This window comes from Pseudomonas sp. CHM02, from assembly GCF_000612585.1.
Lineage (GTDB): Bacteria > Pseudomonadota > Gammaproteobacteria > Pseudomonadales > Pseudomonadaceae > Aquipseudomonas.
Window position 1 is genome coordinate 1 of sequence record NZ_JFCA01000028.1, and the last position, 56350, is coordinate 56350.

The 56350-nt window shown below is 61.9% G+C and carries 55 protein-coding genes (1 of these 55 cut by a window edge); 29 read left to right on the forward strand and 26 right to left on the reverse strand.

Going from position 1 to position 56350, the window contains the following annotated elements; translation table 11 throughout:
* Positions 1-37: 37 nt before the first annotated feature.
* Genes BM70_RS0117165 through BM70_RS0117180 form a run of 4 tightly spaced genes read right to left on the reverse strand, consistent with a single transcriptional unit; the run spans position 38 to position 4267 of the window.
* Complete coding sequence (locus tag BM70_RS0117165) at positions 38-322, reverse strand: YceK/YidQ family lipoprotein (protein WP_025857144.1); 285 nt, start codon at positions 320-322, stop codon at positions 38-40.
* Entirely contained in the window at positions 315-944 is a 630-nt protein-coding gene (gene ubiX / locus BM70_RS0117170) for a flavin prenyltransferase UbiX (RefSeq protein ID WP_025857145.1), read from the reverse strand. Before ubiX ends, BM70_RS0117165 begins: the two co-directional genes overlap by 8 nt.
* Positions 941-2290, reverse strand: coding sequence for a UDP-N-acetylmuramate:L-alanyl-gamma-D-glutamyl-meso-diaminopimelate ligase (gene mpl / locus BM70_RS0117175; protein WP_025857146.1), 1350 nt, complete (start codon positions 2288-2290; stop codon positions 941-943). The genes ubiX and mpl overlap by 4 nt, the downstream gene beginning before the upstream one ends.
* 57 nt (positions 2291-2347) lie before the next feature.
* Positions 2348-4267: a sigma-54-dependent Fis family transcriptional regulator gene (locus BM70_RS0117180; RefSeq protein ID WP_025857147.1), complete on the reverse strand. Its 1920-nt coding sequence runs from the start codon at positions 4265-4267 to the stop codon at positions 2348-2350.
* Positions 4268-4540: 273 nt separating this feature from the next.
* Between BM70_RS0117180 and BM70_RS0117185 the strand changes: the two genes are divergently transcribed.
* The 12 genes from BM70_RS0117185 to BM70_RS0117240 all read left to right on the forward strand — a co-directional run bounded on the left by BM70_RS0117185 (position 4541) and on the right by BM70_RS0117240 (position 17054).
* Positions 4541-6061 (forward strand): aldehyde dehydrogenase family protein, encoded by a 1521-nt coding sequence (locus BM70_RS0117185; protein WP_025857148.1) that lies wholly within the window; start codon positions 4541-4543, stop codon positions 6059-6061.
* Between the two features lie 225 nt (positions 6062-6286).
* Positions 6287-7720, forward strand: coding sequence for an ethanolamine permease (eat, locus tag BM70_RS0117190; RefSeq protein WP_025857149.1), 1434 nt, complete (start codon positions 6287-6289; stop codon positions 7718-7720).
* A gap of 64 nt (positions 7721-7784) precedes the next feature.
* On the forward strand, positions 7785-9179 hold the full coding sequence (locus BM70_RS0117195) for an ethanolamine ammonia-lyase subunit EutB (RefSeq protein WP_025857150.1): 1395 nt from the start codon (positions 7785-7787) through the stop codon (positions 9177-9179).
* Positions 9176-10009, forward strand: coding sequence for an ethanolamine ammonia-lyase subunit EutC (eutC, locus tag BM70_RS0117200; protein WP_025857151.1), 834 nt, complete (start codon positions 9176-9178; stop codon positions 10007-10009). Before BM70_RS0117195 ends, eutC begins: the two co-directional genes overlap by 4 nt.
* A gap of 92 nt (positions 10010-10101) precedes the next feature.
* Positions 10102-10560, forward strand: coding sequence for an N-acetyltransferase (locus BM70_RS0117205; RefSeq protein ID WP_025857152.1), 459 nt, complete (start codon positions 10102-10104; stop codon positions 10558-10560).
* A gap of 310 nt (positions 10561-10870) precedes the next feature.
* Complete coding sequence (locus BM70_RS0117210) at positions 10871-11527, forward strand: DedA family protein (protein WP_025857153.1); 657 nt, start codon at positions 10871-10873, stop codon at positions 11525-11527.
* Positions 11528-11533: 6 nt separating this feature from the next.
* Entirely contained in the window at positions 11534-12349 is an 816-nt protein-coding gene (locus BM70_RS0117215; RefSeq protein WP_025857154.1) for a zinc-dependent peptidase, read from the forward strand.
* A gap of 109 nt (positions 12350-12458) precedes the next feature.
* Positions 12459-12986 (forward strand): inorganic diphosphatase, encoded by a 528-nt coding sequence (ppa, locus tag BM70_RS0117220; protein ID WP_025857155.1) that lies wholly within the window; start codon positions 12459-12461, stop codon positions 12984-12986.
* A 213-nt stretch (positions 12987-13199) separates the two neighbouring features.
* Positions 13200-13976 (forward strand): S24 family peptidase, encoded by a 777-nt coding sequence (locus BM70_RS0117225; RefSeq protein WP_025857156.1) that lies wholly within the window; start codon positions 13200-13202, stop codon positions 13974-13976.
* Positions 13977-14755: 779 nt separating this feature from the next.
* Positions 14756-15328: a DarT ssDNA thymidine ADP-ribosyltransferase family protein gene (locus tag BM70_RS0117230; protein WP_025857157.1), complete on the forward strand. Its 573-nt coding sequence runs from the start codon at positions 14756-14758 to the stop codon at positions 15326-15328.
* On the forward strand, positions 15325-15969 hold the full coding sequence (locus tag BM70_RS0117235; protein ID WP_025857158.1) for a DUF4433 domain-containing protein: 645 nt from the start codon (positions 15325-15327) through the stop codon (positions 15967-15969). The genes BM70_RS0117230 and BM70_RS0117235 overlap by 4 nt, the downstream gene beginning before the upstream one ends.
* Complete coding sequence (locus BM70_RS0117240; protein WP_025857159.1) at positions 15966-17054, forward strand: macro domain-containing protein; 1089 nt, start codon at positions 15966-15968, stop codon at positions 17052-17054. Before BM70_RS0117235 ends, BM70_RS0117240 begins: the two co-directional genes overlap by 4 nt.
* Before the next feature lie 89 nt (positions 17055-17143).
* Here BM70_RS0117240 and BM70_RS0117245 read toward each other — a convergent pair whose 3' ends face one another.
* From BM70_RS0117245 to BM70_RS0117280, 8 genes are all read right to left on the reverse strand, one after another.
* On the reverse strand, positions 17144-18301 hold the full coding sequence (locus tag BM70_RS0117245; RefSeq protein WP_025857160.1) for a glutathionylspermidine synthase family protein: 1158 nt from the start codon (positions 18299-18301) through the stop codon (positions 17144-17146).
* A 12-nt stretch (positions 18302-18313) separates the two neighbouring features.
* The gene (locus BM70_RS0117250; protein WP_025857161.1) at positions 18314-19024 is read right to left on the reverse strand and encodes a DUF1190 domain-containing protein; all 711 of its coding nucleotides are present in this window, start codon (positions 19022-19024) and stop codon (positions 18314-18316) included.
* Between the two features lie 18 nt (positions 19025-19042).
* Positions 19043-19471, reverse strand: a complete 429-nt coding sequence (locus BM70_RS0117255) for a DUF350 domain-containing protein (RefSeq protein ID WP_025857162.1) — start codon at positions 19469-19471, stop codon at positions 19043-19045.
* A 15-nt stretch (positions 19472-19486) separates the two neighbouring features.
* The gene (locus BM70_RS0117260) at positions 19487-20161 is read right to left on the reverse strand and encodes a DUF2491 family protein (protein WP_025857163.1); all 675 of its coding nucleotides are present in this window, start codon (positions 20159-20161) and stop codon (positions 19487-19489) included.
* Positions 20148-21182: an ion channel gene (locus BM70_RS0117265; protein ID WP_025857164.1), complete on the reverse strand. Its 1035-nt coding sequence runs from the start codon at positions 21180-21182 to the stop codon at positions 20148-20150. The genes BM70_RS0117260 and BM70_RS0117265 overlap by 14 nt, the downstream gene beginning before the upstream one ends.
* 72 nt (positions 21183-21254) lie before the next feature.
* On the reverse strand, positions 21255-21815 hold the full coding sequence (locus BM70_RS0117270; RefSeq protein ID WP_025857165.1) for a rhomboid family intramembrane serine protease: 561 nt from the start codon (positions 21813-21815) through the stop codon (positions 21255-21257).
* Between the two features lie 56 nt (positions 21816-21871).
* A complete protein-coding gene (locus tag BM70_RS0117275) occupies positions 21872-22570 on the reverse strand; it encodes a PspA/IM30 family protein (protein WP_025857166.1) in 699 nt (232 codons plus the stop codon).
* Between the two features lie 17 nt (positions 22571-22587).
* Positions 22588-23169 carry a YjfI family protein gene (locus BM70_RS0117280; protein WP_025857167.1) on the reverse strand — a complete coding sequence of 194 codons (582 nt, stop codon included), beginning with the start codon at positions 23167-23169 and terminating at the stop codon, positions 22588-22590.
* 441 nt (positions 23170-23610) lie between these two features.
* Here BM70_RS0117280 and BM70_RS0117285 point away from each other — a divergent pair, with 441 nt between their 5' ends.
* The 5 genes from BM70_RS0117285 to BM70_RS0117305 all read left to right on the forward strand — a co-directional run bounded on the left by BM70_RS0117285 (position 23611) and on the right by BM70_RS0117305 (position 29972).
* A complete protein-coding gene (locus BM70_RS0117285) occupies positions 23611-24750 on the forward strand; it encodes a Fic family protein (protein ID WP_025857168.1) in 1140 nt (379 codons plus the stop codon).
* Between the two features lie 75 nt (positions 24751-24825).
* On the forward strand, positions 24826-25068 hold the full coding sequence (locus BM70_RS0117290; RefSeq protein ID WP_003176346.1) for an exodeoxyribonuclease VII small subunit: 243 nt from the start codon (positions 24826-24828) through the stop codon (positions 25066-25068).
* Positions 25065-25952, forward strand: a complete 888-nt coding sequence (ispA, locus tag BM70_RS0117295; protein ID WP_025857169.1) for a (2E,6E)-farnesyl diphosphate synthase — start codon at positions 25065-25067, stop codon at positions 25950-25952. The genes BM70_RS0117290 and ispA overlap by 4 nt, the downstream gene beginning before the upstream one ends.
* 110 nt (positions 25953-26062) lie before the next feature.
* Positions 26063-27961, forward strand: coding sequence for a 1-deoxy-D-xylulose-5-phosphate synthase (gene dxs, locus BM70_RS0117300; protein ID WP_025857170.1), 1899 nt, complete (start codon positions 26063-26065; stop codon positions 27959-27961).
* Positions 27962-28079: 118 nt separating this feature from the next.
* Positions 28080-29972, forward strand: coding sequence for a TonB-dependent receptor domain-containing protein (locus tag BM70_RS0117305; RefSeq protein ID WP_025857171.1), 1893 nt, complete (start codon positions 28080-28082; stop codon positions 29970-29972).
* Between the two features lie 88 nt (positions 29973-30060).
* Here BM70_RS0117305 and BM70_RS0117310 read toward each other — a convergent pair whose 3' ends face one another.
* The 11 genes from BM70_RS0117310 to nrdR all read right to left on the reverse strand — a co-directional run bounded on the left by BM70_RS0117310 (position 30061) and on the right by nrdR (position 38356).
* Positions 30061-30846 carry a cobalamin-binding protein gene (locus BM70_RS0117310; protein ID WP_025857172.1) on the reverse strand — a complete coding sequence of 262 codons (786 nt, stop codon included), beginning with the start codon at positions 30844-30846 and terminating at the stop codon, positions 30061-30063.
* Positions 30843-31262, reverse strand: coding sequence for a nuclear FMR1 interacting 1 family protein (locus BM70_RS31385; protein ID WP_034109495.1), 420 nt, complete (start codon positions 31260-31262; stop codon positions 30843-30845). The genes BM70_RS0117310 and BM70_RS31385 overlap by 4 nt, the downstream gene beginning before the upstream one ends.
* Entirely contained in the window at positions 31259-31876 is a 618-nt protein-coding gene (gene ribA, locus BM70_RS0117320; protein ID WP_025857174.1) for a GTP cyclohydrolase II, read from the reverse strand. The genes BM70_RS31385 and ribA overlap by 4 nt, the downstream gene beginning before the upstream one ends.
* 230 nt (positions 31877-32106) lie before the next feature.
* Entirely contained in the window at positions 32107-32826 is a 720-nt protein-coding gene (locus BM70_RS0117325; RefSeq protein ID WP_025857175.1) for an ABC transporter substrate-binding protein, read from the reverse strand.
* A gap of 66 nt (positions 32827-32892) precedes the next feature.
* On the reverse strand, positions 32893-33858 hold the full coding sequence (thiL, locus tag BM70_RS0117330) for a thiamine-phosphate kinase (RefSeq protein ID WP_025857176.1): 966 nt from the start codon (positions 33856-33858) through the stop codon (positions 32893-32895).
* 18 nt (positions 33859-33876) lie between these two features.
* A complete protein-coding gene (gene nusB / locus BM70_RS0117335) occupies positions 33877-34377 on the reverse strand; it encodes a transcription antitermination factor NusB (protein ID WP_010206836.1) in 501 nt (166 codons plus the stop codon).
* Positions 34374-34850 carry a 6,7-dimethyl-8-ribityllumazine synthase gene (gene ribE / locus BM70_RS0117340; protein WP_003194576.1) on the reverse strand — a complete coding sequence of 159 codons (477 nt, stop codon included), beginning with the start codon at positions 34848-34850 and terminating at the stop codon, positions 34374-34376. Before ribE ends, nusB begins: the two co-directional genes overlap by 4 nt.
* Before the next feature lie 90 nt (positions 34851-34940).
* On the reverse strand, positions 34941-36032 hold the full coding sequence (gene ribBA, locus BM70_RS0117345; RefSeq protein ID WP_025857177.1) for a bifunctional 3,4-dihydroxy-2-butanone-4-phosphate synthase/GTP cyclohydrolase II: 1092 nt from the start codon (positions 36030-36032) through the stop codon (positions 34941-34943).
* A gap of 15 nt (positions 36033-36047) precedes the next feature.
* Complete coding sequence (locus BM70_RS0117350; RefSeq protein WP_005791849.1) at positions 36048-36710, reverse strand: riboflavin synthase; 663 nt, start codon at positions 36708-36710, stop codon at positions 36048-36050.
* 48 nt (positions 36711-36758) lie between these two features.
* Complete coding sequence (gene ribD / locus BM70_RS0117355) at positions 36759-37895, reverse strand: bifunctional diaminohydroxyphosphoribosylaminopyrimidine deaminase/5-amino-6-(5-phosphoribosylamino)uracil reductase RibD (protein WP_025857178.1); 1137 nt, start codon at positions 37893-37895, stop codon at positions 36759-36761.
* Positions 37892-38356 carry a transcriptional regulator NrdR gene (nrdR, locus tag BM70_RS0117360; RefSeq protein WP_016978538.1) on the reverse strand — a complete coding sequence of 155 codons (465 nt, stop codon included), beginning with the start codon at positions 38354-38356 and terminating at the stop codon, positions 37892-37894. The genes ribD and nrdR overlap by 4 nt, the downstream gene beginning before the upstream one ends.
* 140 nt (positions 38357-38496) lie before the next feature.
* On the opposite strand from nrdR, the gene BM70_RS0117365 reads away from it, so the two are divergent.
* From BM70_RS0117365 to trxA, 3 genes are all read left to right on the forward strand, one after another.
* The gene (locus tag BM70_RS0117365) at positions 38497-38952 is read left to right on the forward strand and encodes a YbaY family lipoprotein (RefSeq protein ID WP_025857179.1); all 456 of its coding nucleotides are present in this window, start codon (positions 38497-38499) and stop codon (positions 38950-38952) included.
* A complete protein-coding gene (locus BM70_RS0117370) occupies positions 38949-39605 on the forward strand; it encodes a methyltransferase (RefSeq protein WP_025857180.1) in 657 nt (218 codons plus the stop codon). Before BM70_RS0117365 ends, BM70_RS0117370 begins: the two co-directional genes overlap by 4 nt.
* Positions 39606-39756: 151 nt before the next feature.
* Complete coding sequence (gene trxA, locus BM70_RS0117375) at positions 39757-40629, forward strand: thioredoxin (protein WP_025857181.1); 873 nt, start codon at positions 39757-39759, stop codon at positions 40627-40629.
* 6 nt (positions 40630-40635) lie between these two features.
* Here the strand turns inward: trxA and BM70_RS0117380 are convergent, their stop codons facing one another.
* Positions 40636-40986, reverse strand: a complete 351-nt coding sequence (locus BM70_RS0117380; RefSeq protein WP_025857182.1) for a hypothetical protein — start codon at positions 40984-40986, stop codon at positions 40636-40638.
* Positions 40987-41117: 131 nt separating this feature from the next.
* On the opposite strand from BM70_RS0117380, the gene BM70_RS0117385 reads away from it, so the two are divergent.
* From BM70_RS0117385 to BM70_RS0117405, 5 genes are all read left to right on the forward strand, one after another.
* A complete protein-coding gene (locus BM70_RS0117385; RefSeq protein ID WP_025857183.1) occupies positions 41118-41708 on the forward strand; it encodes a DUF2796 domain-containing protein in 591 nt (196 codons plus the stop codon).
* Between the two features lie 148 nt (positions 41709-41856).
* The gene (locus BM70_RS0117390) at positions 41857-42567 is read left to right on the forward strand and encodes an ABC transporter ATP-binding protein (RefSeq protein WP_025857184.1); all 711 of its coding nucleotides are present in this window, start codon (positions 41857-41859) and stop codon (positions 42565-42567) included.
* 1 nt (position 42568) lies between these two features.
* The gene (locus tag BM70_RS0117395; protein ID WP_025857185.1) at positions 42569-43834 is read left to right on the forward strand and encodes an ABC transporter permease; all 1266 of its coding nucleotides are present in this window, start codon (positions 42569-42571) and stop codon (positions 43832-43834) included.
* 11 nt (positions 43835-43845) lie between these two features.
* Positions 43846-44358 (forward strand): DUF3299 domain-containing protein, encoded by a 513-nt coding sequence (locus BM70_RS0117400; protein WP_025857186.1) that lies wholly within the window; start codon positions 43846-43848, stop codon positions 44356-44358.
* Between the two features lie 95 nt (positions 44359-44453).
* Complete coding sequence (locus BM70_RS0117405; RefSeq protein WP_025857187.1) at positions 44454-45152, forward strand: OmpW family protein; 699 nt, start codon at positions 44454-44456, stop codon at positions 45150-45152.
* A gap of 154 nt (positions 45153-45306) precedes the next feature.
* Here the strand turns inward: BM70_RS0117405 and BM70_RS0117410 are convergent, their stop codons facing one another.
* Positions 45307-46191 (reverse strand): sugar nucleotide-binding protein, encoded by an 885-nt coding sequence (locus tag BM70_RS0117410; protein WP_081782089.1) that lies wholly within the window; start codon positions 46189-46191, stop codon positions 45307-45309.
* 141 nt (positions 46192-46332) lie between these two features.
* On the opposite strand from BM70_RS0117410, the gene BM70_RS0117415 reads away from it, so the two are divergent.
* Complete coding sequence (locus BM70_RS0117415) at positions 46333-50592, forward strand: DEAD/DEAH box helicase (protein ID WP_025857189.1); 4260 nt, start codon at positions 46333-46335, stop codon at positions 50590-50592.
* Between the two features lie 113 nt (positions 50593-50705).
* Here BM70_RS0117415 and BM70_RS0117420 read toward each other — a convergent pair whose 3' ends face one another.
* Positions 50706-52811, reverse strand: coding sequence for a mechanosensitive ion channel family protein (locus tag BM70_RS0117420; RefSeq protein ID WP_025857190.1), 2106 nt, complete (start codon positions 52809-52811; stop codon positions 50706-50708).
* 176 nt (positions 52812-52987) lie between these two features.
* Between BM70_RS0117420 and BM70_RS0117425 the strand changes: the two genes are divergently transcribed.
* The 3 genes from BM70_RS0117425 to clsB all read left to right on the forward strand — a co-directional run.
* Complete coding sequence (locus tag BM70_RS0117425; RefSeq protein ID WP_025857191.1) at positions 52988-54190, forward strand: MFS transporter; 1203 nt, start codon at positions 52988-52990, stop codon at positions 54188-54190.
* Between the two features lie 211 nt (positions 54191-54401).
* Positions 54402-55181, forward strand: a complete 780-nt coding sequence (locus BM70_RS0117430) for an endonuclease/exonuclease/phosphatase family protein (protein ID WP_025857192.1) — start codon at positions 54402-54404, stop codon at positions 55179-55181.
* A protein-coding gene (gene clsB, locus BM70_RS0117435; RefSeq protein ID WP_025857193.1) for a cardiolipin synthase ClsB crosses the window boundary here: on the forward strand, positions 55178-56350 show its 5' portion. The gene runs 90 nt beyond the window's last position; 1173 of the gene's 1263 nt are visible here — the first part of the coding sequence; its start codon is at positions 55178-55180; its stop codon lies off the right edge, out of view. The genes BM70_RS0117430 and clsB overlap by 4 nt, the downstream gene beginning before the upstream one ends.

Below are 56350 nucleotides of genomic sequence, written 5' to 3' on the forward strand. Positions count from 1 at the left end.
GCTTGCCCGCGATGAGGCCAGCCCAGGCACTACACCTCTAAAGGCCACCTGTGGCGTTGAAGCCAACGCCCAACACCGTCAACACCGACAGCGGCAACAACAAGGTATCGAGCAACGCACTCGCCGGCAGGTCCACACCCGGATAAGCCGGCGCCTCGGCACCAAACCGGTCCTTGGCGCAACAGCCACCGTTCATTGCATACAGATCCAAGCGCGTGCCGGCATACACCACCGGCGCGCCAGGTTGCGCTGCGTCCAGCGTGCGCGCGGTAGCGCAGCCCGTGAGGTGCAACGCCAGCACCAGCAGCAGCGCCTTATTCATCGCTGCTCAAATGGTGTTCGCCCCAGCGGGGCAGCATGTCTTGGGGAATGTTCAGCAGGTTGAGGATGCGCGCCACCACAAAGTCCACCAGGTCATCGATGGTCTGCGGCTGGTGATAGAAACCGGGCGAGGCCGGCAAAATCGTCACGCCCATGTTCGACAACTTGAGCATGTGTTCCAGGTGAATGCTCGAATACGGCGCTTCACGGGGCACCAGGATCAACTGCCGGCGTTCCTTCAACGTCACGTCGGCCGCGCGTTCGATCAAGTTGTTGCAGGCACCGGTGGCAATCGCCGACAAGGTGCCCGTGGAACACGGCACCACCACCATCGCCGCCGGCGCCCCCGAGCCGGAGGCCACGGGCGACATCCAGTCTTCTTTACCGTAGACCTTGATCTGCCCCGCCGCCGCACCGGTGTACTCGGTGAGGAAGGCCTGCATCATCTGCACCTTGGGCGGCAGCGCCACGTCGGTTTCGGTGGCCATCACCAGCTGCGCGGCCTTGGAGATCAGGAAGTGCACCTCACGGTCTTCACGTACCAGGCAATCCAACAGGCGTAACCCGTAGGGCGCGCCGGATGCGCCGGTCATGGCCAGGGTGATGCGTTCCGGGCCGCTCATTTCAGCGCCTCGGCCAGTTTGCCGTGCAGGCCACCAAAGCCGCCGTTGCTCATCACGACCACATGGGTGCCCGGCTTGGCTTGCTGCTTGACGTGTTCGATGATGCCTTCGATGGAGTCGCATACGGTGGACGGCACCGTGCACAGCGCGGCAATTCCCGGCAGGTCCCAGCCAAGGTTGGCCGGTGCGTACCAGACCACCTGGTCGGCGTCGTTGACGCTTTCCGGCAGGCCATCGCGGTGGGCGCCGAGCTTCATGGAGTTGGAACGCGGCTCGACAATCGCAATAATCGGCGCGTCGCCAACCCGCTTGCGCAGGCCATCCAGGGTGGTGGCAATGGCCGTCGGGTGGTGGGCAAAGTCGTCGTAGATGGTAATCCCATTCACGTCGGCGACTTTTTCCATGCGCCGCTTCACGCTCTTGAAAGCGCTGAGCGCGGCGATGCCCATGGACGGCACCACGCCCACATGCCGCGCAGCCGCCAGGGTGACCAAGGCGTTGGCGACGTTATGCTGGCCGGTCATGTCCCACTCGACAATGCCTTGGGCCGCGCCTTCGAACAGCACTTCAAAACGGGAACCGTCTTCGCTGAGCAGCTTGACCTGCCACTGCCCGCCCGCGCCGGTGGTTTGCACCGGGGTCCAGCAGCCCATCTCGATCACACGCTGCAGGGCAGGCTCAGTGGTCGGGTGGATCACCAGGCCTTCGCTTGGAATGGTGCGTACCAAGTGGTGAAACTGTCGCTCGATGGCCGGCAGGTCGGGGAAGATGTCGGCGTGATCGAACTCAAGGTTGTTCAGGATCGCCGTGCGCGGCCGGTAATGAACGAACTTGGAACGCTTGTCGAAGAAGGCGCTGTCGTATTCATCCGCCTCGATCACGAAGAACGGCGTATCGCCCAGGCGCGCCGACACCGAGAAGTTCTGCGGCACACCCCCGATCAAAAAGCCCGGGCTCATGCCGGCGTGCTCCAGCACCCAGGCCAGCATGCTGCTGGTGGTGGTCTTGCCGTGGGTACCGGCAACCGCCAGCACCCAACGGCCTTGCAGCACATGGTCGGCCAGCCACTGCGGGCCAGACACATAAGGCAAACCTTTATTGAGTACGTATTCGACCGCCGGGTTGCCGCGCGACATGGCATTGCCGATCACCACCAGGTCCGGGACCGGGTCGAATTGCGCCGGGTCGTAGCCTTGGGTCAGCGCGATGCCCTGGGCCTCGAGTTGCGTGCTCATGGGCGGATAGACATTGGCGTCGGAGCCCGTGACATGGTGGCCCAGCTCTTTGGCCAGAACCGCCATCGAGCCCATGAACGTGCCGCAAATACCGAGAATATGAATGTGCATAGTCGACCTCGTAAAACATCGAGGCAGGTTAGCGCAGGGGGGCGAAAATCGCACCCTTTAGCTGAGGGCGTGCCGTGCGATACCGTGCCTGCGCAGCTTTCTATACAAGGTGTTGCGACTGACGCCCAACTGCTCCGCCGTGTGCGTCATGTGCCAGTGCTGTTGCTGCAGCGCCGTGAGCAATGCCAGGCGCTCGGCGTCTTCCAGCGGCGACTCCAGCGGTTTGGCCTGTGCGACGACCGCAGGGCGGGCCTGGCGAATCTGGGCGGGCAAGTCTTCAAGGCCGACGCGTCCGTCATCGCACAGCGCCACCAATGTGCGCAGCACCGTGCGCAGTTGGCGGACATTACCCGGCCAGGCAAATGCCAACAGCGCCATGCGCGCCGTCGGGTCGAGCGCTACCGGCTCGCCATTGGCCTCTTGGGCCAGCAGGAAATCCAGCAACTGGGATTTGTCACTGCGCTCGCGCAACGCGGGCAAACCGACTTCCAAGCCATTGAGCCGGTAGTACAAATCCTCGCGGAAACTGCCGTCTTGCACGCGCTCCAGCAAATTCCTGTGGGTTGCGCTGACAATTCGTACGTTCACAGCCTGGGGCTCACCGCCGAGCGGCACCACCAGCCGGTCCTCCAGCACCCTCAATAGACGGGTTTGCAGTGCCAGAGGCATATCGCCGATTTCATCGAGGAACAGGGTGCCGCCATCGGCTTGCTGCAACTTGCCTTGCATGCCCTCTTTGCGCGCACCGGTAAAACTGCCACCGCGATAGCCGAACAGCTCGCTTTCGATCAGGCTTTCCGGGATGGCCGCGCAGTTGAGCGCCACGAATGCCTTGTCGGCCCGCTGGCTGGCCTGGTGCACCGCTTTGGCGAAGGCCTCTTTGCCGGAACCGGTTTCGCCATTGATCAGCAGCGGTACATCGCGCTCGAATACCCGCAGCGCCTTGCTGAAGTCCTGTTGCAGCGCCGGATCACCCAGGCAGATGCCTGGCAGGCGCGGCCCCTGCGCGACAACAGGCTTGGCGACCGCAGTGGGGACGCCGCGCACCTGGCCGCGCAACGCCGCGAACAAATGCCGGCCATCGCGGGTACGTAATGGCCAACTGGCGGTGGCATTGGCGCTGGCGCGTCCGAGCAATTGATCCAGGGAGCTTTCGAAAAACGCCTCCACCGGCTGCCCCAACAAGACGTCACGCTGTTGCCTCAACAGGTTCAGCGCGCTCTGGTTCACTGCACAGATGCGCCCTTCGCCGTCGAATGCCAGCAAGCCTTCGCTGAACAGCCCCACCGACTCCGCCTGCAGATGAAAGCGCAGCAACCAGTGGTTTTCAAAATGACGCAGGAAGTAACAACTCTCGATCATCTTCGCCGACAGATTGACCAGCGCCATGGTGTGGAATTGACTCTGGCGCGACACGGCCTCCCGTGCGGATGACACATCCAGCACCGCCAGCAAATCACCGTGGGGATCGAACACCGGGCTCGCCGAACAGGTCAGCCCGGTATGTCGGCCGCGAAAGTGCTCATCACGATGAATGGTCAGGGATTGGCGCTCCACCAGGCAGGTGCCGATGCCGTTGGTGCCTTCGCAGGCCTCGCTCCAATCCGCGCCCAGCCACAGCCCGGCGCGTTCGAAGATCTTGCGCTCGGACGGCGCGGTGACACAGTTGAGGATCACGCCTCGCGCATCGGTGAGCAGCACCGCGTGGCCGGCACCCGAGAGCTGCTGATGCAGGCTGTTCATCTCGCTGCCGGCGATGTGCAGCACCTGTTGCAGGCGCTCGCGGCTTTCCAGCAGGCGGCCGTGCTCAAGCACGGTAGGGGCGATGGTTTGCGCAGGGTCGAGGTGGTAGTCCTCCAGGCAACGCAGCCAGGAGCGGGCGATGGACGGATCGCTGGCGGGCCCCTGGGCCAACGCTTGACCGCGTGCCACGGTGAGCACCTGCTGGGCATGGCGACTGAAATGATCGTTGTGCATTTCTTATTATTCTCCCTGCGTGAGAACCCCCAGCATCCCCCAGCCATCCAGGCATTGCAATCCCACGCCGACCCGCCGGTCACAGGCTGTACCGTTTATGGCACAAACTGTCACATGGCCTGTATCACCCCTGCCACAGCAACGCCTTGCAACAATGCCAAACCCCTTGATTTCCCTGGCCCACAAAGCGGTGGCCCAACCTTTGCTCTACGCTTTATCAAGCGCTTGCTGCGCTGCGCTCCCAATAAACATAAAAGCCAGGAGATACCCACCATGCGTTACGCACACCCCGGTACTGAAGGCGCCATCGTCTCGTTCAAGGCCAAGTACGGCAACTACATCGGTGGCGAGTTCGTTGCGCCGGTCGATGGCAACTATTTCACCAACACCTCGCCGGTCAACGGCAAGCCCATCGCCGAATTCCCGCGCTCCACGGCCAAAGACATCGACAAAGCACTGGACGCCGCCCATGCCGCCGCCGACGCCTGGGGCAAGACCTCGGCCCAGGACCGCTCGCTGGTCCTGCTGAAAATCGCCGACCGCATCGAACAGAACCTCGAACTGCTGGCCGTCACCGAAACCTGGGACAACGGCAAGGCCGTGCGTGAAACCCTCAACGCCGACATCCCACTGGCAGCCGACCACTTCCGCTACTTCGCCGGCTGCATCCGTGCCCAGGAAGGCACCAGCGCCGAAATCAACGAACACACCGCGTCCTATCATTTCCACGAGCCACTGGGCGTGGTCGGCCAGATCATCCCGTGGAACTTCCCGCTGCTGATGGCCGCCTGGAAACTCGCCCCGGCCCTGGCCGCGGGTAACTGCGTGGTGCTCAAGCCTGCCGAGCAAACCCCACTGGGCATCAACGTGCTGCTGGAAGTGATCGGCGACCTGCTGCCACCGGGCGTGCTGAACGTGGTGCACGGTTTCGGCAAGGAAGCGGGCGAAGCGCTCGCGACCAGCAAGCGCATTGCCAAGATTGCTTTCACCGGCTCGACGCCCGTTGGCTCGCACATCATGCATGCGGCCGCCGAGAACATCATTCCGTCCACCGTGGAACTGGGCGGCAAGTCGCCGAACATCTTCTTCGCCGACATCATGAAAGCCGAGCCTTCGTTCATCGAAAAGGCTGCCGAAGGCTTGGTGCTGGCGTTCTTCAACCAGGGCGAAGTGTGCACCTGCCCTTCCCGTGCCCTGGTGGAAGAGTCGATCTACGACGACTTCATGAAAGTGGTGATGAAGAAGATCGAGTCGATCAAACGTGGCGACCCGCTGGACACCGACACGATGGTCGGCGCCCAGGCGTCCGAGCAGCAGTTCGACAAGATCCTGTCCTACCTGGAAATCGCCAAGGGCGAAGGCGCGCAACTGCTGACCGGCGGCAAGGTCGAGAAGCTCACAGGCGATATGGCCGGCGGCTATTACATCCAGCCGACCCTGCTCAAGGGCACCAACGAAATGCGCGTGTTCCAGGAAGAAATCTTCGGCCCGGTGGTGAGCATCACCACGTTCAAGGACGAAGCCGAAGCCCTGGCGATCGCCAACGACACCGAGTTCGGCCTGGGCGCCGGCGTGTGGACCCGCGACATCAACCGCGCCTACCGCATGGGCCGGGCGATCAAGGCGGGCCGCGTATGGACCAACTGCTATCACCTGTACCCGGCGCATGCCGCGTTCGGTGGCTACAAGAAGTCCGGCGTGGGGCGTGAAACGCACAAGATGATGTTGGATCACTACCAGCAGACCAAGAACTTGCTGGTGAGCTACGACATTAATCCGCTGGGCTTCTTCTAAACCGTTAAACCGCTATCGCCGGCAAGCCGGCTCCTACAATGGGTCGCATTTCAACTGTAGGAGCCGGCTTGCCGGCGATAGCGGTGTGTGATCCAACATCAGTAGTGACTGGGCGGATGCTATCGCTGGCAAGCCAGCTCCTACAATGATCTTTGTAAGTACTTGCGAAGTGCATTCGGCACTCAGAGGCCGAGTTAAAACAATAACAACGGACGGTACTTTCCCATGTCTAGCGAACCCACAAGTTCATCTGTCGACTTCGAAAAAGTCGACTCTCAATACTTCCAACAACGCGAACTGAAAAAAGGCGCCGCCGGCTGGGTGCTGTTAGTCGGCCTTGGCGTCGCCTACGTGATCTCCGGCGACTACGCCGGCTGGAACTTCGGCCTGGCCCAGGGTGGCTGGGGCGGGATGTTCCTCGCCACATTGCTGATGGCCACCATGTACCTGTGCATGTGTTTTTCCCTGGCCGAACTGTCTTCCATGATCCCCACCGCCGGCGGTGGCTACGGCTTTGCCCGCAGCGCCTTCGGGCCCTGGGGCGGGTTCCTCACCGGCACCGCCATCCTGATCGAATACGCCATCGCGCCCGCCGCCATCGCGGTGTTCATCGGCGCGTATTGCGAGTCGCTGTTCGGTATTGGCGGCTGGATGATTTACCTGGCGTTCTACATCATCTTTATCGGCATCCACATCTTCGGCGTCGGCGAAGCCTTGAAGCTGATGTTCGTGATTACCGCCGTGGCCGCGATTGCCCTGGGTGTGTTCCTCGTGGCGATGGTGCCGCACTTTAGCGTCGCCAACTTGCTGGATATCCCGGTGACCGAGGCCAAGGGCGCCAGCACCTTCCTGCCGTTTGGCTACGTGGGTGTGTGGGCGGCGATTCCGTATGCCATCTGGTTCTTCCTCGCCGTAGAAGGCGTGCCCCTGGCCGCCGAAGAAACCAAGAACCCGAAACGCGACCTGCCGCGTGGCCTGATCGGCGCTATTGTGGTGCTGACCAGTTTTGCCCTGCTGATCCTGGTGATCGCACCGGGCGGCGCCGGCACTTACGCGCTGATCAAATCCGGCAACCCGCTGGTTGAGGCCCTGGCCCTGTCCTATGGCGGCTCGACCTGGATGGGCAGCTTCGTCAATCTGGTCGGTCTGGCTGGGCTGATTGCGAGCTTTTTCTCGATCATCTACGCCTATTCGCGGCAGATCTTCGCACTGTCCCGCGCCGGTTACCTGCCGCGCAAACTGTCCGAGACCAACAAAAGCAAGGCGCCGGTGCTGGCCCTGGTGATCCCCGGCATCATCGGCTTTGGCCTGTCGTTGACCGGCCAGGGTGATCTGCTGATTTTGGTGGCGGTGTTTGGCGCGACCATTTCCTACGTGCTGATGATGGCCGCGCACATCACCCTGCGCATCCGTCGCCCCAAAATGGACCGTCCGTACCGCACACCGGGCGGCATTTTCACCTCCGGCATTGCGCTGATACTGGCCTGCGTGGCCGTGGTGGCGGGCTTCCTGGTGGATCCACGGGTGGTGATTGGCGCCGCGATCATCTATGGAGTATTAATTGCTTACTTTGCTTTCTACAGCCGGCATCACTTGGTAGCGGGCACGCCCGAAGAGGAATTCGCGGCGATCCAGGCCGCAGAGGCCGCCCTGCACTAATAGCCGTAAACCTCGACGCGGGTGCCAGTCTGACATTGGGCCCGCGTCGCCAAGGAGACACTGTATGGCAAGCTTTTCCCACGCGGTGGGTGCCCAGACCTACCGCTTCGACAGCCTCAAGGACGTGATGGCCAAGGCCAGCCCCGCGCGCTCCGGAGACTTTCTCGCCGGCGTCGCCGCACAGAACGACGGTGAGCGGGTGGCCGCGCAGATGGCGTTGGCGAATATCCCGCTGAAGCACTTCCTGCAAGAAGTGCTGATTCCCTATGAACGCGATGAAGTCACCCGGCTGATCATCGACACCCACGACAAGCAGGCGTTTGCCGCCGTCAGCCACCTCACTGTCGGCGGCCTGCGCGACTGGCTGCTCAGCGACGCGGCCGACGAACATGCCCTACGCGCCTTGGCGCCAGGGCTGACCCCGGAAATGGCCGCCGCCGTATCCAAGATCATGCGCGTGCAGGACCTGGTGCTGGTGGCGCAGAAGATCCGCGTGGTCACGCAGTTTCGCGGCACCATGGGCCTGCGCGGGCGGTTATCCACGCGGCTGCAGCCCAACCACCCCACGGACGAACCGGCCGGCATCGCCGCGAGCATTCTCGATGGCCTGCTGTACGGCAACGGCGACGCCATGATCGGCATCAACCCGGCCACCGACAGCATCGCCTCGATCTGCGCCATGCTGGAGATGCTCGACGCGATCATCCAACGCTATGAAATCCCGACCCAGGCCTGCGTACTCACCCACGTCACCACCTCCATCGAGGCCATCAACCGTGGCGTGCCGCTGGACCTGGTGTTCCAGTCGATTGCCGGCACCGAGGCGGCCAATGCCAGTTTCGGCATCAGCCTGAGCGTGCTGCAGGAAGGTTACGAAGCGGGTTTGAGCCTTAATCGCGGCACCCTGGGCCAGAACCTGATGTATTTCGAAACCGGCCAGGGCAGCGCCTTGTCGGCCAACGCGCATTTTGGCGTCGACCAGCAAACCTGCGAAACCCGCGCCTACGCGGTGGCCCGGCATTTCAAACCGTTCCTGGTGAATACCGTCGTAGGATTTATCGGCCCCGAGTACCTGTACAACGGCAAGCAGATCATCCGCGCCGGCCTTGAGGACCACTTCTGCGGCAAGCTGCTCGGTGTGCCGATGGGGTGCGACATCTGCTACACCAACCACGCCGAAGCCGACCAGGACGACATGGACACCCTGCTGACCCTGCTGGGCGTGGCCGGGATCAACTTCATCATGGGCATCCCCGGCTCCGACGACATCATGCTCAATTACCAGACCACCTCGTTCCACGACGCCCTGTACGCCCGCCAGACATTGGGTTTAAAGCCGGCGCCGGAGTTTGAACAGTGGCTGGCCAAGATGGGCATCTTCACGCAAGCCGACGGCAAGGTGCACTTCGGCAACAGCCTGCCACCGGCATTTCGCCAAGCCTTGGCGCAACTGGGATGAAGGAGCCGCCCGTGCAACTCGACCTGCCTGACAACCCTTGGCTGGAACTGCGCCGCCTGACCCCGGCGCGTATCGCCCTGGGCCGCACCGGCACCAGCATCCCCACCAACGCGCAGCTGGATTTCCAGTTCGCCCACGCCCAGGCGCGGGACGCGGTGCATTTGCCCTTTGACCACGCCGGCCTCAGTAGCCAGTTGGCCGAACGCGGGCGTGACAGCCTGTTGCTGCACAGTGCTGCCACTGACCGTCACATGTACCTGCAACGCCCGGACCTGGGACGGCGCTTGAGCGATGAGTCGGCCCAGCTGCTGCGCGATCATGCATCGGCCAATCCCGGCGGTGTGGACTTGGCGGTCGTGGTCGCTGATGGCCTGTCGGCCCTGGCGGTGCATAAGCACACCTTGCCGTTTCTGACACGCCTGGAGGAACAGAGCAGCGCAGACGGTTGGTCCTTGTCGCCGGTCATCCTGGTGGAACAAGGCCGCGTGGCGGTGGCGGATGAGGTGGGCCAGTTGCTCGGGGCCAAAATGACCGTCATTTTGATCGGCGAACGGCCCGGGCTCAGTTCACCGGACAGCCTGGGCCTGTATTTCACCTATAACCCCAAGGTCGGCCTCACCGATGCCTATCGCAATTGCATCTCCAACGTGCGCCTGGAAGGCCTCAGCTACGGCATGGCGGCCCATCGGTTGCTGTACTTGATGCGAGAGGCATGTCGGCGGCAATTGTCGGGGGTCAATCTCAAGGACGAGGCGCAGGTTCAGACCCTTGAATCCGACGAACCGGACCTGATGAAGGGCAATTTCCTGCTCAGTTCACCGGATGACTGATCGCTGCACGATTGCGCTTTTTCGCGCCATTAGGCAGCATCGAGTCACGGCCGCTTGTGTGGTCATACCCCATTTGGAAGTTGAGGCCTGGCATGCGGATTACTCAAGCGACCCTGGAACACCTGGACCTGTTGACCCCACTGTTCGTCAAATACCGTGAGTTCTACGGCGCCTTGCCCTTTCCGGACTCATCGCGGGCCTTCCTGGAGAAACGCCTGCGCCGTAAGGAATCGGTGATTTACCTGGCCCTGGCCGACGATGACGACAAGAAGCTGCTCGGATTCTGCCAGCTGTACCCGAGCTTTTCGTCGTTGTCGCTCAAGCGCGTGTGGATCCTCAACGACATCTACGTGGCTGAAGATGCGCGCCGGCAACTGGTGGCGGACAACCTGATGCGCACGGCGAAGAAGATGGCCAAGGAGACCCACGCGGTGCGGCTGCGGGTGTCGACCAGCAGTGACAACGACGTGGCGCAGAAGACCTATGAGTCGATCGGGTTCCGCGAAGACACCGAGTTCAAGAACTACACGCTGCCGATCAGCGAAGATTGACCCCACACACCCATCTAATGTCGACGCAGGCTTCTGTAGGAGCCGGCTTGCCGGCGATGCAGGCACCTCGGTGTATATCAGTGAGACCGAGGTGATGCTATCGCCGGCAAGCCAGCTCCTACAGATAGTGTTGTGCCTGCGAATGCCTTTGCACGACATCCCCCGCTACAAAACCCACACGCTTTTCACCTCCCAATCCGTATAATGCGGACCTTTCAGGGTTGTAAGAAATGCGGCATACACTTGTAGCCTTATTACCCGAGCTTCCGCACAGGCCTGCTGAGCCGGGCCGTTCACACAGGTGCCATCCATGGATTTCAACCCGCTCGACCTTATCCTGCATCTCGACGTCTACCTCGACCTGCTGGTAACCAATTACGGTCCGTGGATCTACGCCATTCTGTTCCTGGTCATCTTTTGTGAAACCGGCCTGGTGGTCATGCCGTTCCTGCCGGGCGATTCGTTGCTGTTCATTGCCGGCGCCGTGGCGGCAGGCGGCGGCATGGACCCGGTGTTGCTGGGCGGCCTGCTGATGCTGGCGGCGATCCTTGGCGACAGTACCAACTACGTGATCGGGCGAACGGTGGGCGAACGCTTGTTCAACAACTCGAACTCGAAAATCTTCCGTCGCGACTACCTGCAAAAAACCCACGACTTCTACGACAAGCACGGCGGCAAAACCGTGACCCTGGCGCGCTTCCTGCCGATCCTGCGCACCTTCGCGCCGTTCGTCGCCGGCATCGCGAAAATGCCTTACCCGCGGTTCTTCGGGTTCAGCGTGCTGGGCACCATCCTCTGGGTCGGCGGCCTGGTGACCCTGGGCTACTTCTTCGGCAACGTGCCGTTCATCAAGAAAAACCTGTCGCTGCTGGTGGTGTTCATCATCCTGCTGTCGCTGGTGCCGATGATCATTGGCGTGTTTCGCAGCCGTTTTGGCCGCGCGTCCTCCGAAGCCAAGTCGCAGTAAGCGCCGATGTGGTCCCTCAGCGCCTGGCGTCGCCAGCGCTTGCTGGCCAAGCACCCGATTGCCGATGACACCTGGCAGCGGGTGCGCCACCACCTGACCTTCCTCGACGGCCTCACCGCCGAGCAGGACCAGTGGCTGCGCGAAGCCTGCGTGGTGTTCCTCGCCGAAAAACACCTTACTGCCCTGCCCGGCGTCGAACTGCACCAGGAACAACGCCTGCTGCTCGCCGCCCAGGCGCAACTGCCGCTGATGAACCTCGGCGACCTCGACTGGTACCAGGGCTTCCACGAAATCGTGCTGTACCCCGACGACTTCGTCAGCCCCCAGCGCCATCGCGACAGCAGCGGCATCGAACACGAATGGGACGGCGAACACAGCGGTGAAGCCTGGCAACAAGGCCCGGTGATCCTCGCCTGGCCCGGCGTGCTCGCCAGCGGCAACTGGGAAGGCTATAACCTGGTCATCCACGAACTGGCGCACAAGCTCGACATGCTCAACGGCGACGCCAACGGCCTGCCACCGCTGCACAACGACATGCGCGTGCAGGAATGGGCCAGCGTGATGCAAAGCGCCTACGACGACCTCAACCGCCAGTTGGACGCCAACCCGGACGCCGACACCGAGATCGACCCCTACGCCGCCGAAAACCCGGCGGAATTCTTTGCCGTCACCAGCGAATATTTTTTCAGCGCCCCGGATTTACTGGTCAACCGTTATCCACAGGTGTATGCCCAACTGAGCCGCTTTTATCGCCAGGATCCCCTGGCCCGCCTCACCCAACTGCAAGCCAGCGACCCGCGTTATCAGCCACAGGGCGAATGACCGTACGACGTCTGGCGCATGGCATCGGCGGCGGAATGTGCCTATAATCGCCGCCACTTTTAGGCCAATCCGGCCAAGTTTCTTGGCCAACTAACGGGGGCAACGCCCAATGAGCTACAGCAAGATTCCGGCTGGCAAAGACCTGCCGAACGACATCTACGTCGCCATCGAGATTCCGGCCAACCACGCGCCGATCAAATACGAAATCGACAAAGACAGCGACTGCCTGTTCGTTGACCGTTTCATGGCCACCCCGATGTTCTACCCGGCCAACTACGGTTTCATCCCCAACACCCTGGCTGACGACGGTGACCCCCTCGACGTGCTGGTCGTAACCCCTTACCCGGTTACCCCAGGCTCGGTTATCCGCGCACGCCCGGTCGGCATCCTGAACATGACCGACGACGGCGGCGGCGACGCCAAAGTGATCGCAGTTCCACACGACAAGCTGTCCCAGCTGTACGTGGACGTGAAGGAATACACCGACCTGCCGCCACTGTTGCTGGAGCAGATCAAGCACTTCTTCGAGAACTACAAAGACCTCGAAAAAGGCAAATGGGTGAAGATCGACGGTTGGCGCAACGCAGACGCCGCCCGCGCCGAGATCCTCAAGTCGGTCGCTGCCTACAAAGGCTGATACCCGCTCCTCATTGCCTCGGCAATTGAAAAAGCCCCGATCATTCGGGGCTTTTTTGTGGGAAAAATTAAACGGCCAGATCAATACTTTATAAACAACGTTTAACTTCGATCGCAATCCGAAGTATCGGGCTACAACTAAGCAAAGACCTACAAGCGCAACTCAACGCATGGTTTATTTGATCTGTTTCCCCGGCCAGTAAACTCTGCGTTTATGAATAAATCAGGTGATCGTTTAAAAGCGCTACTGCGGGAAGTCCATCTTTCCGCCTCCGACTTCGCCAAGAACCGCGGCGTCACGCCTCAGCACGTGAACAACTGGTTCAAGCGCGGCATCCCCATGGGCCGACTCAACGAGTTCGCAGAACTGTTGTGCGTGTCCAGCCGCTGGCTGCGCACCGGCGAAGGCCCCAAACACCCACCGGCCAACTTCCGACTGGAAGGCCCGGACACCCGAAAAGGACTGCCCACCACCCGCGAAGGAAGCGGTAAATACCTCACAGGCCCCACCTGCCACCCGGAAAAAATCGACGTGGAGATCGACCTCCACCCCTCATTCACCTCCACCGAACGCATCCGCGTCTCCCTGCACACCCTCCAGACCCTCAACGTAAATCCCGACCGCGCCCTGGGCGCCTACATGGTCGACAACAGCATGATCGACATCATCCAACAAGGCGCCACTCTCGCCATCGACCGAGGCCGCACCCAAATCATCGACGGCGAGATCTACGCGGTAGAGCACGACGGCATGCTGCGCATCAAATACCTCTACAACCGACCCGGGGGTGGTTTGCGCATGCGCAGTCACAATGCCAGCGAGCATCCCGACGAGTACCTGACGTACGAACAGCGGTTTGAACAGAACTTCCAGATCGTGGGTTGGGTGTTCTGGTGGTCCACGTTGAATAACCGCCGCCCGCCCGTGCCGCTGGATGAGCACCTGTTGGGCTGGGAAGGCTCTAAATCGGATCCGGAGGTGGGCAACTGAGGTGAATGTGGGTATCATGCGGCCCACATTTGGCAGGGGGTGGCTTTGCGCTATCCACCTTGCCCGGCGAAGCGGAGGAGTTCCCGCGGATGCCCCTACTATTCAGCCCGACGCGATGTGGGTTGAGCGATTTGAAGGCTGGTGAGGCTTGTCAAAAACAAGCTGAAGCAGTCCCCGAGAAGCCGGCCACAAGCCGGCTTTTTAATGCCCGTAAAACCCTCAAGTCAATTGTCCAACAAGCTGTTGGACAATTGAATAACCAAAAACGGGCTTCTATACATTGCCCTTCTCTGAATCGCCTTACGTGGGCTGCAAACACTCCACAGCCCGATCCGCCACCATCTTCGCCATCTCCACCAAATGCATAACCGCCCTTTGCGGCGCACCCGGAGGTGCCCTGCGCACAGCCACCATAAGATGCAGGCGAAGGGGTGCTTGGTCATGGGTTGCTTATGCGCCAATCGAATCCGGGCGACTAAACCCGACCACTGAATATGCAGTGACGGATCGCAGCCTAGTCACGGAATTCCGCTGGCGCAAGCGGCTGAAATTCTCTAGGAAATGCCTCGAAAATGAAAGGGATCTAACCTGCTGGCACAACGAAGTCGAGAACGCTGCAGGACGACTGACTCGCTTGGTTTTTCAACATCTCACCACATTAAGGATGGCCATTGCGAATCAAATTGATATCACAATAGAATCACTCATCTCATCCTGCCAACTGATGAGCGAGCAGGAATAAAACAACTTCAGCTCATACATAGGTCAAGGAGACCGATATGCCGGATATCAAGGAACAAAAGCTTCTCTACCACCTCACCTCGCTAGAAAACCTGAGCAGTATTTTTCAGAACGGACTTCAACCGCGAGCGCAACTCAAGGCGTTCGAAGATGTGGCTGATGCCGAGATACTGAAAAAACGACAAGGTCTCGCACTTGAGCAGTACGTACCTTTCCACTGGTTTGCCGCAAACCCATTCGATGGAAGCGTTCAACGTAGAAGGCCCCACACCCAATTTGTTGTGATTACGGTTCATCGAAACGTAGCAATTAGAAAACAATGGAAGGTCATTCCCCGCCATCCATTGGCTAACGATGCCATTCAGTTGCTCGATTATGCCGAGGGCTTCAAGGCCATCAACTGGGAGGTCATGAATGCCAGGGATTACCATGACCCTCAATGCAAGAGCATCTGTATGGCTGAGTGCCTATCGCCTGGCGTGGTTTCCCCTAACGATTTCTTCAAGGTTTTTGTTTCTAATGCCGAAGTAGAAGCCCTCTGTGAGTCTAAAATGCGCGAGGCCGGTGTTAATGTACAAATCGGAGTGAATCGGGGAATGTTTCTTAGATGATTTATAGCAACTTGAATCCAGGAAAGGCTCTGATCTGGCGGATCGTTCATCGTGACAATCTGCCCTGGATTCTGGACAACGGCCTGCATTGCGCCAGCTCCGAGGTGCAGGCTCCGCAGTATGTGAACATAGGAAATGTTGATTTAATCGACAAACGCCGCAACCGCTGTGTGCCAATTGCTCCTGCAGGATTTTTGTCAGACTACGTGCCCTTCTATTTCACCCCCTTCTCTGTGATGATGAAAAATATTCACTCCGGGTGGAGCGTTCAGCAGCGCAACAATGACGAAATCGTAATTCTCGTCTCAAGCCTCCACCGCGTCGCCGAGCTTGGCCTACCGTTCGTCTTCACAAACGCACACGCCTACCCGGATTGGACAGACTATTACAGCGATTTGGCGAATCTCCATGAGATCGATTGGTCTATCCTTCAACGACGCGACTTCAAACGTGACCCCGATGACCCTCGAAAAATGGAGCGTTATCAAGCTGAAGCGCTGATTCACCACCACCTACCGATTACAGGACTCCTTGGCATCATGTGTTACACCGATGCGATGAAAGAACGCATACAGCAGGACGTTGCCGCTAGAGGCCTGACGTTGTCTGTGCATGCGCGTCCGGGATGGTATTTCCAATGATCAGATTCACTCAAGGCAACCTTTTGGAGGCCAACACCGAAGCCCTCGTCAACACGGTTAATACCGTAGGCGTGATGGGCAAGGGCATTGCGCTGATGTTCAAAGAGCGCTTTGCAGAAAACTATCGCCTTTACGCAGCGGCCTGCAAGGCTGGCGAGGTAGAAACCGGCAAGGTTCATGTCACTGCGGTCAACGAACTGGAAGGTCCTCAATGGATCGTTAACTTTCCGACCAAACGTCACTGGCGATCGCCGTCGCAGATGGCATGGATAACCGAAGGTTTACACGACCTACGTCGTTTTTTGATCGACAATCATGTGAAATCTGTGGCGGTTCCACCGTTGGGTGCAGGTAACGGTGGCCTGAAATGGCCAGACGTTCGCGAACAGATTGTTAATGTCTTGAGTGATTTGGATGTCGACGTATTGGTATTTGAGCCTTCCAATCAGTACCTGAATGTCGCCAAACGTAGCGGCGTGGAGAAGCTCACACCAGCTCGCGCACTTATTGCGGAACTGGTACGGCGATACTGGGTGTTGGGTATGGAATGCAGCCTGCTTGAGATTCAGAAGCTGGCGTGGTTTCTGGAGCGTGCTATTGAGAAACGGCCAGACCTCAAGAACCCGCTGGACCTTAAGTTCGTTGCTCACAAGTACGGGCCATATGCCAATCGGTTAGAGCATCTGCTTAACAACTTGGACGGTAGTTATCTGCATTGCGATAAGCGCATCGGTGATGCGGAAAATAGCGATGTGATCTGGTTCGACCAAGACCGCAAAGCCTTTCTACAAACCTATCTTAAAACAGAAGCCAAGGAATACTCCGAAGCCCTGGAGTGCACTGCCGAATTGATTGACGGCTTTGAGTCCCCGTTCGGTATGGAGTTGCTGGCGACAGTCGATTGGTTGCTGAGCCAGAAAAATGTCTCCCCTAGCGTCCCTGCTGTGCGCGAAGCATTGAAGCACTGGGAGGGTGGAGCTGGAGCTGGTGCTCGTAAGAACAAGCTGTTCGACGACCAAGCGCTTGAGATTGCACTCAAACGGCTTACACACAACCACTCAAATGCTCAGATGACTACTTGCTGAGGGTCAGAAATCTGCCCGCCGACGCGGGCATTCAGCCAATCGGTTGAGGCGGTCCGACTAGTCCTGACTGAGAAGCCCTATAGACTTCCTCAATCCAAAATCAAATGCGGCAAAAACCGGCTCGAATCCTTCGTGATCAAACTATTATCCTCCCGCACCCCAATCCCCGCCGCCTGATCCCCAATCACCCAAGACCCGATCAACGTGTAGCTGTCCCCAAACCGCGGCAGCGGCGCGAACTCCTGAAGAATAAAGGGCGCATCCGTATACGGCCCGTCCTCCTTCACAACCACTCCATCCGCCGTTTGCAGCTCGATGTTCGCCCCTTCCCTCGAGAAGAACGGCTTGCGCACCCAACCCTTCGGCACGGCTTTACCTGGCTCAGTATCCAGGTGCGCCGCCAGCAAATTCGGGTGCCCTTTGTTGAATTCCCACAACAGCGGCAGGATGCCTTTGTTGGAGAGAATCGATTTCCACGCGGGCTCGAAAAACTGCGTGTCGCTCTGGGCAATCGCAGCACCGAAGGGCTCGTGAAAGATGAACTCCCAGGCGTGCAGCTTGAACAGGTGGGGAATCCAGCGATCTTCGAGATCGACGAAGCGGCCTTCGGCGGTCAGGCCGATGTCTTCGATGTCGATGTGGCGTGATTCGATGCCGACTTTTTCCGCGACGAGGCGCAGGTAGTCGGTGGTGCCTTTGTCTTCGACCGAGCCTTTCATGGAGGCGAAGTAGAAGGGCTGGTTGACCTGCAGTTGGGCGAAGGCCTGGTGCAGTTTGGTGTCGATGCTGTTGAATTGGTCGGCGTGCTTGGGCAGCAGGCCGCGTTCGATGCATTGTTCCAGCCAGCCCCATTGGAACGCCGCGGCTTCGTAGAGGCTGGTGGGGGTGTCGTAGTTGAGTTCGAGCAACTTGGCGGGGCCGGTGCCGTTGTAGGAGAAGTCCATGCGCCCGTAGAGGTGCGGGTGGCCTTCCAGCCATGAGGTGCGGATCATGTCGTAGAACGGCGCGGGAATGCTCAGGCGATCGAGCAGTTCTTCGCTGTGGACCACGCGGGCGACAAGGTCCATGCACATGTCATGGATCTCGGTGGTCGGGTCTTCGAGGTCGTGCTCGATTTGCTTGAGCGTAAACTGGTAGTACGCGCTTTCGTCCCAGTAGGGTTCGTCGTCGATGGTGTGGAACAGAAAGCCGAGGCTGTCGGCGGTCTGTTTCCAGTCATGACGTTCTGCGCAGTGGATCTTCTTCATGGCCCGCCTTCCTTAACTGCTCGACCCGCCGCCGCCCCAGCCACTGCGTGCGCTGGCCTTGCTGCCGAAGCCGCCACGGGAGGTGGCCGAAGCGACGGAGCTCGACTTGGCGGAGGTGCGCAGCGTGTTGGTGTAGTTGCTGCTGCCGTAGCGGGCCTGGTTCGAGCGGCCAAACGTGGCGCCATTGGAGACGCGCTGGTTGAGCGTCGAGGAGCCGTAATTGCCGCGATCGTCTCGATAGCGATACACCGGCTCGGAGCGGTAGCTGTTGCGATTGTTGCTCAGCATGTTGCCGATCAGCAGACCGGTCAGCAGGCTGCTGGTGGAGAAGCCTGAGCCGCCACTGTTCGCCTGGGCGCTGGCTTGAGCATTGGCCGCGTCGACCTGGGATTGTGTCACCTGGCCTTCGGCGGTCAGTTCGAAACCGCCCAGCCGCGGGATGAACTTGCCGGTGGAGTCCTGCTGGCACCAGTCGGCGACGAAATCGGCATCGCAATCGGCCTGGCTTTCGTACACCGGCGCAATGCGGCGATGTTCGGCCATGGCGGTCATGTAGGCATCCGAGCAGACGTCCACCGGTAGTTTCTCATCGGCGCACTGCTGAACAGACTGGAAGTTGTACTTCTTCTGCAGGTCGTAGGTTTTTTCCGTCGGGCCGCAGCCGGATATCGCCATGGCGACCGACGCTGCCAGCGACAGCTGGACGTACTTGCTTCGTTTCATCGGGAGCTCCGTGCGCGATCAGTTCTGGGTAGGCGTCATGCACGCGGCATTCAACATGCCGACGCTGATGGCCACGGCGGCCACGTAGATGCCGGCCGCAAGTTCGCCATTCTTGATGCGCTCGGACGTGCCTTTGAGCACCAGGCTGGTCAGCAGGAACGCCAACAGTTGGACCACGGCGGCAATCACTGCCCAGACGACGAAGTCGAGCACGCTGATCGAGTAGGCAATCACATTGCTGGCCGGAATGGCGAAGCCGACGATGGCGCCGCCCAGGGCGACCGCAGCAGAGACGTTGCCCGCACGGATCAGCTCGAACTCCTTGTGCGGGGTGATGCGGGTGTAGATGAACTGGAACAGCGCGAACAGTACGGCGGCGCCGAGGATATAGATCACAAACCCGAGCACGGCGGCTTTGTTCAGGGAGATGGAGAGAGCTTCTAGCATGAATGGCTTCCTTGTTTAGAGCGCGTTCAGGTCGGTTGTGTACAGCGAAATGCCCAGCGATGTGCTCAGGCTGATGGTGCCTTCGGCGTCTTCTTCGACGGAAAACAGCAGGAACTCGCGTCGATCGGTCAGGCCGGTGTCACGGGCATATAGCATCGAACGGTGCTCGACGCTGTAGGCATCCTCGGGGTTTATCACGTGCTCGCTCATTGCCACCAGCTCGGTCTGGCCCTCCTCGCTGCCCCATACGCGCGTGTATTCGACGCCGTCGTGGGTGTAGGTCGGCAAGCCGATCGGGCTTTGTGGCCCCGCCAACCGGCGCAGTTCAGCTTCGCTGCTGATCGTGACGTAACTCAGGTAATTGAACAGGATCACGGACTCGACCTGCCCGGCGATGTCGCCGGTGGTGTGCACCTGCAACCAGTAATCTTCGTCGTTCATGTAGTAGCGCGACAGCCAGGTCGACTGCCCGAGGTCGACGGTGCCGCTGCTCCAGATTTCCTGGGAGCCGGGAATCACCACCGAGGTATGCCCGTCGAGCAACAACTTCAGGGTGGTGTCGAACATCACGCCTTTGCCCGGTGCCAGGCCCAGCGGCCCGGTGGTCGGCACGGGTTCGGCGGCGGGCCGGTTCGAGTGTGGATTCGCGTTCGGGGCCTCGAGCCCCATCAACTGTTTAAACCATCCCATTGGAGATTTCCTTGAGGCGGGTGGAGGCAATGTAGAAGAGCTCGCCGCCTTCAACGCGCGTGGCACTGGGCGGGTTGATCGACGGTTGCTGCGCACCTTTGGCGCGATAGCCGATGAGGGTGGCGTTGTGGTGCTCTTTCATCCGGGTGTACAGGTCGCCGAAGGTGGCTTCAAAAGCTTCGGGCAATTTCATCAGGTATTGGGTGGCCCCCTGCCCTACGCACAGCAGCTCATTAATCACCACCGACGAACCCGGGTCCTGAGAGGCGCGCACCAGCATCTCGATGGCCATACTGGAGGTGCATTCCAGGCTAGGCGCGTAGGAACTGGCCAGTGCGGCAATTTCACTTTCATTGAAGTGCGCGACGACATGCCCGACAGGGTTCAGTTGATTCACCGCCAGCACGGTGGCCAGCGTCAGGTCGTCGGACGGAGTGCGCACCAGCACACGCTCGGCGCCGGGTACACCGGCACGCAGCAATAACGCCGTGGAGGACAGGCTGTCACCGCGGATGAACGCCGCTTTGCCTGGCATCGGGTTTTCGTCGAGGGTGCAATCGCAGATGACGATCAGGTTGTCGTTGGAGGTTTCGTCTTGCAGCAACAACTCAATGACCCGCTCACTGGACGCGCCTTCCCAGCCAATAAGCACGGTATGGCCGACCTTGCCGGTGAAATCGCCTTTGCCCTTCATGCCTTTTCTCCATGCATCGATGACACTGCTGGTGGTTTTGCCGATGGCTGCGGTCAGCAGCGCAATGCCCCCGAGCATGACCCAGGTGGCCACGAACACTCTGCCTGCCGAGGTCTGTGGCGCAAGATCGCCATAGCCGACGGTCAGTGTGGTGGTGAGATAGAAATAAACAAACGTGGCGGCAGCGGTGAGGTGTCGTTCGCCCAGCAACACCAGGCCCAGGTAAGCCGTGCTCAGGTGTACACCCAGGGCGATGACCAGGCCTGCCCAGCCGAAGCGGTGAAAGAGGGAGGAAGCGTACATGCGCAACAGAAGAAAAATCGACATTTCGTCCCTGACTCCCTGGGTACTTGATTCCTGATGACGTCTTCGCCTCGACATCTGGATGCTCAAGTGCGCTCAGCCGGCATTAAACCTGCTGCGTGGTTTGGAGAGAAGTACCTTGGCTGCAATAAATCCGGCGAATGCACCAAACAGATGCCCTTCGAAGGAAACGCCCTGGCGAGGAAGGAAGCCAAGGACCAGTCCGCCATACAGTACCGCCACGACACCGGCTGTTATCAGGTTGCTCCAGCTCCTTTGAAACCAGGCGCGAGATAACAGGTAGGCCCACAACCCGAAGACCCAACCGCTGGCGCCCACGTGCACGCCCGCGAAACCGAACAGCCAGACCAAACAGCCGCCCAGCAGGATGATGATCGCGCTGACGGTCACGAATCGATTGAGCCCTTCGACAATCACCAGGGTGCCCAGGATCAAGAAGGCAATCAGGTTCGCGCTGAGGTGGGCAAACGACCCGTGCAGAAACGGTGAAGAGAGGATGCCGAACAGCCCCTGCAGCGTTCTCGGAACCAGGCCGAATGCAAGGAGGCTGTAACCGGTCGCGACATTGAGCAGTTGCAGGGCAACCATGAACAGGGCCAGGCCTGCGATTGTCTTGAAACCCTTCAGGGTATCCATCCTGACCTCGACATAAAAAAGAAGGGCAGACACTGCCCTTCCAGCGCCGCCGTTGCTTACTCGGCCGACTTTTGCTTCAGGCGTTCCAGAATCGCATTGGCGCTGCCTTCGTTCGGCGTGATGCCGGCTTCGCGCAACTTGCGTTCCAGGTCAGTGCTCGTCGACGCCTCGACCAGTTCATCCTGGGCTTGCAGTTCAGCAGCGCGTTGCTGCTGCTTGGCCTGCAGGCGATTCAGCGTACCGACGGCGGTTTCCAGCTTGCCGTTGGCACCACCGCTGGCGATGGAGGCGCTGACCTGGGCCTTCTGTACGCTTTCGCGTGCCTTGGCCATGTCCACTTGCTGGCGCAGGCTTTTGATCCGGCTTTCGGCCTTGGTGATGTCCTTGCGCATGCTGTCCGCATAGCCGCCGAACTCGGTGGCCTGCTTGTGCTCGGTATCCCGCTCGTTGGTCAGGGTCGAAATGGCTTCGGCCACTTCCAGGGCGAGGTCCTCACGATTGGCCTGCAGGGCAGCGACTGCCTTGGATTCCAGGTCCTTGATCTTGGCGTCGTACTCGTTGACACGATCGGTTGCCAGTTTGTGCTTGGCCATGATGCTGACCAGCTCACGCTTGGCATTGGCCAGCGCGGTGTCCGCATCGCGAATTTCCTGATCGAGGATGCGCAGGGCCTGTTGGTCGACGATCGATTCGCCGACTTCGCTGGCACCGCCACGCAGCGCGGTGAACAGTTTGCTCCAGATGGACTGAGTCATTGGATACTCCAGAATACTTAATTGAAGAAACGTTCGAAGGCTTCGCTGGCGCGTTGCACGTTGTCGACCAGGGTTTTGACCTCGGTCACGATGTTGGTCAGGCTGGAGTCGGAGCTCAACGCGCCGAACATGTTGTAGACCACCTGGCCATTCGGCATGGACTCGATACCGATCGAGGACAGCGGGAACATTTCCCGGCTGCGCAACACCGCGTCATTGAATTTCACGACGTCGTTGATGGACTCGACGTCGACCAGCACGGTATCGACGATGATCTGCTCGCCCACCACCGCGATGTAAATCGGCAAGCCACCGAAGTCGTTCATTTCCAGCTTGATGCTCGACTCGGAGCCCTGAACCAGAGAAAGCGTAATGTCGTTGGAGACCACTTCGTCCAGGGCCTGAAGCGCCGTGAAGAGGCGATCGATATTCCAGTTGGTACCTGCGCTCATGAAATTCTCCGACATGAATGAGCCAGCCAGAATCGGCTGGCGAAGCTGTTTCTCCATCTGCTTGAGCAGGCTTCGATTTTCGGGAAGCACCCAAGTCTCGTGTTTCACGTAGCCGGCGGCCGCCAGGCCCGCGCGCATCTGTTTCATGTAAAAGCTCGATGGCTTTTTTGCGGACGGCTTCAAGCGCTCTCCCTGAAGGCTTGCTGAATCGGTATCGGACCCGGGAGACGGGCTCGATGGAGAGCGGCTTTTCATGGTACTGACCTCGCTGTGAAAAACTCACGCGTGAGAAAATCTACAGGCTATTTTCGCCACACTCAATAGCTCACGCGTGAGATTGGCTGATACCACCCCATTAAGGGCGAACACTGCAACTGTGGCGAGCGGGCTTGTCCCGCGCTGGTTGCGAAGCGACCCTGAAAGGAGGAGTGCGGAGTTCGAAGGCCAATTGAAAGATGCACATGGCCGATACTCTCAACTGGCGACAACCCCGCGCTGAGTGGACGATGAGCCGAATAGAATGCACAATCGGCTCACTCAATGAGCCGAATAAACCTGATATTCGGCTCACGCATCAGGTATTCGCCCATGAACCATCCGTTCTGGATCTGGCAACACGCCGACTGGCCGCATTTCCACTGGCAACCGGGACGCCTGGCCGTCGTGCTGCGTGAGTGTGGGCACGCTCAGGGCCGGTTACTGGGCATGCTCGGCACCGTCAGCCAGGCGGTCAGCGCACAGAATGAACTGGATGCGTTGCTGCAAAACATCCTGACCTCTTCGGCAATCGAGGGCGAGCAACTGAATGTCGGCTCGGTGCGCTCGTCACTGGCACGACGCATGGGCCTGGAGGCGATGAAAGACGGTCAGGTCAGCCGTCGCAGCGAGGGCCTCGCAGAGCTGATGATGGATGCCACGCAACAATTTGCACAACCATTCACCCTCGCCCGCCTATTGAATTGGCACCACCTGCTATTCCCCGCCCAGCAAGCCGGCTTTGCTGCGCGCGCACTGAATATCGGAGTGTTGCGCGGGGATGAGCCGATGCAGGTGGTATCGGGGCGACTTGATCGGCCAACGGTTCATTTCGAGGCGGCGCCACGCGAAGGCCTGGAACACGCGCTGGAGGAGTTCCTGGAATGGTTTGAAACCAGCCGCAACCAACCGGAACTGGACCCGCTGGTCCGCGCCGGCGTGGCACATTTCTGGTTTGTCACCCTGCACCCCTTCGATGACGGCAATGGTCGCCTGACACGCGCCATCACCGATTTGGCGCTGGCCCAAGGTGAACACCAGGCCATCCGCTTTTACGCCATGTCGGCCTGCATCCTCGAAGACCGCGCCGGCTATTACAACGCGCTGGAGTCCAGCCAGAAGGCCACATTGGATATCACCGACTGGCTGGAATGGTTCCTCAACACCCTCTTGCGCAGCCTGGAACAGGCGATAGCGTGGATTGACCGGGTCTTGGACAAGAGCCGTTTCTGGCAGCAGCACCGTGACCTCGCGCTGTCTGCCGAACAGATCAAGGTGCTCAACCGCCTGCTCGACGGCGGTGAAAAAGGCTTTGAACACGGCATCAGCGCCGCGCAGTATCAAGCTGTGGCCAAGGTATCCAAGGCCACGGCGACTCGCCACCTGGCTGACTTGCTGGAAAAGAACTGCCTGGTTCGACTCCCCGGAGGCGGCCGTAGCACACGGTATCAGGTCAATGCCGCGGGCAAGTGACGCCCCCGCTCATTTGCCCAGAATCCCCATGTCTGCTAGTGTCCCGCCGGTTTACCGTCTACCGGAATAGCCGCCATGGCCCGCAAAAAAGTTGCACTCGATTTCGAACAATCCCTCGCCGACCTGCAAACCCTGGTCGAGCGGCTGGAGAACGGCGAGTTGTCGCTGGAAGACTCGTTGACGGCGTTTGAGCAAGGCATTGGCCTGACCCGTGACTGCCAGAGCGCGCTTGCGCAGGCGGAGCAGAAGGTGCAGGTGCTGCTGGAACGTGACGGGGAGTTGGCCGAAGAACCTTTCGATGCGGAACAGCCCGAATGATCGACGCGTATCAGGCCAGTAGCCAAGCCCGGGTCAATGCGGCGTTGGAACCCTTGTTTGTTGCGCCAAGCCCCGAACTCAAGCGTCTTTACGAAGCCATGCGCTATAGCGTGATGAATGGCGGCAAGCGCGTGCGCCCGTTGCTGGCGTATGCAGCGTGCGAAGCCCTGGGCGCGCCGGCCGAGCAGGCCAATGGCGCGGCCTGTGCGGTCGAGTTGATCCACGCCTACTCCCTGGTGCATGACGATTTGCCGGCAATGGACGACGATGACTTGCGTCGCGGCCAGCCCACCACCCATAAAGCCTTTGATGAAGCCTGCGCGATTCTGGCCGGCGATGGCCTGCAAAGCCTGGCGTTCAGCGCACTGCTGGACCCGGCGCTGAGCAGCGTCAGTGCCGAGGTCCGCTTGCGCATGGTCACGGCCCTGGCCGTGGCGGCAGGGCCGGCGGGCATGGTCGGCGGCCAGGCCATCGACCTCGGCTCGGTGGGCCAGAAGCTGGATCAACAGGCACTGGAATACATGCACCGCCACAAGACCGGCGCCTTGATCGAAGCCGCCGTGCACTTGGGCGCACTGGCCAGCGGGCGTGCCGCCCCCGCGCAATTGGCGGCCCTGCAGACCTATTCCCGGGCCATCGGCCTGGCGTTCCAGGTGCAGGACGACATTCTCGACGTCGAAAGTGACACCGCGACCCTGGGCAAACGCCAAGGCGCCGATATCGCGCGGGACAAGCCGACTTATCCTGCGCTGCTGGGCCTGGAAGCGGCCAAGGCCTATGCCTTGGAGCTGCGTGACCAGGCCCTGGATGCCCTGCGACCTTTCGACGCGGCGGCCGAGCCACTGCGCGACCTGGCGCGGTATATCGTCGAACGCCGCCACTGATCACGGCGGCCTTTGCAGCCGCATATCGGCCAAGTTCGGCGCTCTGCGTGGGCAGTTTGCGATGCTTGAGGTAAACTGCCGCCTCTTCTATACCTATAACGATTCGCCTGATGCCCACGACGTTTCAAGAGATTCCCCGCAAGCGCCCGTCCACGCCCCTGCTTGACCGTGCTGTCACGCCGGCCGGCCTGCGTCGACTGGGTGAAGCCGAGCTGGAAACCCTGGCCGATGAGTTGCGCCTGGAATTGCTCTACACGGTCGGCCAGACCGGTGGGCATTTTGGTGCCGGCCTGGGCGTCATCGAGCTGACCATCGCCCTGCATTACGTGTTCGACACCCCAGACGATCGGCTGGTGTGGGACGTGGGCCATCAGGCGTATCCGCACAAGATCCTCACGGGCCGTCGCGAGCGCATGGGCACCCTGCGCCAGAAGGACGGCATTGCCGCCTTCCCGCGCCGCTCCGAGAGCGAGTACGACACCTTTGGCGTCGGCCACTCCAGCACCTCCATCAGTGCAGCGCTGGGCATGGCGATTGCCGCCCGCCTGCAAAACAGTGATCGCAAGGCAATTGCCGTGATCGGTGATGGCGCGCTGACCGCCGGCATGGCCTTCGAAGCGCTGAACCATGCGCCGGAAGTGGACGCCAACATGTTGGTGATCCTCAACGACAACGACATGTCGATCTCGCGCAATGTCGGCGGCCTGTCCAATTACCTGGCCAAGATTCTCTCCAGCCGCACCTACGCCAGCATGCGCGAAGGCAGCAAGAAGGTGCTCTCGCGCCTGCCCGGCGCGTGGGAAATTGCCCGGCGCACCGAAGAGTACGCCAAGGGCATGCTGGTACCCGGCACCCTGTTCGAAGAACTGGGCTGGAACTACATCGGTCCGATCGACGGCCACGACTTGCCCACCCTGATCGCCACGCTGCGCAACATGCGCGACCTCAAGGGCCCGCAGTTCCTGCATATCGTTACCAAGAAAGGCAAAGGCTTCGCTCCGGCGGAAGTCGACCCGATCGGTTATCACGCGATCACCAAGCTGGATCCCCTCAACGCTCCCGCCGCCGCGCCGAAAAAGGCCAGCGGTCCGAAGTATTCCGGTGTGTTCGGCGAATGGCTGTGCGACATGGCCGCTGCCGACCCGCGCCTGGTGGGCATTACCCCGGCGATGAAGGAAGGCTCCGACCTGGTGGCGTTCAGCGAGCGCTTCCCGCTGCGTTACTTCGACGTCGCGATTGCCGAGCAGCACGCGGTGACCTTCGCCGCCGGCATGGCCTGTGAAGGCGCCAAGCCGGTGGTGGCGATCTACTCCACCTTCCTGCAGCGTGGCTACGACCAGTTGGTGCATGACGTGGCGGTGCAGAACCTCGATGTGCTGTTCGCCATCGACCGCGCCGGCCTGGTGGGCGAAGACGGCCCGACCCACGCGGGCAGCTTCGATCTGTCCTACCTGCGCTGCATCCCCGGCATGCTGGTGATGACGCCGAGCGACGAGAATGAACTGCGCAAGATGCTCAGCACCGGCCACCTGTACAACGGCCCGGCCGCCGTGCGTTATCCGCGTGGCAACGGCCCGAATGCGGAGATCGAAAAGGACCTGGAGCCTATCGAGATCGGCAAGGGCGTCGTACGTCGCCAAGGCAGCAAGACTGCGTTCCTGGTGTTCGGCGTGCAACTGGCCGAAGCGCTGAAAGTCGCCGAGAAAATCGACGCTACCGTGGTCGACATGCGCTTCGTCAAACCCCTGGATGAAGACCTGGTGCGTGAAATTGCCGGCCGCCATGAGCTGCTGGTGACCGTCGAAGAAAACGCCATCATGGGCGGCGCCGGTGCGGCGGTCAGCGAGTTCCTGGCGCGGGAGAATATCCTCAAGTCGGTGCTGCACCTGGGCCTGCCGGATGTGTACGTCGAACACGCCAAGCCGGCGCAGATGCTGGCGGAATGCGGGTTGGATGAGGCCGGCATTGAAGCGTCAGTGCGCGAGCGCATGGCACTACTCGGCCTGTAACACCCCGAACACTTGTAGGAGCTGGCTTGCCAGCGATAGCAGCCGCACATTAAACATCAATGTGTCAGACAGACCGCCATCGCCCGCAAGCCGGCTCCTACAACGCTATGGACAGCCTATGAATCGTCTGCGCTTTGCCCTGCCCTTTCTTCTTCTGCCTGCCACCGACCTGCTCGCCGACACCCGCGACGACGCCTTGAAACTCCCCGATGTGGTCATCAGCGCCAACCGCCAGGTCCAGGCTCGCAACGACAGCAGCGCCGCCAACACCGTGTTCACCCGCGACGACATCGACCGCCTGCAACCCACCAGCCTCACCGACCTGCTCAGCCGCGTGCCCGGCGTGCAGATCGCGCCCACCGGTGGCCGCGGCAGTTTGCCGGGGGTGTTCATTCGCGGCACCAAGACGGCCCAGAGCCTGGTGCTGGTGGACGGCCAGCGCATTGCCAACGCCACCTCGGGCGACAGCGGCCTGCAGTTTTTGAGCGTTGACCAGATTGAACGTGTGGAAGTGCTGCGCGGCTCGCGCTCAGTGATCTACGGCAGCGATGCCATCGGCGGGGTTATCCAGATTTTCACCCGACGCAATGCCCAAGGCGGCCTTCATCCGCGCCTGCATGTGGGTTTTGGCAGCAACCAGACGTGGGAACGCAGCCTCGGCCTGTCGGGCGGCGATGAGCGCACGCGCTTCAACCTCGGGGCCAGCCTGGATGAAACCCGAGGCATCAATTGGACTCATGAATCGTTTGCCAGCGATGGTGATCATGACGCCTATCGCAACAAGTCCTTGAGCCTGAACCTCAGCCACTCGCTGAACGATGACCTCGAAGTCGGCTTCAACCTGCTGGATGGTCGGGGCAAGTCGGAATATGACAACCCGTTCGGGCGCTACGTCAGCTTTTTCGAAACCGTCGGCCAGAAGCCCTACACCGACTACACGGTGAGCAGCGCCAGCAGTTATGTCGACGCCAAACTCAACGAGCGCTGGCAGACCCGACTGGAACTGGGCCACACCGAGAACCGCGACACCAAGCGCGACCACCTCAGTGCTGAGGGCAGCGCTTTCAACACCTATCGCGACGCGGTGAACTGGCAGAACGATTTGACTCTGGATGAGCGCAACAGCCTGATCCTCGGTGGCGACTGGTACGAAGATCGAGTGCATGCCACCACCGACTTTGACGCGGACAGCCGCTGGAACCGCGCGGCGTTTATCCAGCATCGCTTCGCGACCGAACGGTTTTCCACCGAGTTGGGCCTGCGCCACGACACCAACCAGCAGTTCGGCAGCCAGAACACCTGGAGTGGCACCCTGACCGTACCGCTGAACCCAGACAATGAAGTGCTGCTGTCTTACAGCGAAGGCTTCCGCGCGCCCAGCTTCAACGACTTGTACTACCCCGGCAGCAGCAACCCCGACCTCAAGCCCGAGCATTCAAAAACCTATGAGCTGCAATGGCGCAGTCAACTGAGTGACACCCTGCGCTTGGAAACCTCGCTGTATCGCACCGACCTGAAGGACGCCATCGTCGCGCAGCCGGTGGACTTCTACATCCCACACAACGTGGCGTCCGCACGCATCAATGGCTTTGAAGCCGCGCTGAAGCAACAACTGTTCGGTTGGCAAGGCAATCTAGGCGTCTCGATCATCGACCCTCGTGACCGTGACAGCGGCCATACCCTGGCCCGCCGGGCGCGGCGCACTCTGAACCTGGACTTGGATCGGCAGTTTGACAAGCTTGGGCTGGGCGCCAGTTGGCAAGCCATCAGCAGTAGCTATGACGATGAAGAGAACCGCAATCGCCTCGGCGGGTATGCCTTGTTGGGGCTACGCAGCAGTTGGGCGCTGAACCGCGAGGTGCTGCTGTCAGTGAAGGTCGATAACGTGCTGGGCAAGGAGTATGCACGGGCGATGTACAGCTATCAGGACCCGGACTTCGAAAACAACCAGCATTACCGTGAAGAAGGACGGGTGTGGATGTTTGGGGTCACTTGGACGCCTGAACTCTGAGTGGGCAGACCCGGCCTCATCGCTGGCAAGCCAGCTCCTGCATTTGGAATGCATTCCCCCTGGAGCTGGCTTGCCGGCGATAGCTATGTCAGCGGTACGGCGCAACCACCTGACACAACCGCCCCACCGCCTCCAGCATCTGCCCGCTGGGCCGCTCCAGGCCTTTGTCCGGCACCACGCGCACCCGCTCGGCCATCGACGGCCAGACCTTCCACGCATCCTGCTGCGCCTGATCGCCCACCAGAATCATCTCGGGATCACGCTGCAACACCGATTCGATATTCACCTGCGGCGCCGGCAGCTTGAGGTCATCGAACACATTGCGCGCGCCGCACACACTCAAGGCATCGCTGATGATCTGCCCACCGCCCACGGTATACAGCGGCTGGTTCCACACCTGGTAGAACACCCGCAGTGGTTCGGTACGCTGATAGCGCTGGCGCAGTTCGGCCAGGCGTTGGCGCAATTGCGCGGCCAACTGTCGACCGGCATCAGGGCGACCCAATTGCTCGGCAATGGCCTGCACCTGGGTGGTGAGCTGTTCAAGGCTGTGGGGTTCGGCGACGTACACCGGAATGTTCAGGCGCTGCAGCTGCTCGCGCTGCGCCGGGCCGACACTGCCGGGCCACAGCAGGATCAGGTCGGGCTTGAGACTGAGCAAGCGCTCCATGTCCAACTGACCGTAGTGCCCCACGGACGGCACCTGCGCCAACGCCGCGGGACGATCGCCGCCGTCGAGCACGCCCACCAGCACATCGGCGGCACCCAGTTCAGCGACGATTTCAGACAAGGAAGGCGCCAGGCTCACCACCCGCTCGGCCGCCAGCGCCTGGGCACTCAATGCCAGCAGCACTGCCAGCCAGTAGCGCTTCATCCCAGTTGGCGGGGAATGCGGTAGAGGTAGAACAGCACCACAGTCGACAGCGCCAGCAGGAACAGCGGCACCGCTTCCAGGCCGACAAACACCGCCAGCGCGCCGATCCAGGCCGGCACGGCAGCGATCAGCAACGCGGTGCGCCGCCGGGCTGCCAAGGTGATCCAGGCAGCCGGTTCTTCAGGGGTATCGAGGGCTTTGGAGGTAGCGATCAACGCGTGTTTATAGCCGTTGAAATAACGCAGGCTGAGGAACATCGAGGCCACGCCAGCAATGAAGAACGGCATTGCCAGCACCGGCAGCAGGGATTCGGACTGGCCGAACACCAGGTTGAGCACAAACAGGGGGAGCAACGCCAGGGCCAGGTACTGCCACCAATTGAAGGACAGCCGCCGCTTCACCTGGCCACGGGTCACGCGCGGTCGACCTCGCCCTGGTGCTCGTTGCCCATCATGTGGTCGAGCTTGCTGGCCTTGGTGGCCAGGTAGAGTTTGTTGTGCGGGTTGTGCCCGGTGTGCAGCGGCACGCGCTCGGCCACGGTGATGCCCATCTCGGTCAAGGCCTTGACCTTGCGCGGGTTGTTGGTCATCAGGCGCAGGGACTTGACGCCCAGGTGCTCCAGCATCGGCAGGCAGATCGCGTAGTCACGCTGGTCGGCGGCGAAGCCCAGGCGCTCGTTGGCCTCGACGGTATCGGCGCCGCCATCTTGCAGCTCGTAGGCGCGGATCTTGTTCATCAGGCCAATGCCACGGCCTTCCTGACGCAAGTACAGCAGCACGCCCCGGCCTTCACGGGCGATGGCCCGCATGGCGGCTTCCAGTTGCGAACCGCAGTCGCAGCGCTGGCTGAACAGCGCATCGCCGGTCAGGCATTCGGAGTGCACACGGCCCAGCACCGGCGCGCCATCGGCGATATCGCCCAGGCTGAGCACAACGTGCTCGCGCCCGGTGGCTTCTTCGAGAAAGCCGTTCATGGTGAACGTGGCAAAAGGGGTAGGCAGCCTGGAAGCGGCGACGAAAACGACGGGCACCGTGTGCTCCTGATTTCAGTTTTTACAGAGGCGGCCATTGTAACAGCACGTTCCTACAGACGCTTAAGCTGAATTATCGCTGATAAAGATCAATCGGTTCGATTGGCCTTCATCCTGGTTCTATGTGTAGGAGCGAGCTTGCTCGCGAAAAATCCGCAAGCGCCGCGCTCATCCAGACTGCCGGCGTTATCGTTGACGTTTTTCGCGAGCACGCTCGCGCCTACAGGAACCTAGAACGGATAGGGTTGTTTCCAGTGCTCGAAAAGTGGCTTTAACTCGCCGCTTTTCACCAGGACAGCCATGCGTTGGTCGAATACGGCCATCAAGGCGCGACCTCGTTCGTTATCGGCAAAACCGAGGTAGAGCGGGAGCTCGGCGATGTGGGTGAGAGTGAACGTCGACGGGTCATCCGCCTGGTTGAGCACGTACTTGGCCTCGGTCAACGCATCGATATAGAAGTCGGCCCGCGCGTGCTCCAGCATTGGCAAAATGCCGTCGCGGCGCTCGATCTGGTTGAAACGGCGCACATTGGGCAAGTACTCCTCGTACTTGTAGCCGCGCACCCAGGCCAGGCGGTAATTGCCCAGTTTGGCCAGCGTCGGCGCGGGAGTATTGGCCAACCCGAGGGCGTAGATATGGTCGGAATCGAAGTTCCAGTGGGGGTACAACACGCCCTTGGCTTCATCACGATAGGCACCCACCCAGCCATCCACCTCGCCGCGCTGGGCCAGGCCGACCGAGCGGGTGTAAGGCACGGAGCGAGTCTGCAACTTGATACCGGCGGGTTCGAAGACGTGGCGCAGGACGTCCCAGGCCAAGCCGCTGCCATCTTTGTTGGTGTAGTCGTTCCATTCCTCACTGGCCAGCATGATCTTACCGGGCACATCCTGCGCCTGGACCACAGCCGTACAGGCACACAGCACGATCAGCAACCAACGGCGCACATCCATGGTGACGACCTCCTACAGGGCCTTGCTTGCGTGATAACGCTATAGAGGGTAGCGCAGCTCGTCGATTCAGGGCGTCTCGCGAAAATGCTGATAGCCACGGATCGCCGGGGTGATGTCCTGCCCATTGGCATCGAGCAAGGTGACACCCTGCCCCGCCTCGACCCGGCCGATCACGTGGATCGGCCAGCCATCGGCGAGCAACGGCGCCAGTTCGGCGGGCGGCAGGGTGAACGCCAGCACGTAGTCGTCGCCCCCACTCAATGCCGCCACGCGCGCTTCGTCATCGCCGACAAACGCCAGCAGCGCCTGGGACAATGGCAAGCGCTGGCGCTCGATCAACAGGCTGACGGCCGAAGCCGTGGCGATATGCCCGCAATCGGCCAGGAGCCCGTCGGAAATATCCATCGCAGACGTGGCCTTGCCGCGCAGCGCCAGCCCCAGGGCCAGCTGCGGTTGCGGCGACCAGTAGTGGGCCAGCAGCGGGTCGGCAACCGCCGCGTCGGCGCTGCGCTGGCCCAATACCAGCGGCAAGGCGCCGGCGGCATTGCCCAGCTCGCCGCCGACACACAGCAGGTCGCCCGGTCGCGCACCGCTGCGGGTCAAGGCTTGCCCGGCCGGCACACGACCAAACACGGTCATGGTCAGGCTCAGCGGCCCACAGGTGGTATCACCGCCCACAAGGCCCACGCCGCAGCGTTGCGCCATGAGGTTCAACCCCTGGGCATAGCGCTGCAGCCAATCGGCATTGACGGTCGGCGTGGTCAGGGCAAGGGTAAACGCGAGGGGATGGGCGCCCATGGCGGCCAGGTCGCTGACTGCCACGGCCAACGAACGCTGGCCCAGCAGGAACGGGTCGCAGGGGTCGGAAAAATGCACCCCGGCCACCAATGTATCGGTGGAGATTGCCAACTGCTCCCCGGCGGGGAGCGCCAGCAAGGCGCAGTCATCGCCAATCCCCAAGGCAATGCCTTCGCCGCCCTGCGCACAGGGCGCGGCGGCGAAGTAGTTGCGGATCAGCTCAAACTCGCCCATTCAGGTTTCAAGCGCCATTCAGCGCTTGTACGCCTTCACTTCGGCTTCACGCAGGCGCGGGGCCAGCTTGTCGAGCACGCCGTTGACGAACTTGTGGCCGTCGGTCGAACCGTAGACTTTCGCCAGTTCGATACCTTCGTTGATTACCACGCGGTACGGCACGTCGACGCGGTACAGCAGTTCCCAGGCCGACAGGCGCATCACGCACAGCTCAACCGGGTCCAGCTCTTCGATGGTCAGGTCCAGGCAAGGCGCCAGGGCTGTATCGATCTCGGTCAGGTGGGCATGCACACCGTGCAGGATGTCGTGGAAGTACGGCAGGTCGGCGAAGGTGAAATCGTTGTCGACGCGAAACTGCGCCTCGATTTCGTTCAACGAGGCACCCGCCAGGTGACGCTGGTACAGCGCCTGGGTCGCCAACTGACGAGCAGCGCGACGCTTCTCGTTCTTGGATGGCTTGCCGGCGTCTGCTGGGCGTGGCTCGCGCGGGTTGAAGTTGTCGCTCTCGTCGGAAATCACTTGGCCTCCAACTGCGACAGCAGGCTGACCATTTCCAGGGCGGACAGGGCAGCTTCAGCGCCTTTGTTGCCGGCCTTGGTGCCGGAACGCTCGATGGCTTGCTCGATGGAATCAACGGTCAGCACGCCGAAAGCGACGGGCACGCCGAACTCCATGGACACCTGGGCCAAGCCCTTGGTGCATTCGCCGGCCACGTATTCGAAGTGCGGCGTACCGCCACGAATGACCGCGCCCAGGGCGATGATTGCCGCGTATTCACCCTGCTGGGCAACTTTTTGCGCAACCAGTGGAATTTCGAAGGCGCCAGGGGCACGGATAAGGGTGATGTCGCTTTCGCTCACACCGTGGCGAACCAGAGCGTCCACGGCACCGCTTACCAGGCTTTCAACCACGAAGCTGTTGAAGCGGCCAACCACCAGGGCGTAGCGGCCTTTGGGGGCGATGAAGGTACCTTCGATGGTCTTCAGGGTCATTCGACAAATCTCTTAAAGAGCCGGGACGCGTGTATGACGCGTCCCTTAGTGATATTTGAACCGCGAACAAGGGGCGAAAATCGCCAGCCTTTATTCGGAGGGCACGTATTCTACTACTTCCAGGTCGAAACCGGATATCGCATTAAATTTCATTGGCGCACTCATCAGGCGCATTTTGCGCACGCCCAAGTCACGCAGGATCTGCGAACCGGCACCGACGATGCTGTAGGTGGTCGGTTTTTTCACCGGCGCGTGGTCCGCGGTTTCACGGATATGCGCCAGCAGTACATCGCCATCCAGTGGGTGGCCGAGCAACAGCACGACACCGCTGCCCGCCTCGGAGACCGCAGCCATGGCGGCGCGCAGGCTCCAGCGGCCGGGTTGCTTGACCATCAGCAGGTCGCGCAACGGGTCCATGTTGTGCACGCGGACCAGGGTCGGCTCTTCGGCGCAAATGGTGCCCAGGGTCAGGGCCATGTGCACGTCGCCTTCCACTGAATCACGGTAGGTCACCAAATTGAATTGGCCCAGTTCGCTGTCCAGAGGCTGCTCCGCAATCCGCTGAACGGTACGTTCGTGGATCATGCGGTAGTGGATCAGGTCGGCAATGGTGCCGATCTTGAGGTCGTGTTCGGCGGCAAACGCTTCGAGCTCAGTACGACGGGCCATGGTGCCGTCGTCGTTCATCACTTCGCAGATCACGCCACTTGGCTCGAAACCGGCCATGCGCGCGAGGTCGCAGGCGGCTTCGGTATGGCCGGCACGGGCCAGGGTGCCACCCGGCTGGGCCATCAGCGGGAAGATATGGCCTGGGCTGACGATGTCTTCGGCCTTGGCGTCTTTCGCGGCAGCGGCTTGTACGGTGCGCGCACGGTCAGCGGCGGAGATCCCGGTGGTGACACCCGTGGTGGCTTCGATGGACACGGTGAACTTGGTGCCGAAACCCGAACCATTGCGCGGCGCCATCAACGGCAGCTTGAGCAATTCGCAGCGCTCGCGGCTCATGGGCATGCAGATCAGCCCGCGGGCGTGCTTGGCCATGAAGTTGATGTGCTCGGGCTTGCAGGCCTCGGCGGCCATGATGATGTCGCCTTCGTTCTCGCGGTCTTCGTCATCCATCAGGATGACCATCTTGCCTTGGCGGATGTCTTCAACCAGTTCTTCGATGCTATTGAGCGCCACGCGGCACCCCCTTGGTCAGGATTTCAGGTAGCCGTTAGCGGCCAGAAAACTTTCGGTGATGTTACCGGATGCAGGCTCTGCGGCCTTTTCGCCCAGCAACAGGCGCTCCAGGTAACGGGCAAGCAAGTCTACTTCCAGGTTCACCCGGCGACCCGGCTGGTACGAGGCCATGATGGTTTCGCTGAGGGTGTGGGGAATGATGGTCAGTTCAAATTCGGCGCCATTCACGGCGTTCACGGTCAGGCTGGTGCCGTCGACGGTGATCGAACCCTTGTGGGCGATGTACTTGGCCAGCTCCTTGGGCGCGCGGATGCGGAACTCCACGGCACGTGCGTTTTCGCTGCGTGCGACCACTTCGCCGACGCCGTCGACGTGGCCGCTCACCAGGTGGCCGCCCAGGCGGGTAGTCGGGGTCAGGGCTTTTTCCAGGTTCACCGGGCTGCCGGCCTTGAGGTCGTTCATCGCGGTGCAGTCCAGGGTTTCCCGGCTGACATCGGCAGCGAAGCCGTTGCCCGGCAGCTCGATGACGGTGAGGCAAACGCCGCTGACAGCGATGCTGTCGCCCAGCTTGACGTCGCCCAGGTCGAGCTTGCCGGTTTCAACCAGCAGGCGTACGTCGCCGCCTTTGGGGGTCATTGCACGGATGCTGCCGATGGACTCGATAATGCCGGTGAACATTTCGTTCTCCTGAAAACGGGGGGCTGACGCTCAAGCGCAGGCCGGGAATTATACGCTCGCTGCTGGCACAGGGATGGCAGTGACTCGCCAGTCGTCGCCAACAGCGCGCATTTCAGTGATCTTGAGTTGGGGGGCGTCGGCCAGTTTCTCAAGCGGCCAATCCAGCAAAGGCCGGGCGGCGGAGCCGAGGAACTTGCCGGCGATGAATATCACGTACTCATCCACCAGGCCTTGCTGGGCAAACGCGCCCGCCAGGCTTGGGCCGGCTTCCACCAACACGTCGTTGACGCCACGGGCGGCCAGCGCCACCAGGGCCGAACGCAAATCGACCTGGCCGTCGACACCCGGCACCACCAGGCACTCGGGGCCACGGGGAAACTGGTTTTCCGGGGTCACACAGGTAATGACCAGCGCCGGGCCGGCCTTGAAGAACGGTGCGTTGAGTGGCACCCGCAGGCGGCCGTCGATCAGCACACGCAGCGGCGGGCGCGACATGGCCAGGGCGGTGGTGGCGTCGTCCAGGCCGAGTTCGGCGGCGCGCACGGTCAGCCGTGCTCCGTCGGCCAGCACCGTGTCGGCACCGGTCAACACCACGCTGGCCTCGGCGCGCAGGCGCTGTACCGCGGCGCGGGCGGCAGGGCCGGTGATCCACTGGCTTTCGCCGCTGGCCATGGCGGTGCGGCCGTCCAGGCTCATCGCCAGCTTGACCCGCACAAAGGGCAGGCCGTGTTCCATGCGCTTGAGAAAACCGGGGTTCAAGGCGCGGGCTTCGGCTTCCAGCACGCCGCTGCGCACCTCGATACCGGCCTGCGCCAAACGCTGCATGCCGCGCCCGGCCACTTCGGGGTTCGGGTCCTGCATGCCGGCCACGACGCGGGCGACACCGGCCGTTACCAATGCATCCGCGCACGGCGGCGTACGCCCGTGGTGGCTGCAAGGCTCGAGGGTCACGTACACCGTGGCGCCACGGGCCTTGTCACCGGCCGCGCGCAGGGCATTGGGTTCGGCATGGGGTTCGCCGGTACGCTCGTGCCAGCCTTCGCCGACAACCTGCCCATCACGCACGATCACGCAGCCGACCCGCGGGTTGGGGTGGGTGGTGTACCGGCCCTTGCGTGCCAGTTCGAGGGCACGGGCCATGTAATGGGCGTCAAGGACGGCCTGTTCAGCAGACGGTGGGTTCATTCTTTGACCGGCTCACGGGCCAGGCGGTCGATCTCTTCGCGGAACTCATTGAGGTCCTGGAAGCGTCGATACACCGAGGCAAAACGGATGTAGGCAACTTCGTCGAGCTTTTGCAGCTCGCCCATCACCAGTTCTCCCACCACCAGGCTCTTGACCTCGCGCTCGCCGGTCGCACGCAGCTTGTGCTTGATATGCACCAGCGCCGCCTCCAGCCGCTCGACACTCACCGGGCGTTTTTCCAGGGCGCGCTGCATACCGGCGCGCAGTTTTTCTTCGTCGAAGGGCTGGCGGCTGCCGTCGGATTTGATCAGGCGCGGCAACACCAGTTCGGCGGTTTCGAAGGTGGTGAAACGTTCACCGCAGGCCAGGCATTCGCGCCGGCGACGCACTTGATCGCCCTCGGCGACCAGACGCGAGTCAATGACCTTGGTGTCGTTGGCACCGCAGAAGGGACAGTGCATGGTTGGCAGGCAACAAATAAAGGGAGGGCCATGGTAGCGCATCCCCGTGGCAAGACAAGCCATAGCCTTTACGGTATATAGGCTGACTATTATGTTTCATATTTTTTAAGCCACGGATTTTGCCCTTTCTGGAGCCGTACATGCAGTTACGACCACTTGTTTTGCTCACCCTGTTCAGTTTTCTGGTCGCCTGCAGCAGCGAAGCCCCCAAGCCGGCCGCGCCTCAACCCACACCGGCACAAGAGAAAAAGATCCCCGGCATCGAAGACCTCGGCCCCCTGCCCGCCTTCCAGCGGGAAATCAGCGGCAGCCTGACCAACGTGCCGGCCGGTGCCGAAGTCGAGATGGCGTTGCTGGTGATCGATGACCGTTCGCGCCCGCAACAATTGCTCGCCAGCAGCGTGCTGACTGGCAACGGCCAGCCCCTGGCCTTCCGCCTGCGTTTCAACCCCGAGGCCTTCCCGGCTGGGGCACGGGTCGAATTGCGTGGCCGCGCCAGCCAGTCCGGCCAGTTGATCCTGCACCTGCCCGCCGTGCGTGTGACCCAGGCGATCACCCAGACCACCGGCCCCCTGCAACTCGTCAAGGCACCATGACGCCACCGCTGGACCTGCAAGCGGCCCTGAGCGAACTGATCGGCGACGCCCACCTGGTGCCCTGCCCGCTGCCGGGCACCGAGCTGTCGTTGTGGCTGCTGGATGCGGACAACATGGACCGCGCCTTCAGCCCCGAAGAGACCCGACGCATCCTGCATGAACCGCCCTACTGGAGTTTTTGCTGGGCCAGCGGCCTGGCGCTGGCGCGGTACCTGGCGGCGCACCCCGAGTGGGTCGCGGGCAAACGCGTGCTGGACTTTGGCGCCGGTTCCGGTGTGGCCGGGATTGCGGCGGTCAAGGCCGGCGCACTGGAAGTGGTGGCCTGCGACCTCGACCCGCTGGCGTTGGCCTCCTGCCGGGCGAATGCCGAGCTCAACGGCGTGGAAATGGGCTACTCCGCCGATTTTTTCGCCGAAGCCGACCGCTTCGACCTGATCCTGGTCGCCGACGTGCTCTACGACCGCGCGAACCTGCCGCTGCTCGACCAGTTCCTGACCCGAGGCCGCGAAGCACTGGTGGCAGACTCGCGGGTAAGGGACTTTCAGCACCCGGCTTACCAGCGGCTGGAGATCCTTGATGCGCTGACGTTGCCGGATCTGGCGGAGCCTTGGGAGTTTCGCAAGGTGAGTCTGTACCATTCCCGGCGCGCTTGAGACCTTCGCGAGCAAGCCCGCTCCCACATGTGACCGCATTCCCCCTGCGGGAGCGGGCTTGCTCGCGAAAGCGGTGCCGAATCCACCGCACTTTCAGCCAGGCTCGCCAGCCCTTATAGTTGCCCCATTCCCGCTTTATTCGAGACGCCCCATGAGTGAGCCCACGCCGTACATCTTCGATGTCACCACCGCCAACTTTGACCAGGCCGTGATCCAGAACTCCTTCGAAAAACCCGTGCTGGTGGATTTCTGGGCCGAGTGGTGCGCGCCGTGCAAGGCGTTGATGCCGCTGCTGGCGCAGATTGCCGAGAGTTATCAAGGGGAGTTGCTACTGGCCAAGGTCGATTGCGAGGCCGAGCAGGATATCGTTGCGCGCTTTGGCATTCGCAGCCTGCCGACCGTGGTGCTGTTCAAGGATGGCCAGCCGGTGGATGGGTTTGCCGGGGCGCAGCCGGAGTCGGCGGTGCGGGCCATGCTGGAGCCGCATGTGCAGATGCCACCACCGGCTGCGGCGAATCCGCTGGAACAGGCCCAAGCCTTGTTTGCCGAAGGTCGCATCAGCGACGCCGAAGCCGTGCTGGTGGTGCTGCTGGGCGAAGACAACACCAACGCCGCTGCGCTGATCCTGTACGCACGCTGCCTGGCCGAGCGCGGTGAACTGGGCGAAGCCCAGACCGTGCTGGACGCCGTGAAGAGCGACGATCACAAGGCCGCCCTCGCCGGGGCCAAGGCGCAGATCACCTTCCTGCGCCAGGCTGCCGACCTGCCGGACGCCGCCGACCTGAAAAGCCGCCTGGCGCAAGACCCGCAAGATGATGAAGCGGCCTATCAGCTGGCGATCCAGCAACTGGCGCGCCAGCAATACGACGCGGCGCTTGAGGGCCTGCTCAAGCTATTCATTCGCAACCGCAGCTACAGCGAAGGCCTGCCGCACAAGACCTTGCTGCAGGTGTTCGAACTGTTGGGCAACGACCACCCGCTGGTGACCGTGTACCGCCGCAAGTTGTTCGCCGCGCTGTATTAACCGCTCCTACAAAGGAGTTTCGATCCAGGTATAGAGCGGCGTATCCCCGCCGCTGCTGACCTTGACCTGGGCGCTATGGCGCAGGCGCACCAACAGGCGCTTGCCCGCCGAGGCATCGCCCGCCAAGCCTTCCAACTGGTCAAGCAGCTCCAGCCCGCTGAGTTGGCCAGCGTTGCGCAACAAGTCTTGGGCGCTCTGCCACAAATCATCATTATGTTTGACCGGAGCCACGGGCGCAGCCGCCGCGCTGGCGATGGGCGCCTGCAATTGCGCGCCCAGGCGTGCCCAGTCGCCGTCGTCCAGCTCCAGGGTCAAGTCCACCGGCAAGTCGCCGACGGTTCCACGAATTCGCAACATCGTCCTTACTCCTGCACTTTTCTGACAGGCATGCTCCCATGCGGCTTGCGCAACGCCAAGCGGACGGTCAAACTCTCGACAATATTGTTATAAGATCACATAACAAAACTTTCATGTCCTGGAGCCGTCTCATGCGCCGTCTGTTGCTTGCTTTACCGTTTGCCCTGCTGCCCCTGGCGGTTGCCCATGCTCATGACGATCACGACCATGAACACGGCAGCCTCGGCGCCCACGAACATGGCGTCGGACGCCTCAACGCGGTACTCGACGGCCAGGCCCTGGAGCTAGAGCTGGACAGCCCGGCAATGAACCTGGTGGGCTTTGAACACCTGGCCACCACCCCGGCGGATAAAGCCAAGGTCGCCGTTGCACGCAAACAGCTGGAGAACCCTGTCGCCCTGTTCAACCTGCCCAAAGCGGCCGGTTGTGTGGTCAGCACCCAGGAACTCAATAGCCCGCTGTTCGGCGACAAGCCCGAAGCCGACCATGACGACGATGATGATGACGCCAAAGACGGCGCCCACGAACACCATCACGACCACAGCGAAATCCACGCCCATTACCAGTTCACCTGCGCCACGCCGACGGCGCTGAGCAATCTTGATCTGACCCAGGTGTTCAAGACCTTCCCCGCCACCCAGAAAATTCAGGTACAACTGATCGGCCCGAGCGGTCAGCAAGGTGTTGAGGCGACTGCGTCGGCAGCCACCGTTAAATTCTGATGTGGCCCCATGTGGGAGCTGGCTTGCCTGCGATACAGACGCCGCGGTACAGCAGACACACCGCAGCGATGCCATCGCAGGCAAGCCAGCTCCCACAGGGGTCCGGCACCACATTTGCAACCCAGCCAGCAGGCGACACTGATTTCCCATGACTCAAGCGTTGATCGAACTGTCCGGCCTGGGCTTCAACTGGCCCGGCCACCCACCGTTGCTGGACATCCCCACGTTTCGCCTGGAAGCGGGCGAAACCCTGTTTCTCAAGGGCCCGAGCGGCAGTGGCAAAACCACGCTGTTGGGCCTGCTCGGCGGTGTGCAGAAACCCAGCCGCGGCAGCATCCGCCTGCTCGGCCAGGAGCTGACCGACCTTTCGGCCGGTGCCCGCGACCGTTTCCGGGTCGACCACACCGGCTACATCTTCCAGCAGTTCAACCTGCTGCCGTTCCTGTCGGTGCGTGAGAACGTCGAGTTGCCTTGCCACTTTTCCAAACTGCGCGCGCAACGCGCAAAGCAGCGCCACGGCAGTGTCGATCAAGCTGCCGCTGCATTGCTGGCGCATCTGGGTTTGAAGGACAAGGACCTGCTGGAACGTCGCGCCGACTCGCTGTCCATCGGCCAGCAGCAACGGGTCGCCGCCGCCCGTGCGTTGATCGGCCAACCGGAACTGGTGATCGCTGACGAGCCTACCTCGGCCCTGGACTACGACGCCCGCGAAGCCTTCCTTCAGCTGTTGTTCGCCGAATGCCGCGAAGCCGGCGCCAGCCTGTTGTTTGTCAGCCATGACCAGAGCCTGGCTTCGCTGTTCGACCGCAACCTGTCGCTGGCCGAACTCAATCGCGCCGCCACGCCCGCAGAGGTTTGAGATGTATCTGTTCCGTCTAGCCATGGCCAGCCTGGCTAACCGCCGCTTTACCGCGATCCTCACCGCCTTCGCCATCGCGCTTTCAGTCTGCTTGTTGCTCGCGGTGGAACGCGTGCGCACCGAGGCGCGCAACAGTTTTGCCAGCACCATCAGCGGCACCGACCTGATCGTCGGCGCCCGCTCGGGCTCGGTGAACCTGTTGCTGTACTCGGTGTTCCGCATCGGCAACGCCACCAACAACATCCGCTGGGACAGCTACGAGCACTTCGCCGCCAGCCCCCAGGTGAAATGGGCGATCCCGATTTCCCTCGGCGACTCCCATCGCGGCTACCGCGTGATGGGCACCAACGAGTCCTACTTCGAGCATTACCAATACGGCCGCAAGCAAAACCTCGAACTGGCCAGCGGCCGCGCCTTTGCCACCGACCCGTTCGAAGTGGTGCTGGGCGCCGAAGTGGCTGACGCGTTGCACTACAAACTCGGCGACAAACTGGTACTGGCCCATGGCGTGGCGGTGGTCAGCCTGGTGAAACACGATGACAAACCGTTCACCGTGGTCGGCATTCTCAAGCGCACCGGCACGCCCGTGGACCGCACGCTGCATATCAGCCTCGGCGGCATGGAAGCGATCCATATCGACTGGCACAACGGCGTGCCGGCACAGGGCAAAGGCCGTATCAGCGCCGATCAGGCCCGCAACATGGACCTGACGCCACAAGCCATCACCGCCTTCATGCTCGGCCTGAACAACAAGATTTCCACCTTCGCCCTGCAACGCGAGATCAACGAATTCCGTGGCGAGCCGATGCTGGCGATCCTGCCCGGCGTGGCGCTGCAAGAACTGTGGAGCATGATGGGCACCGCCGAAAAAGCGCTGTTCGTGATCTCGCTGTTCGTGGTGCTCACCGGCCTGATCGGCATGCTCACGGCGATCCTCACCAGCCTCAACGAACGCCGCCGCGAAATGGCGATCCTGCGTTCGGTGGGCGCGCGTCCATGGCATATCGCGACCTTGCTGATCTTCGAGGCCTTCGCCCTGGCGCTGTCCGGTGTCATCGCCGGCGTAGGTTTGCTGTATGTGTGCATCGCCGCGTCGCGCGGGTATCTGCAGGCCAACTACGGCCTGGACCTGCCGATGTCGTGGCCGAGCGAATATGAATGGACGCTGCTGGCCGGTATCCTCGCAGCAGCGCTGTTGATGGGCAGCGTGCCGGCCTGGCGAGCCTATCGCCAATCATTGGCCGATGGCCTGTCCATACGTTTATGAGGAAGGTCTTGATGCGTCGCGTCCTGTTTGCACTGTTGCTGCTGATTGCCCTGCCCACCTGGGCAGCCGAGCCTAAAGAGCTGACGTGGTCGGAGCTGATACCGCCGGATGCCCCGCCAGAAGTGCCGAATATGCAACCACTGCACACTCTCTCCAGCATGGCGGATGCCCTGGAATCGGCGCCCGCAGCCAAGCAGGACCTGCCCAACGCGCCGGTGGTGCAGAGCCTCGACGGCCAGCACATTCGCTTGCCGGGGTACATCGTGCCGCTGGAAGTCAGCGAAGAAGGCCGTACCACCGAGTTTCTGCTGGTGCCGTATTTCGGCGCGTGCATCCACGTGCCGCCGCCACCGTCGAACCAGATCGTGCATGTCAAAAGCGAAATCGGCGTGAAGCTCGATGAGTTGTATCAGCCGTACTGGATCGAAGGCGCGATGCAGGTCAAACCGTCCACCAGCGAGTTGGCCGACGCCGGCTACCAGATGGATGCCGAGAAGATTTACATGTACGAACTGCCGGAATAACGCTGATCGACCTTTCATTGAGCTGAGTCAAAAGATCGAGCGGAACGATCTTTACCATTGGACGTACAACTTTTAAACGTCCTTTTGGAGCTCCCATGAACAAGTCTCTGCTCGGCGCGTCCCTCTTCGCGCTCACCCTCGCCGCCCCTGCCGTCCACGCTCACGAAGCGGGCGACATTCTGATTCGTGCCGGTGCAATCACCGTGAACCCGAAGGCGGACAGCGGCAGCGTCAAGGTTGACCAGGGCCCGTTGGCCGGCGCCAACCTGGGCGGCAAGGCGACCATGAGCAGCGACACCCAATTGGGCTTGAACTTCGCCTACATGCTGACCAACCACGTCGGTATCGAACTGCTGGCCGCCACACCGTTCGAGCATGACGTGAAGATCAAGAACACCGCTCTCGGCGCCGCCAATGGCAAGCTCGGCACCCTGAAACACCTGCCGCCGACCCTGAGCGTCGTGTACTACCCGCTGGACAACAAGTCGGCCTTCCAGCCGTACGTGGGCGCGGGCATCAACTACACCTGGATCTATGACGAACACGTCGGCAGCCGTGCCTCCGACGCGGGTTTCAGCAACTTCAAGGCCGAAAACTCGTGGGGCTGGGCCGCACAGATCGGTGCCGACTACATGATCAACGACAAGTGGATGATCAACGCCCAGGCGCGCTACATCGACATCAGCACCAAGGCGACTGTGGATAACAATGCGCTGGGCCAAGGCACTCGCGCCAAGGTCAATGTGGACGTAGACCCGATGGTCTACATGGTGGGTATCGGCTACAAGTTCTAACCAACACTGCACAACCCTGTGGGAGCGGGCTTGTGTGGGAGCGGGCTTGCCCGCGATGCAGGCGCCTCGGTGTATCAGTTGCACCGAGCCGATGCTATCGCAGGCAAGCCAGCTCCCACACGAGCCCGCTCCCATATTTTGGTTCTATGTTTCTTCAGGTATGGCGGTAGTAACGGTCCAGCAGCGCCGGCAACCCCGCCCGCCACGCCCGTGGCTTGATGCCGAAGGTGTGGAGGATTTTCTTGCAGGCAAGCACCGCGTGTTGCGGTTCTTCACTGGCATCCGGCCGGGCCGCGTGGGCCTGGGCCGTGGGGGATTCGATCGCCAGCGGGTGAAAGTTGCGCGCTTCGGTGAGAATCGCCTGGCCCAGCGCCAACGGTGTGGTCGCCTCATGGCCGGCGTAATGATAGGTGCCCCATAGCGGCGCCGCACAATCGAGCTGCTTGAGCACCGAGATGATCACCCGCGCCGCATCATCCACCGGTGTCGGGTTGCCGCGACGGTCGTCGGCCATCAGCAACTCATCCGATTTCTCCGCCCGCGCCAGAAAGCGCCCGAGGGTGCCGTCGACGCTGTCATCCAGCAGCCAGCCGAACCTCAGCAACACATGTTGCGGGCAGGTGGCGCGCACGCTCTGTTCGATTCGCCACAACGCCTGGCCGCGCAGGCCCAGGGGCACCGGCTCGTCTTTTTCGCTGTAGGCGGTGGCACGGGAGCCATCGAACACGCGGTAGCTGGACGGTTGCAGCAAGGTGATGTTGTGGTGTTGACACAGTTCGGCCAGGCGTTCGATGGCGAACTCCTGGGCAGCCAGGCGGGTTTCGCTGACCCCTTCCGCCTGGAACCAGTCGAAATAGTAGGCGAGATTGATCAACGCATCGGGACGGGTGTCGTCGAGCAATTGCGTAAGGCTCGCGGCATCCCAGCCGTCTGTGGGCGGTTTGGGGGCGAGGAAACCGATGTCTTCCTCTGCACCGAGGCGAATCAGCGCCTGCCCGAGGGCATTCCCGCCGCCCAGTAACATAAGGCGCATTCGCATAGATTGAGCAGGCCCGGTCTGTATGGAACGATGGTTATTAGGTATTTGTCAGAATCGTTGCATTTTGCGGGTTTGTAGCGCAACCGTCACGGATAAAGTGCGGGGTTGCAACTTGTTGTAGCCGGCCGCATAACTGAAGTCATGAACCTTCCTGAATCCACGGACACGGCCCTGGACGGCTTCCACCCCGCCGTCAGCACCTGGTTCCGCAGCACCTTCCCTTCGGTGACGGGCGCCCAGGCCCAGGCGTGGCCGCTGATCCGCCAACGCCAGTCAACCCTGATCGCCGCGCCCACCGGCTCCGGCAAGACCCTCACGGCGTTCCTGGCGGTACTGGATGACCTGGTCCACCATGGCCTGGCCAACGGCGGTGAGCTGCCGGATGAAACCCTGGTGGTCTACGTGTCGCCGCTCAAGGCGCTGTCCAACGACATCCAGATCAACCTGCAAAACCCGCTCGCCGGGATCACTGAGCACTTGCAGAACCTCGGCCTGCCGCCGCTGGTCATCCGCACCGCCGTGCGCACCGGCGACACCCCGCAAAAAGACCGTGCGCAGATGCGCAAGCGCCCGCCGCATGTCCTGGTGACCACCCCGGAATCGCTCTACGTGCTGCTGGGTTCGGATTCCGGCCGACAGATGCTCGCCAGCACGCGCACGGTGATCGTCGACGAAATCCACGCCATCGCCGCCGGCAAACGGGGCAGCCACCTGGCCTTGAGCCTGGAGCGCCTGCAAGGCCTGTGCGCCGAGCCGCTGGTGCGCATCGGCTTGTCGGCCACGCAAAAGCCCATCGACGCGGTGTCGCGATTCCTGGTCGGCAGTGGCCGGGCGTGCGCGATTGTGGATATCGGCCACGCCCGCCCGCGTGACCTGGATATCGAAGTACCGCCCGTGCCGCTCTCGGCGGTGATGGCCAACGATGTGTGGGAGCGGGTCTACGACCGCCTTGCCGAACTGGCCCGCGAACACCGCACCACGCTGGTGTTCGTCAACACCCGGCGCCTGGCCGAACGCCTGGCCCGGCATTTGAGCGAGCGCTTGGGCAAGGCCGCGGTGGCCGCCCACCACGGCAGCCTGGCCAAGGAAATGCGCCTGGACGCCGAGCAGCGCCTCAAGGGTGGCGAGCTGCAAGTGTTGATCGCCACCGCGTCGCTGGAGTTGGGGATTGATATCGGCGATGTGGATCTGGTCTGTCAGATTGGCTCGCCCGGCTCCATCAATGGTTTTCTGCAAAGAGTCGGCCGCTCCGGCCACCAGGTTGGCGGCACGCCCAAGGGGCGCCTGTTCGCCACCACCCGCGACGACCTGATCGAATGCGCCGCCCTGCTCGACTGCGTGCGCCGGGGCGAACTCGACACACTGCACATTCCCGTGGCGCCGCTGGATGTACTGGCCCAGCAGATCATCGCCGAGGTCAGCGCCCAGGAATGGTCCGAGCAGGCCTTGCTGGCACTTATCCACCGCGCCGCGCCCTACGCCACGCTGGATGAGCGCCACTACCAGGCGCTGCTGCAGATGCTCGCCGACGGCTACAACGGTCGCCAGGGCATCCGCAGCGCCTACCTGCACCGCGACGCCCTGACGCGCACCCTGCGCGGCCGGCGGGGCGCCAAGTTGACCGCCGTGACCAGCGGCGGCACCATCCCCGACAATGCCGACTACAGCGTGTTGCTCGAACCCCAGGGCCTGAACATCGGCAGCGTCAACGAAGACTTCGCGGTGGAAAGCATCGCCGGGGATATCTTCCAGCTCGGTAATACGTCCTACAGAATCCTGCGGGTCGAAGCCGGCAAAGTGCGGGTCGAGGACGCCCATGGCCAGCCGCCGACCATTCCCTTCTGGCTCGGTGAAGCGCCGGGGCGCAGCAACGAACTGTCAGCGGCGGTAGCGCGCCTCCAGGGCCAATTGGACGCGCTGCTCAGCGCCACGCCGGGCGACCTGCACGCCGCACAGGATTGGCTCATCGGCACCCTCGGCCTGAACCGCGCCAGCGCCGAGCAGATCCTCGATTACCTGGCCCGCGCACGCCTGGCCCTGAGTGCGTTGCCGTCCCAGGACACGTTGATCATGGAGCGGTTCTTCGACGCATCCGGCGGCACGCAATTGATCATCCACACGCCGTTCGGCAGTCGTGTCAACCGCGCCTGGGGCCTGGCCCTGCGCAAGCGATTCTGCCGCACGTTCAATTTCGAATTGCAGGCGGCGGCCAGTGAAAATGCGATCGTGCTGTCGCTGTCCACCAGCCACAGTTTCGAGCTGGATGAAGTGTGGCGCTACCTCAACAGCCACAGCGCCGAACATATCCTGATCCAGGCCGTGCTGGATGCGCCGCTGTTCGGCGTGCGTTGGCGCTGGAATGCCGGTGTGGCGCTGGCGTTGCCGCGCTATACAGGCGGGCGCAAGGTCGCGCCGCAGATCCAGCGCATGAAAAGCGAAGACCTGATCGCCAGTGTGTTCCCCGACCAGATCGCCTGCCTGGAAAACCTCGCTGGCGAGCGCGAAGTGCCCGAGCATCCATTGGTGGAGCAAACCCTCGATGACTGCCTGCACGAAGCCATGGACAGCGACGCCTGGCTGGCCCTGCTGCGGCGCATGGAGCGCGGCGACGTACGCCTGATCAGCCGCGACCTGCCCGCGCCTTCGCCCATGGCCGCGGAAATTCTCAGTGCGCGGCCCTACACCTTCCTCGACGATGCCCCACTGGAAGAACGTCGCACCCAGGCCGTGCTCAACCGGCGCTGGAGCGACCCGCAGAGCACTGACGACCTCGGCGCGCTGGATGTGGATGCCATCGCCGGCGTGCGCGAAGAAGCCTGGCCGGCGCCCAACGGGCCGGATGAAATGCATGAGGCGTTGATGAGCCTGGCGTGCATCGCCGACAGCGAAGTCGCGCCGCAATGGACGCCGTGGCTGCAGGCCCTGGCCAAGGGTGGCCGCGCCTATCAACTGCACACTCACCTACACACCAGCCTGTGGGTCGCCGTCGAACGCCTGAGTTGTGTGCAGACGATCTATTCCGGCAACTTGCCGTTGCTGCCCGGGTTCGATGAGCCCTGGACCTACGACGATGCCGTAGCGGAACTACTGCGCGCGCGCCTCGGTGGGTTCGGCCCACTGAGCCTGATCGAGATCGCCGCACCCCTGGCCTTGCCGGTCGCGGATGTCACCCAGGCACTGGCCCGCCTGGAGCAGGAAGGTTACGTGCTGCGCGGACTTTTCAGCCCTGGCGCCACGCAAGAGCAATGGTGCGAACGCCACCTGCTGGCGCGCATCCATCGTTACACGGTCAAGCGCCTGCGCCGGGAAATCGAGCCGGTGGCGTTGCAGGACTTCATGCGATTCCTGTTCGATTGGCAGCACCTGTCCGACGGCACCCGTGGCCAGGGCAGCGCGATGTTGCCGCAGATCGTCGGGCAGTTCGAAGGCTATGCCGCCGCCACGTCCGCCTGGGACAGCGACCTACTCAGTGCACGCCTCAAGGACTATTCCTCCACCTGGCTCGACGAACTGTGCCGCAGCGGCAAACTGGTGTGGACGCGCTTGAGCAACAAGCCCAGCGCCCTGGCGTTGCGCAGCACACCGGTGGTGTTACTGCCACGCAGCCAGGTGGGACTGTGGAGCGGACTGACCGAACTCACCGACGCCACCACGCTGTCGCCCAAGGCGCAGAAGGTGCACCAGGCCCTGCGCGATCACGGCGCGCTATTTTTTGATGAACTGGTGCACGAAGCCCACTTGCTGCGCAGTGAACTGGAAACCGCCTTGCAGGAACTGGTAGGCGCCGGGTTGGTGAACGCCGACAGCTTCGCCGGCCTGCGCGCCCTGACCACCCCCGCCAGTAAACGCCAAGCGCGCAGTAGCCGGCGTGGGCGCGGGGCGTTTGTGGGCGGTATGGACGATGCGGGTCGCTGGGCGCTGGTCCGGCGCCCGTCGACCGCCGCCGGCCCGCACTCGGCCGAAACCCTGGAGCATGTGGCGATGACCCTGCTGCGCCGCTATGGCGTGGTGTTCTGGCGCCTGCTGGAGCGCGAGGCAGAATGGCTGCCGAGTTGGCGCGAACTGCTTCGCACCTTTCACCGCCTGGAAGCGCGCGGGGAGATCCGTGGCGGGCGGTTTGTGAGTGGCTTGGCGGGGGAGCAATTTGCGTTGCCGGAGGCGATTCCATTGCTGCGTGAAGTGCGGCGTCGGCCCCATGATGGGAGTTTGATTGCAGTATGTGGCGCGGACCCGTTGAACCTGGTGGGCACGCTGTTGCCAGGCAGCAAGGTGCCGGCAGTGAGTGGCAATCGAGTTGTGTACCGGGATGGGTTGCCGGCAGCGGTGATGGTGGCGGGCAAGCAACAGGTGTTGCTGGAGGTGGATCAGCAGGCGGTTCAGGAAAAATTGATCAGGCATTGAGCCTGTATTGACCCTGCTGCCCTCATCGCGGGCAAGCCCGGCTCACACATGGGAGTGCATTCCAAGTGTGGGAGCTGGCTTGCCTGCGATGAGGCCTCAACCGTCAACATCACTTATTGAGGCCTGGGCTGCTCCGTCAACACCACCGACGCCGGCAACTCCTCATCCGGTTCATCCACCTGCGGCGTGCGCTTGGGCAACAGCACCTGCTGTGGATAAGTCTGCGCGAAGTGCACCTCACCACAGTTATCCACAAGCTTTTTCAAGCGCTGGTTGAACGCGCGGCTCACCGCATACTGCCCACCCGATACGGTGCGGAACTGCGCGGTGAGTACCACGCCGTTGAGGTCCATCTTGTCGACGCCAAACACCTCAAGCGGCCCTTGCAGGTTGTACTTGAGGAACACGTCATCACGGATCGATTGCCCCGCCTCGCGGATCAGCTCCACCGCCTTGTCCACATCCGTGTCGTAGGTGAATTGCACCGAGAAGAACGCATAGGCGAATTGCCGCGACTGGTTGGTGACCGCCTTGATCTGCCCGAACGGCACCGAATGCACAAAGCCCTTGCCATCGCGCAGGCGCAGGGTTCGGATGGTCAGGCCTTCGACGGTACCGGCGTGGCCGGAGTCGAGCACCACCCAGTCGCCGATGGACAGGGTGTCTTCGATGATGATGAACAGGCCGGTGATCACGTCCTGCACCAGTTGCTGTGAACCGAAACCGATGGCCAGGCCGACCACCCCGGCACCCGCCAGCAGCGGCGCGACGTTGATTCCGAGGTTGGCCATGGTAGTGATCGCGCAGATCACCACCAGGATGATTTTCACCGCATTGCGCAACAGCGGCAGGATGGTCTTGACCCGCGTGCTGGGCTGACGGCTGGAGCGTTTATTGACCGGTGGTTTCAATGCTTCCTGGATGGCCGTGTCGAGCACCACCCAGAACAGCCAGGTCATCAGCAGGATCAGGCCGATGCTGCTGAGGGAGTCGCTGATCGCCCGGCCCACCGAATTACGCTGGGCAAACTCGAACAGCGACACGCCCCAGATCCGCCCGAGTATTTCGATAAACGCGATGGCCATGACGATGCGCAGGATCGCGTGCAACAGGCTGAGGAAGCGTTCCTTGTAGGCACTGCTGCGCTGGATCGCGACCTGGCTGCGGGACTTGAACAGGTGTTGCAGCACCGTGCTCAGGAACACCGTGCCAATCAGCAGGATCGTGGTGAACAGCGCGCAACGCAGGGCCTTCTGGTTATCGTCGCCGGCGCCGATCAGGTTGATCGCCGAGACCAACACCATCAACAGAATCGGCCAGTACCACAGCCCGGAAAACACCCGCAGCGATTGCTGCAGCGCCGGGTGCTTGAGACGTTGGGCCAACGGCCGATTACGGATCAGGTGGGCCACCGGCCGGCGCAGGCGTATCACCAGCACGCCGAAGATCACCGCCGCGAACAGCCCGGTAAACACGGCGATGCTGCTGGTGATATTGCCGCCGAGCTGACGGGCTATCTGCGGGCTGGTCAGGGCGTCGCTGAGGGCGGCGAGGAAACCGATCAGGAATAGCGGCTTGGGGCAGTAGTCACGAATGATCTGCACCGCCGGGCGTTTGTGGCCGACATTGAACATGACAATGACGCACAACAGCATCGACGTGGAAAAGATGCCGCTGCTGGTTGCATAGGCAAAACACAGCGCCAGCGCACGGCCCACGGAGGTGGGTAAAAAGTGACTGACATACAGGGTCAGCGGCAGGCAGATCAGCGCGGGAAGCGTGTAGGGCACCACATAGCCGAGCACCGCCTGCAACCGCTCACGCTGCGCGATGAAGGCGCGTCGGCTCAAGCGCTGTACGACAAAACGCCCGAGCAATGTGAGCACAGTAAAGGCGCCGATCCACACGCCCGACAGCAACAGGAAGTTCCCGGCGATGCTCCACGGCGAGCGCTCGGCGGTCTGGTCGACCAGGCGCCCCACTTCATCGGCCGCACGGTCGGCGCGCAGGCGCCAGGCGTCGAAAAGGTTCTGGTTGAGGTCGAGCTTTTCCTGCACATCATCAATGCTGGAGCTGATTGCCCCGAGAAGGCCGCCCTCCACCAGCAACTCCGGCTTGGCCGGCGCTTCGGGTTCAGGCGCGGTGGCCGCGGCTTGCAATGCGCCGCTGCCGCAAAACAGCAGCGCGCCGAGCAGTAATGCAGTCTTGGGATTCAGCAAAACACCGGGCTCCTTCAAAAGGGTCTGTAAGGAACTGACGGGTTTGAGCCTTGATCGTTCCCCTTTTGCGGCATCTTTGACTTGCAGGCAAATATCAAATGCCAATCCCTGGCTTTTTCCGCAACAGCCAACACCCGACACTGCGCCCCTGATTGAAACCCACCGGAGTTGCAGCCATGCCCATTGCCTTGCTCGCGCTGACCCTCAGCGCTTTCGCCATCGGGACGACCGAGTTCGTCATCGTTGGCTTGCTTCCCACCATTGGCGCCGACCTTGGCGCCGACCTGCCGTCGGCCGGCCTGCTGGTCAGCCTCTATGCTCTGGGCGTGGCCATTGGCGCCCCGGTGCTCACTGCCCTCACCGGCAAGGTGCCGCGCAAATTCCTGCTGCTGTCGCTGATGGTGCTGTTCACCCTCGGCAACTTGCTGGCCTGGAAGGCACCGAGCTATGAATCCCTGGTGCTGGCGCGGATCGTGACCGGCCTGGCCCACGGGGTGTTTTTCTCGATTGGCTCGACCATCGCCACCAGCCTGGTGCCCAAGGAAAAAGCCGCCAGTGCGATTGCGATCATGTTCACCGGCCTCACCGTGGCGTTGGTCACCGGCGTGCCACTGGGTACGTTTATCGGCCAGCACTTCGGCTGGCGTGAAACCTTCCTCGCCGTTTCGGCGCTGGGTGTGATCGCGTTTATCGGCAGCCTGATCTACGTACCGAACAACATCGCCCACAGCAAACCCGCGTCCTTGCTGCAACAACTGCAAGTGCTCAAACAACCGCGCTTGCTGCTGGTATACGCCATGACGGCCATCGGCTACGGCGGCTCGTTTATCGCGTTCACCTTCCTGGCGCCGATCCTTCAAGACATCTCCGGCTTCAGCGCCAGCACCGTGAGCCTGGTGCTGCTGGTGTACGGCGTGTCGGTCGCGGCCGGGAACATCTGGGGCGGCAAGCTGGCCGACAAACGCGGCCCGATCAGCGCGCTGAAAATCATCTTCGCCCTGCTCGCCGCCGTGTTGTTCGTGCTGACCTTCACCGCTGGCAACCCATGGCTGGCCCTGGCCACCGTGCTGGTGTGGGGTGCGGTCGCCTTCGGCAACGTGCCGGGCCTGCAGGTGTATGTGGTGCGTCAGGCCGAGCATCACACGCCGCAGGCGGTGGATGTGGCCTCTGGGCTGAATATCGCCGCGTTCAACCTGGGGATCGCCGGTGGCGCCTGGGGCGGTGGCTTGATCGTCGCGCATATGGGGTTGATCCATACGGCGTGGATCGGTGGACTGGTGGTGCTGGTGGCATTGGCACTGACCGCCTGGAGTGGCCGACTTGACCGGCTGGGGCCGGTGTATGCCGAGTCGTCGAGCCGGGTCGTGGCCGGGCACTGACTCGATCACACCATCGAACCAGTGTGGGAGCGGGCTTGCCCGCGAATGCGGTGGGTCAGTCAATCATTCAGCGACTGACACGCCGTAATCGCGGGCAAGCCCGCTCCCACAGTTGGTTTATGCCGTCTGTAGGAAGCTGGAAACTTTCGGTCAAAAATCGTAGTCAGCCATAAACGGGGGCCTGGCCCCCACTTCTTTCACAGGAGCAATCATGGCTGCGATCCCCGACTGGGTGCCCATCACCCCCAGCGTCGCCATCACTCGCTTCACGGTGCTGACGGTCAATATCCACAAGGGTTTCACCGCCCTGAATCGACGCTTCATCCTGCCCGAGTTGCGTGAAGCAGTGCGCAGTGTGGGCGCCGACATGGTGTTCCTGCAGGAAATCCACGGCACTCACGAGCGCCATCCCCAGCGCTTCAGCGACTGGCCGAACATGCCGCAATACGAGTTCCTCGCCGACAGCATCTGGCCCCAGTTCGCCTACGGGCGCAATGCGGTCTACCCCCACGGCGACCACGGCAATGCACTGCTGTCGAAATTCCAGATCGTGCGCTACGACAACCTTGATATTTCCCAAAGTGGCCATGAAAGCCGTGGCCTGCTGCATTGCGTGCTGCGCCTGCCGGGCACCGGCCAGGAGGTGCACGCGATCTGTATTCACCTGGGCTTGCGCGAGGTGCATCGCCAACAGCAATTGCGCCTGATCGAGCAGCGCATCAGCGAGATCCCGGCCGATGCGCCGCTGATTGTCGCTGGCGATTTCAATGACTGGCGACAGAAGGCCGACCTGAGCCAGAGCGGCCTGAAGGAAGTGTTCGTCCAAACGCAGGGCAAACCCGCGCGCACCTTTCCAGCGCGCCTGCCGTTGCTGCCGCTGGACCGGATCTACGTGCGTAATCTGAAAGTGCATGAACCTCGGGTGCTGACGACACGGCCCTGGTCCCATCTGTCCGACCACGTGCCGCTGTCGGTGGAGATCGAACTATGAACGTCGCCATTGAGCATATTTCCACCGATCAGCCGCCCGACGAAGCCAAGGCCCGCGACCTCGATTACGGCTGGCAGAGCGGCAACCAGGTCGAGTTGCTGGAGAACGGCGAGGCCTACTTCCCCAAGGTCTTCGACGCGTTGCGCGAAGCCCGTCGGGAGATCCTGCTGGAGACGTTCATCCTCTTCGAAGACAAAGTGGGCCATGAGCTGCAGGGCATTTTGATCGAGGCGGCGCAGCGCGGCGTGAAGGTAGTGGTGAGCCTGGATGGCTTTGGTTGCGGCGAGCTGAGCCCGGCGTTTCTCGGCGAGTTGGCCGAGGCTGGGGTGGCGGTGCAGATGTTCGACCCGGCCGCCAAGACACTGGGCATTCGCACCAATTGGTTTCGCCGCTTGCACCGCAAGATTGTGGTGGTGGACGCCGAAGTGGCGTTCATCGGCGGGATCAATTTTTCCGCCGACCACCTGGGAGACTACGGTCCCGAAGCCAAGCAGGATTACGCGGTGCAGGTGATTGGCCCGGCGGTGGCGGACCTGCATCATTTCGCCCTCGCACAAAGTGGCCGCCAGGTACGCACGCGACGTGGCTGGCGGCGGCGCCAGCAACGGCCATCGCTGTGGTCTGCCGACAACGGCGATGGCCAGGTGCGCCTGATTTACCGCGACAACGTGCAGCACCGTGATGACATCGAAGAAGCCTACATCCACGCGCTGAGCAAGGCGCAAAAACGCGTGGTGATCGCCAATGCCTACTTCTTCCCCGGCTACCGCCTGCTGCGGGAAATCCGCAACGCCGCGCGCCGTGGCGTGCAGGTGCAGTTGATCATGCAGGGCCAACCCGACGTGCTGCTGGCCAAGCTGGCGGCGCGCATGCTCTACGACTACCTGCTCAAGGATGGCGTGGTGATCCACGAGTATTGCCAGCGCCCGCTGCACGGCAAGGTGGCGCTGGTGGATGATGACTGGAGCACCGTGGGGTCGAGCAACCTGGACCCGTTGAGCCTGGCGTTGAACCTGGAAGCCAACGTGTTGATTCGCGACCGTGCGTTCAATCAACAGCTGTATGAACGCCTGGAAACCCTGGCAAAGAACCATTGCCAGACCATGCCCGAGAACCGCAAGCCACGCCTGTGGCTCTGGCGCTTGACCGTGGGTTTCCTGGTGTTCCAT

What these genes read in the sequence shown, in the direction of transcription:
- BM70_RS0117165 (WP_025857144.1), bottom strand. Translation starts at nt 322, where the DNA reads ATGAATAAGGCGCTGCTGCTGGTGCTGGCGTTGCACCTCACGGGCTGC.
- ubiX (WP_025857145.1), bottom strand. Translation starts at nt 944, where the DNA reads ATGAGCGGCCCGGAACGCATCACCCTGGCCATGACCGGCGCATCCGGC.
- mpl (WP_025857146.1), bottom strand. Translation starts at nt 2,290, where the DNA reads ATGCACATTCATATTCTCGGTATTTGCGGCACGTTCATGGGCTCGATG.
- BM70_RS0117180 (WP_025857147.1), bottom strand. Translation starts at nt 4,267, where the DNA reads ATGCACAACGATCATTTCAGTCGCCATGCCCAGCAGGTGCTCACCGTG.
- BM70_RS0117185 (WP_025857148.1), top strand. Translation starts at nt 4,541, where the DNA reads ATGCGTTACGCACACCCCGGTACTGAAGGCGCCATCGTCTCGTTCAAG.
- eat (WP_025857149.1), top strand. Translation starts at nt 6,287, where the DNA reads ATGTCTAGCGAACCCACAAGTTCATCTGTCGACTTCGAAAAAGTCGAC.
- BM70_RS0117195 (WP_025857150.1), top strand. Translation starts at nt 7,785, where the DNA reads ATGGCAAGCTTTTCCCACGCGGTGGGTGCCCAGACCTACCGCTTCGAC.
- eutC (WP_025857151.1), top strand. Translation starts at nt 9,176, where the DNA reads ATGAAGGAGCCGCCCGTGCAACTCGACCTGCCTGACAACCCTTGGCTG.
- BM70_RS0117205 (WP_025857152.1), top strand. Translation starts at nt 10,102, where the DNA reads ATGCGGATTACTCAAGCGACCCTGGAACACCTGGACCTGTTGACCCCA.
- BM70_RS0117210 (WP_025857153.1), top strand. Translation starts at nt 10,871, where the DNA reads ATGGATTTCAACCCGCTCGACCTTATCCTGCATCTCGACGTCTACCTC.
- BM70_RS0117215 (WP_025857154.1), top strand. Translation starts at nt 11,534, where the DNA reads ATGTGGTCCCTCAGCGCCTGGCGTCGCCAGCGCTTGCTGGCCAAGCAC.
- ppa (WP_025857155.1), top strand. Translation starts at nt 12,459, where the DNA reads ATGAGCTACAGCAAGATTCCGGCTGGCAAAGACCTGCCGAACGACATC.
- BM70_RS0117225 (WP_025857156.1), top strand. Translation starts at nt 13,200, where the DNA reads ATGAATAAATCAGGTGATCGTTTAAAAGCGCTACTGCGGGAAGTCCAT.
- BM70_RS0117230 (WP_025857157.1), top strand. Translation starts at nt 14,756, where the DNA reads ATGCCGGATATCAAGGAACAAAAGCTTCTCTACCACCTCACCTCGCTA.
- BM70_RS0117235 (WP_025857158.1), top strand. Translation starts at nt 15,325, where the DNA reads ATGATTTATAGCAACTTGAATCCAGGAAAGGCTCTGATCTGGCGGATC.
- BM70_RS0117240 (WP_025857159.1), top strand. Translation starts at nt 15,966, where the DNA reads ATGATCAGATTCACTCAAGGCAACCTTTTGGAGGCCAACACCGAAGCC.
- BM70_RS0117245 (WP_025857160.1), bottom strand. Translation starts at nt 18,301, where the DNA reads ATGAAGAAGATCCACTGCGCAGAACGTCATGACTGGAAACAGACCGCC.
- BM70_RS0117250 (WP_025857161.1), bottom strand. Translation starts at nt 19,024, where the DNA reads ATGAAACGAAGCAAGTACGTCCAGCTGTCGCTGGCAGCGTCGGTCGCC.
- BM70_RS0117255 (WP_025857162.1), bottom strand. Translation starts at nt 19,471, where the DNA reads ATGCTAGAAGCTCTCTCCATCTCCCTGAACAAAGCCGCCGTGCTCGGG.
- BM70_RS0117260 (WP_025857163.1), bottom strand. Translation starts at nt 20,161, where the DNA reads ATGGGATGGTTTAAACAGTTGATGGGGCTCGAGGCCCCGAACGCGAAT.
- BM70_RS0117265 (WP_025857164.1), bottom strand. Translation starts at nt 21,182, where the DNA reads ATGTCGATTTTTCTTCTGTTGCGCATGTACGCTTCCTCCCTCTTTCAC.
- BM70_RS0117270 (WP_025857165.1), bottom strand. Translation starts at nt 21,815, where the DNA reads ATGGATACCCTGAAGGGTTTCAAGACAATCGCAGGCCTGGCCCTGTTC.
- BM70_RS0117275 (WP_025857166.1), bottom strand. Translation starts at nt 22,570, where the DNA reads ATGACTCAGTCCATCTGGAGCAAACTGTTCACCGCGCTGCGTGGCGGT.
- BM70_RS0117280 (WP_025857167.1), bottom strand. Translation starts at nt 23,169, where the DNA reads ATGAAACAGATGCGCGCGGGCCTGGCGGCCGCCGGCTACGTGAAACAC.
- BM70_RS0117285 (WP_025857168.1), top strand. Translation starts at nt 23,611, where the DNA reads ATGAACCATCCGTTCTGGATCTGGCAACACGCCGACTGGCCGCATTTC.
- BM70_RS0117290 (WP_003176346.1), top strand. Translation starts at nt 24,826, where the DNA reads ATGGCCCGCAAAAAAGTTGCACTCGATTTCGAACAATCCCTCGCCGAC.
- ispA (WP_025857169.1), top strand. Translation starts at nt 25,065, where the DNA reads ATGATCGACGCGTATCAGGCCAGTAGCCAAGCCCGGGTCAATGCGGCG.
- dxs (WP_025857170.1), top strand. Translation starts at nt 26,063, where the DNA reads ATGCCCACGACGTTTCAAGAGATTCCCCGCAAGCGCCCGTCCACGCCC.
- BM70_RS0117305 (WP_025857171.1), top strand. Translation starts at nt 28,080, where the DNA reads ATGAATCGTCTGCGCTTTGCCCTGCCCTTTCTTCTTCTGCCTGCCACC.
- BM70_RS0117310 (WP_025857172.1), bottom strand. Translation starts at nt 30,846, where the DNA reads ATGAAGCGCTACTGGCTGGCAGTGCTGCTGGCATTGAGTGCCCAGGCG.
- BM70_RS0117325 (WP_025857175.1), bottom strand. Translation starts at nt 32,826, where the DNA reads ATGGATGTGCGCCGTTGGTTGCTGATCGTGCTGTGTGCCTGTACGGCT.
- thiL (WP_025857176.1), bottom strand. Translation starts at nt 33,858, where the DNA reads ATGGGCGAGTTTGAGCTGATCCGCAACTACTTCGCCGCCGCGCCCTGT.
- ribE (WP_003194576.1), bottom strand. Translation starts at nt 34,850, where the DNA reads ATGACCCTGAAGACCATCGAAGGTACCTTCATCGCCCCCAAAGGCCGC.
- BM70_RS0117350 (WP_005791849.1), bottom strand. Translation starts at nt 36,710, where the DNA reads ATGTTCACCGGCATTATCGAGTCCATCGGCAGCATCCGTGCAATGACC.
- ribD (WP_025857178.1), bottom strand. Translation starts at nt 37,895, where the DNA reads ATGAACCCACCGTCTGCTGAACAGGCCGTCCTTGACGCCCATTACATG.
- nrdR (WP_016978538.1), bottom strand. Translation starts at nt 38,356, where the DNA reads ATGCACTGTCCCTTCTGCGGTGCCAACGACACCAAGGTCATTGACTCG.
- BM70_RS0117365 (WP_025857179.1), top strand. Translation starts at nt 38,497, where the DNA reads ATGCAGTTACGACCACTTGTTTTGCTCACCCTGTTCAGTTTTCTGGTC.
- BM70_RS0117370 (WP_025857180.1), top strand. Translation starts at nt 38,949, where the DNA reads ATGACGCCACCGCTGGACCTGCAAGCGGCCCTGAGCGAACTGATCGGC.
- trxA (WP_025857181.1), top strand. Translation starts at nt 39,757, where the DNA reads ATGAGTGAGCCCACGCCGTACATCTTCGATGTCACCACCGCCAACTTT.
- BM70_RS0117380 (WP_025857182.1), bottom strand. Translation starts at nt 40,986, where the DNA reads ATGTTGCGAATTCGTGGAACCGTCGGCGACTTGCCGGTGGACTTGACC.
- BM70_RS0117385 (WP_025857183.1), top strand. Translation starts at nt 41,118, where the DNA reads ATGCGCCGTCTGTTGCTTGCTTTACCGTTTGCCCTGCTGCCCCTGGCG.
- BM70_RS0117390 (WP_025857184.1), top strand. Translation starts at nt 41,857, where the DNA reads ATGACTCAAGCGTTGATCGAACTGTCCGGCCTGGGCTTCAACTGGCCC.
- BM70_RS0117395 (WP_025857185.1), top strand. Translation starts at nt 42,569, where the DNA reads ATGTATCTGTTCCGTCTAGCCATGGCCAGCCTGGCTAACCGCCGCTTT.
- BM70_RS0117400 (WP_025857186.1), top strand. Translation starts at nt 43,846, where the DNA reads ATGCGTCGCGTCCTGTTTGCACTGTTGCTGCTGATTGCCCTGCCCACC.
- BM70_RS0117405 (WP_025857187.1), top strand. Translation starts at nt 44,454, where the DNA reads ATGAACAAGTCTCTGCTCGGCGCGTCCCTCTTCGCGCTCACCCTCGCC.
- BM70_RS0117410 (WP_081782089.1), bottom strand. Translation starts at nt 46,191, where the DNA reads ATGCGAATGCGCCTTATGTTACTGGGCGGCGGGAATGCCCTCGGGCAG.
- BM70_RS0117415 (WP_025857189.1), top strand. Translation starts at nt 46,333, where the DNA reads ATGAACCTTCCTGAATCCACGGACACGGCCCTGGACGGCTTCCACCCC.
- BM70_RS0117425 (WP_025857191.1), top strand. Translation starts at nt 52,988, where the DNA reads ATGCCCATTGCCTTGCTCGCGCTGACCCTCAGCGCTTTCGCCATCGGG.
- BM70_RS0117430 (WP_025857192.1), top strand. Translation starts at nt 54,402, where the DNA reads ATGGCTGCGATCCCCGACTGGGTGCCCATCACCCCCAGCGTCGCCATC.